The organism is Paeniglutamicibacter terrestris (assembly GCF_012271785.1).
GTDB classification, from domain to species: Bacteria; Actinomycetota; Actinomycetes; order Actinomycetales; family Micrococcaceae; genus Paeniglutamicibacter; species Paeniglutamicibacter terrestris.
The window spans coordinates 113,661-171,331 of sequence record NZ_JAAWVT010000003.1; the positions used below are offsets into that span (position 1 = coordinate 113,661).

The following is a 57,671-nucleotide window of genomic DNA, read 5'->3' on the forward strand; positions in this document are numbered from 1 at the left end:
GCAAGATATAAGTTGATACGGTAAGTACCGTGCAAGAATCTTGCTTCAGCAACGGAACGTGCGTGAAAATCTATGGATGGGTGCCCGCTAATGGACGGAATGGACCGCGCTATGCTGCGTCGACTGCAGGATGACGGCAGAATGACCGCCACTGCCCTGGCCGAAGGCGTGGGGTTAACGCTCGCTCCGTGCCACAGGCGGCTGCGCGAGTTGGAAAACAGCGGTGTCATTCGTGGATATCGGGTGGATGTCGATCCGGCCAAGGTGGGGCTCGGATTCGAGGCGTTGGTGTTTGTGACACTCAAGGACCGTCTGAGCCTGAAGCCCTTTGAAGAAGAAGTCGCTGAAATTGGTCCGATTATTGACGCCCAACGGCTCTTTGGCGACCCTGACTTCCTACTCCGCGTTATGGCCGAAGACCTACCGGCCTACCAACGTTTTTATGACGACGTTCTGGTGGGGTTACCCGGGGTGGAGAAGCTCACCAGCACGATCGTTATGAAGAGCATCAAGTCTGGTGGCCGGCTCCCGATCTAGCTACGCATCGACACAAAAAAGCGGCACCCGCCAGGAAAATCTGGTGTGTGCCGCTTTTTTAGTGCCCCCGACGCGATTCGAACGCGTGACCTAGAGATTAGAAGGCTCTTGCTCTATCCATCTGAGCTACGGGGGCGGCACAAGAATCATAGCCCAAACCGGCCGGTCACTCATATTTCACCCTTGGCGATACTCGGATATGAAGGGTGGCGAAGGGGTGAAAGCAATTACTCACGAAGTATGATGAAAGAATCAACTTTGCGTTTAATCCATCGCAGAATCACCTGCCAGCCCGCCACCAAGAAAACGAGAGGATGCCGTGCCGAACCCATCTCGAGCAATCTCCATCGCTCCACAATCGACGAACCATATGACATGGAGAAACTCGATTTTCGGCATCTTCTTTTTGTGCGGCTTTGTGTTCGCAACTTGGGTGGCACGGCTTCCGGCGGTACGCGAACAGCTTGAGCTCTCCACCTCAGATGTTGGAGTCCTACTCTTTTCGATGGCAGTCGGATCGATCGGCGGTCTGGCCTTCGCTCCGAGCATCTCGGCGAGATTGGGCATCCGGCGCGGCATTAGATTGGGCCTGCTAACTCTGGGCGTAGCTATGTCTCTATTGGGAGTTGCTACGGAGGCACTTGGCAGCACCGTAAGCGCCATGGTCATTCTTGTTGTTTACGGCTTCGTTTTCAGCGCGACCGACGTCATGATGAATGTTGACGGGGCTGCGCTCGAACGCTCTCTGGGTAAGACGATCCTGCCTATGATGCACGCCTTCTTCAGCTTTGGGACCATCATTGGAGCCGTTGCCGGAGCGGGCGCCGCGCGACTAGGCATCGACGTGATGCTGAACTTTGCCGGAGCAGGCGTGCTGACCATGGGGCTCGGCCTGTTCTTTGTTCGCAATGTCTCGGGCAGAGCCGCAAGCGTTGAACCATCGACCGAGAAGCCTGAGGAACACCGCTGTTGGCACCGGCGACTGACCGGACTGATGCGTGAGGGTAACTTGTTGCTCATCGGGCTCATGGTCGCTGGACTTGCATTTGCCGAAGGCACTGCCAACGACTGGCTGACCATCGCCTCGGTGGATGACCATGGATTCAGCGAAGCAACTGGTGCGTTGGTCTTTGGAGCATTCGTGGCAGCGATGACCGTGGGCCGAGTCTTTGGTGGGCCGTTGATCGACCGGATGGGTCACAAACGCGTCCTGGTGTTCATGGGAGTGCTCGGCTTGGCAGGAATTGTCCTGTTTATTGTTGCGCCAGCTCCGTGGGCGGTATTCGCCGGAGCGGTGCTCTGGGGTCTGGGCGGCTCGCTGGGTTTCCCAGTTGGTATGAGCGTCGCCGCGTCGCATCCCACCAATGGGCCGCGGCGCGTGGGGATTGTTGCCGTATTTGGCTATTCATCGATGCTCATCGGGCCGCCGGTCCTCGGCTTTCTCGGTGAACACTTTGGAGTACTGCACGCGTTCATCTTGGTAGCAGGCATCTTGCTACTCACGCTATTGATCACGCCCAAGGCAACTGCAGCGCCGGCTTCGCACCAGGCGCCGCAGCGCGTGAATTAGTGCCCGAAAGTCATCGGATCTGCCGGCTTATCGGCAGTGCCGTTGAGGCTATCGATAGCCAGAATTTCCTCCGCTGAGAGATTAAAAGCAAAGACATCCAAATTCTCCGCCAAGCGACTGGGATCCGATGTCTTGGGGATAGGGACAACTCCGCGCTCGATCTGCCAGCGAAGCACTGCCTGAGCCGGGGTGACATCGTGCGCTCGTGCCGCCGCCAGGACCGGGGCGGCCTGCAGCAGATCATGCTTCCCGCGACCCAATGGTGCCCAGCCCTCGGTGAGGATGCCGTGTTTGGCGTGGAAGGCGAGGCGTTCATCATCCAGCCAAAACGGCGAGTGTTGAATTTGGTTGACGTCAGGGGCCACGCCGGTGGCATCGATCAGTTCCTGCAGCTGCCCGGTGGTGAAATTTGAGGTTCCGATGGCGCGCACGCGTCCGCGTTTGAGCAGCTTCACCAATCCCTCCCATGCAGCCACATATTTCCCTTCCTGCGGGTTGGGCCAGTGGATGAGGAAAAGATCGACGTATTCCACACCTAGCCGCTGGCAGCTGTTCTCCCACGCGTCCTGCACACCCTGCAACGAATGCCACTGCACGTTGAACTTTGAGGTGATAAACAGTTCCTCGCGGGGGATTGAGGTTGATCCGATGCCTTCCCCGATGCCCTTCTCATTGCCGTAGTTCTCGGCGGTGTCGATGAGGCGGTATCCGGCGTCCAGGGCGTGCACGACAGCCGCACCAGCCTGAATGTCATCCAACGGCCACGTACCAAGGCCGATGGAAGGGATAAATGCGCCATTGTTGAGTTCTCGAAGTGGGACCGCTGCATGATTATCTGACATTTGGCCATGCTATGGCACCAACGAGATTCCCGATAGGGGGCCATCGCCCAGCGCTCCGGAGACCGGCGCTTCGCTCAAGATGCGTACGAACGGGCAGCAACGTGAAATCCACGGACAGTTCCCCGCACGGCAACGGCCGAAAAACGCGACTCGTGATGGCAAAAAGGAGTTTTCCACACCCGGTTCACGGAGCGAGGCGCTGCGCGGAAAGAAACTTGCACACTGAGGTGATGTAGCAGGAGGTACCTGCAAACAATCGAACATTGGAGTGCACCATGACGGACCACATTACGTTGCGCGGTGTGGTGGGAACCGAGCCCCGCCAGAACGCGGGTAGCAGCGGTACTCTCATTGCAAAATTTCGGATGGTGAGCAACGAGCGCCGCCAGGATCCCGAAACGGGGCAATGGGCCGACGTGCACAGCAATTGGTACACCGTGTCGTGTTTTCGGTCCATGGCCACCAACCTGCTCGCCAGCATCCACATGGGTGACCATGTGGTGGTCTACGGCAAAATGCAGGTGCGCGAATTTGATCGCCAGGATGGCACTCGCGGATTCAGCGTGGACATTGAGGCCATGGCGTTGGGCCATGATCTGCGGTTCGGAGTCAGCCGATTCGAGCGGGTGCGGCGCGCAGGTAGTGAAGAAGGTGCCGACGGTCGAACTCACCAGGCAACCGCAACGCGAGGTCACAACGAGTCAAATGACGAGCTTGCCGAGACCGGATGGTCGGAAGAAGAATCGGGAAAAGAAGCCGAGGCCGCCTAGCGGGTGTGCGGCATCGAACACTGCGTCAAATACCCCGTCGGCCACGGCGATTGACCGCCGTGGCCGACTCATGTGTGCAGGAACATGTGCCATCAGCCGAAACGAGCGGCGAAAATTGGGAGTAAGTCTCTATCAGGCACTAGCCTTGATGCCATGGCGGAATTCATTTACACGATGACCAAGGCTCGCAAGGCCGTTGGCGACAAAGTCATTCTTGACGATGTCAGCATGTCGTTCTACCCAGGCGCAAAAATTGGCGTGGTTGGACCGAACGGCGCGGGCAAATCAACGATCCTGAAGATCATGGCAGGGCTAGACATACCCTCCAACGGCGAGGCACGCCTCAGCCCGGGATACAGCGTAGGAATCCTCTTGCAGGAACCCCCGCTGAACGAAGAAAAGACGGTCCTGGGCAACGTCCAGGAAGGCGTCGGGGAGATCTACGAAAAGATCACCCGATACAACCAGATCTCCGAGGAGATGGCACAAGATGGTGCCGACTTCGATGCATTGCTCGAGGAAATGGGCCACCTGCAGGAAGCCATCGACACCGCCGATGCTTGGGATATCGATTCCCAGCTCGAGCAGGCCATGGATGCTCTGCAGTGCCCACCGGGAGACTCCGAGGTGACCCACCTTTCCGGTGGTGAGCGCCGTCGTGTCGCCTTGTGCAAGCTCTTGCTGCAGAAGCCGGACCTGCTGCTCCTTGACGAGCCTACTAACCACTTGGACGCCGAGTCGGTGCTGTGGCTCGAGCAGCACCTGTCCGCGTACCACGGTGCAGTTTTGGCCGTCACCCACGATAGGTACTTCCTGGACCACGTGGCCCAGTGGATCTGTGAAGTCGACCGCGGTCGCCTGCACGCCTACGAGGGTAACTACTCGGCCTACCTGGAAAAGAAGCGCGAGCGCCTCGAAGTCCAAGGTAAGAAGGACCAGAAGCTTGCCAAGCGCCTCAGCGAAGAACTCGAATGGGTTCGCTCCAACGCCAAGGGCCGCCAGACCAAGTCGAAGGCCCGTCTGGCCCGGTACGAGGAGATGGCTTCGGAGGCTGAGCGCACCCGCAAGCTGGACTTCGAAGAAATTCAGATTCCGGCCGGACCGCGTCTGGGTTCCGTGGTGATCGAAGCAAAGAACTTGAAGAAGGGCTTCGATGATCGCGTTTTGATCGACAACCTGTCCTTCTCGCTGCCGCGTAACGGCATCGTGGGTGTTATTGGTCCCAACGGCGTCGGCAAGTCAACACTGTTCAAGACCATTGTTGGCATGGAACCGATTGACTCCGGCGATCTGAAGGTCGGCGAGACCGTCAAGATCTCCTACGTTGACCAGAACCGTGGCGGCATCGACCCGGAAAAGTCGCTGTGGGAAGTTGTCTCCGAAGGGAACGACTACATCCAAGTCGGCCAGGTCGAGGTGCCCTCGCGCGCCTACGTCTCGGCTTTCGGCTTCAAGGGACCGGACCAGCAGAAGAAGGCTGGTGTGCTCTCCGGTGGTGAGCGCAACCGCCTGAACCTGGCACTGACCCTCAAGCAGGGCGGCAACTTGCTGCTCCTCGATGAGCCCACTAACGACCTGGACGTGGAAACGCTCGGGTCCTTGGAAAACGCGCTGCTTGAATTCCCCGGCTGCGCCGTGGTCGTCTCGCACGATCGCTGGTTCCTTGACCGAGTTTCCACCCACATCCTGGCCTATGAGGGCACCGATGAGGACCCGGCGAACTGGTACTGGTTCGAGGGCAACTTCGAATCCTACGAGGCCAACAAGATCGAGCGCATGGGCCCGGAAGCTGCGAAGCCGCACCGCGTCACCCACCGTCGCCTGACCCGCGACTAGCATTTACTGCTAGATATGGGTGAGGGGGTTGGTGGTTTGGATGAATTTCATCCAAACCACCAACCCCCTCTTTTGTTGTGGTTCACGGATCGCTGCGGTTACTTTTCGCGCGGAAGGCGAACCATTCCCTCTTGGGCGACGGTGGCCACGAGCTCTCCTGCGCGATTGAAGATTCGACCGGTCGACAGGCCGCGAGCACCCGAAGCACTGGGGGACTCCTGAACGTAGAGCAACCATTCATCAACTCGGCAGGGACGATGCCACCACATGGCATGGTCGAGGCTGGCTACCGACATGCCCGGGGCCATCCAGCTAATTCCGTGTCGGCGCAGGATGGGTTCAAGCAGCGTGTAGTCGCTGGCATAGGCCAGCGCCGCGCGGTGCATGGCGGCATCCTCCGGCATGGGTGCGGTGGTCTTCATCCAGACGGCGTTGATGGCTAGACGCTCCTTGGCGCCCCGCAGAAACAACGGTTGGCTGATGTAGCGAATATCAAAGGGTCGCCCGTACGCAAGTTCCTGAGCCATCGGGTGATCGATGTCCCCGAGGAGATCCGCGGTGGTGGGCAGCGTCTCGGGATCCGGCACGCCCTCGGGCATGGTGTCCTGATGATCCAATCCCTCCGCGTGCGTCTGGAAGGAAGCGATCATCGAGAGGATCGGCACCCCCTCCTGATAGGCATGCACCCGGCGGGCCGAAAAAGATCGTCCATCACGCAGGCGCTGCACACCAAAGGTGATGGGGAGGCTTGCATCTCCGGCACGCAGGAAGTATCCGTGCATGGAGTGGATGGGGCGGTCATCCTCGACCGTTTTGGAGGCGGCGATGATTGACTGACCCAGCACCTGGCCACCGAATACCCGTTCGCGTGCTTGCGGCGGGGTGTGGCCGACGAAGATATCCTCGTCGGTGCGTGCATCGGGATCCCCGCTGAGATTCAGCAGCTGAATCAGCTTCTGAGTTTCCGAAAGGTTGGTGCTCACGGTGGTGCTCCTTGGTACGCGAATATTGATCTGGTAAGACACTATCGCCCCCGCGCCCCGAATGCTGTATCTCGAGTGGTGGGCGCATTGATCCCCAGCGTGCCCGACGTGGAAAGATGGGTGTTATGGCTAGTGAAACCGTTGTATTTGAGGATCAGGAAACCGTTGCGGACCTGAGCACCTTCTTTTCCCGTGCGCGCTCGATCGAGGACGGTGCGGCGATGTTGCAGGCCAGTGGCACCGCGCTGGCAATCTATGTCCCGGTGCTCTATCCGGAGTTCCTGGGCGATGCGGTTCCCACCGTGCTGGGGATGCGCGCGGTACGCCTGAGTCAGGCAGCCGATGCCCAGGGAACCTACGCCATTGGCGCGCTCACCGACCGCTTGGCGCGGATGGATGGTGCCTCGCGCGAATTAGCTGTACCCCCCGCCGAACTCAGCGCCTCGTGGGCAGGGCGTAGTGTGCCGCTCTCCGGCTGGGAGAAGCGTGAAACTATCGCCGATGATGTCCTGCTGGCCGAGGCCTTGCGGGGGATCGGCGTGGTGGCTCAGGCGCTGCCGGAGAACGCCGGCAAGCCGGTATTAAAAACCGTGCGTGCACGCATCTGGTCTTCCCCGCTTAATGGCACCCAAACGCCGATGCCGCTGGGCATGGCCTTCGGTGCCCACGCACTGGGATTCCTGCGCGCGGGCGCGACATCAAGCATTTACGCTTCCGCTGGTTGGCTGCGGCTGAGCAGCACCGGCGGGCACATGCTGGTGCGCCATGGCGGGGTATTGGGCTAGAGATCGGCCCCGGCGCTCCCGGGTGAGCCGTCCCGGAGATTTAGTCCGAGTCGTTCAGTCCGGGGCGTTCATCAGGGAGTGGGCGGCGCGGTCGAAGTAGTCCCACAGCGTCGCTTCTTGCAGGGGCGGCAGCTCCAAGGAATCAACCGCCGTGCGCATGTGGCGCAGCCAGACATCGCGGTTGTGCGAATTGATCGTGTAGGGTGCATGGCGCATGCGCAGGCGCGGGTGGCCGCGGCGCTCGGAATAGGTACTGGGTCCACCCCAGTACTGTTCCAAAAATAGCTGCAGGCGCATCGTGGCAGGGCGCAGATCCGTTTCCGGGTACATGGCCCGGAACTCGGCATCGGCCCCCACCGATTCGTAGAACTTTTCCGCCAACTTGGCGAAGGTCTCACGCCCGCCGACCTGCGCGTAAAAACTGCCCTCATACAATGCGGGATCAGGCTCGTCGCCGGGTGTTAAGCGGCCCTCGGGCAGAGCCGAGCTCAGCGATGCACCGACCTGGCGCACCGGTATAAGCGCCGGTTCGTGGGCGGAAGTAGGCTCCGGGGTTGGCTCGTTCACGTGTGGTGTCCTTTCATTCTCCGGCGGTGCGCCGGAGGGTGGGGCAATAGCGCCCATTATGCCGCGTTTGGTGCGGCCTCTAGGTCGACTTTCGCCCTCGGCGTCAGCCTTGGGAAGGTGGTTGGGGTAGCGGTCCCAGGTGCTTGAGCGCCTCGCGCAGCGCGAGTTGGCTCATCACCGCGTGCTGTTCGGCGATCCACCCGCGGACCCAATCGGGATCTGTCTTGGCATACTGGCGCAACGCCCAGCCCATGGCCTTGCGGATAAAAAACTCGGGATCCTCCAGATTGGCTCGCAAGACCTCGTCAAGTAGCTCGGTGTCCGTTGCCGGGCCCAGATGCAGCTGAGCGATCATGGACATCCGGCGCTTCCACATGAAGGAATCGGTTGACCACTCGCGCAGCAGCGCGGACATGGGCTCGGGATGCGCGCGCAGCAGCAACCCAAAATGTCGTGATAATCCATCAACGATGTCCCACCACGCCCCGGTGATGATCATCCGCTCATACAGCGGCAGGAACTCTAACTTGCCGCGGCACGGTGCGCTCGCGCAGATTTCCTGCACGGCATACCAATGCTCGCGATGGGTGGCACCTTCCCAGATCTCCGTTGCCAATTCCAGCAGGTCCGCCGTGCCGGAGGTGTCCCTGGCCAGCTCACGGGCGATGCGCCGCACCATGGGTACGGGCACACCGATAAACGGTTGCTCGGTCTTCATATATGCGGCCGCCGCTGCGGCCTTGCCCTCGATGGCATGGGGCACTAGCGCAGCATTCAGCCGCTCGATGGCCGGGGAATACTCAAAGGCCGGTGCCATGCTTCAGTGATCGGTGGTGGAAGGAAGCGTGGGTTCATGGTGCACGGGGAAATTCACGCTGCGAGCAATGAAGCAGACCGAGTTGGCTTCCTGGTGCAATGAATCGGCCAGTGCCCGCTGAGACTCATCCTGCAAAACCACACGAGGGGTGAGTCTCACCTCGAGGAATTCGCCACTGCCATCGCGGTTCAGTCGCAGCGTTCCACGTGCTTCATCGTCATAACCGGTGACCACCACGTGGTGCTTCACCGCAATGTGCAGGTAGGAGAGCATGTGGCACTGCGAGAGGGCGGTGAGGAGCAACTGCTCGGGGTTCCAACGATCCTTGTCCCCATGGAACGTCGGGTCAGCGGTACCCGCAAGATCCGGCAACCCAGGGGCACTGATCACATGGTCGCGGCCGTAACCGCGATAGCTGGCGGTGCCCGCTCCGCGGTTTCCTGTCCACGAAAGGGAGATGGAGTAGTTGTGTAGGGCCAGGTTCATGAATCCATTCTCGGTCATGATCCGCGCTGGCGCACAACCGCCCGGCGCTTTAATGGGATAACGCCGAGCCGCGTCGGTAAAACGCGGCCCGGCGTCCGTGGCAAAAACGCCCCGGATACTCCTTAGACGTCGGCCCTTTGTGCTGCCAGAGAGCGCACCACCGAATCGCGAGACTCGGTGACCAATCGGCGCAGTGCGGGGGAGTCGGAACCCAAGGTGTTCAGGAAGGCATCGCTGGCATCCAACGTCGCCTCAGAAACTTGCGCGGCAGGGAAGAGGCCAACGATGATCTGCTGAGCGATCTCGTGGCTCTTGGACTCCCAGATGCCGCGCGCCGCGGCAAAGTAGCTCTCCACATACTCGGAGAGCAGTGCCGCATCGTGCACACGATTAAACCCGGTGATCGCCGCCCGCTGTTCCAGGTTGGACAGTTCCCCACCCAGGATCCCAGCCCAAGCGCTGGCCTTGGCCTCGCTACTGGGGATCGCAGCCTTGGCGGTAAACGCGGCCAGCGAACCGTTCGCGGTGTTATCACGTGCCAATTCCGCGTTGATTTGCTCCTCGGTGGCCCGGGAACCGGCGGCCAGTGAGATCAGCAGCTCCCAGCGCAGATCGGTGTCGATGCTCAGACCCTCCAAGACCAACTCTCCGGCCAGCAGGGACGCCACTGCATCCAGCTGCTCGGTGGAGTTTGCCCGTTGGGCGAAGGCCTTGGTGAACTGCAGCTGGGAGTCCGAACCGGCGGCGGCCCCCTGCGCCAGAGCCCAGAGGCTCTGCGCGGCTCGCGTCGATGTTTGTGCTGCCGCCTCGGGATTAACGTAGTAATCCAGGGCGGTATTCAGCTGGCGCAGCAGCACCATGACCACCGAGGAATCCGATTCATGCGCGATGTTTTTCAGCACCAGCTCGACGTAGGCGCGGGCCGGGGTCTCGGCATCGCGCACCGCATCCCATGCGGCTCCCCAAACCAAGGTGCGCGGCAGGGAATCGGCGAAGTCCTTCAGATGCTCGGTGGCGGTGGCCAGGGAGAGCTCATCAAGGCGGATCTTGGCGTAGGCCAGGTCATCGTCGTTCACCAGCACCAACGCGGGGCGCTGGCGTCCCAGCAAGGTCGGGACCTCGGTGCGCACACCCGCCACGTCGAGTTCTTCGCGGTGTACCCGGACCAGCGATCCGCTCTCATCAAGGTCGTAGAAACCCACGGCCAGGCGATGCGGGCGGATCGTGGGGTAGGCCTCGATGGCGCTCTGGGTGATGGCGAAGGAAGTGATCACTCCGGATTCATCGGTATCGATCACCGCGCGCAGGGTATTTACGCCCGCGGTTTCCAGCCATGCGGCCGACCAGGCCGAGAGATCGCGGCCCGAAGCGGCCTCCAGCTCACGCATCAAATCCGGAAGTTCGGTATTACTCCACGCGTGCTTGGCGAAGTAGCTTCGCACGCCGGCCATGAACTGCTCCTGACCTACCCAGGCGACCAGTTGGCGCAAAACCGAGGCGCCCTTGGCGTAGGTGATGCCGTCGAAGTTCACCTGCACGTCTTCCAGATCGTTGATCTGCGCGACGATCGGGTGAGTGGAGGGCAGCTGGTCCTGACGGTAGGCCCAGTTCTTCTCCATGATGTTAAAGGTGGTCCACGCGGAGGTGAATTCGGTGTTCTGCGCCGCGGCGAGTGTTGACATGAACTCGGCGAAGGACTCGTTCAGCCACAAATCGTTCCACCAGCGCATGGTGACCAGGTCGCCGAACCACATGTGAGCCAGTTCGTGCAGCACCGTGATGGCGCGGCGTTCAACCATGGCGTCGGTGGGTCGCGAGCGGAAGACGTAGGACTCTAGGAAGGTGACGGCACCGGCATTTTCCATCGCCCCGGCGTTAAACTCGGGCACAAAGAGCTGGTCGTACTTCTCAAAGGGGTAGGGCGTGCCGAACTGTTCCTCGAAGAACTCGAAGCCCTGGCGGGTCAGGGTGAAAATGTTCTGAGCGTCCAGGTGCTCCATGAGCGAGGCGCGGGCAAAAACACCCAGCGGGATGACTCGGCCATCGCTGCTGGTCAGCTCGGAACGCACGGCCTTGTACGGGCCGGCGATTAGCGCGGTGATGTAGGAGGAGATGGGCGCGGTGGGGGCAAAGGCCCAGGTCTTGGCGCCGGGGTGCGCGGGCACTGGCGCCGGGGTGGTGGCGTTGGAAATGACGTCCCAGTGTTCCGGCGCGGTAATGGTGAAGGCGAAGGTGGCCTTCAAGTCTGGTTGTTCAAAAACGGCGAACATGCGTCGAGCATCCGGAACCTCAAATTGCGAGTAGAGGTAGACCTCGGAATCAACGGGGTCAACAAAGCGGTGCAGGCCCTCGCCGGTGTTCATGTACAACGCATCGGCGTCGATCACCAGGGTATTTTCCGCCGCCAGATCCGAAAGACTGATGCGTACCCCGTCCGATACCGTGGCCGGATCCAGCTCGGTCCCGTTCAGGTTCACGGAGCGGACGGCGGCCGTCACGGCGTCGATGAAGGTGCTGCTGCCGGCGGTGGCGGAGAAACGTACCGTGGTCCGGGAACCGAAGATGGTGTCGGAAACGGTTAAATCCAGCTCGACATCGTAGGAGTGCACGGTGATCAGTGCGGCCCGGGCGCGGGCCTCTTCGCGAGTGAGGTTCATTCCTGGCATGGTCTGACGTGCCTTTCGATGGTTGCCGGTCTGCAATAACTGTTTTTTGCTGCACGCGCTAGTGGGCGGGCCCCATGGGGATGCACCGGTAGCGGGGAATGTGAAACAAACCTTGAACAGTGTGCCCATTCTCTCACCAACACCCCTCGGTGTCGCAAGTGGCGAAGTGCTGGTTGGATAGATGTCATGGCTATGGGTGTGGTTTTGCTGGGGTATGGCGCGATCGGTCGGGCGGTTCACCGCTCGCTGGCCGAGCATCAGGAGGATGTTGAGGTGCTGCGCATCGTGGACCGCGCGGTTCTGGAGGGCGGGGCACAGAATGCCGCAACGGCCCTTGGCGACGCGATCGCCGGCGCACAGCTGGTGATCGAGTGCGCCTCGCCCGCCGCCGTGCGCAGCTACGGCCCGGGCATCATCGGATCCGGGAGCCATCTCCTGGTGGCCTCCCTCGGGGCGCTGGTTGACCCCCAGCTGGCTCAGTGTTTGTTGCACGATGGGCCCGGGCGTTGTTACCTATCCACCGGAGCCATCGGGGGACTGGACCTGATCCGCGCCACGGCAGCAACGATCGAGCAGATTACCCTGTGTACGCGCAAGGCGCCGCTGGCACTGCTGCACCCCGGCCTTCCCGAGCATCTTCGCTCCCTGCTCGCTGGGCTGCGGCCAGAACATGGCCCAGAGCAGGTCTTGAGCGGCAGCGTTGCCGACGCCATCAAGCTGTTTCCTTCCAACATCAACGTCGCCGCAGCCCTGGGTTTGGCCGCGGGGAATATGGCTCTGGTGCGGGTGCAAATCATCGCCGATCCGACCGCCCGCCGTACCACCCACAGCATTAACGTCCAGACCAGCAGCGGGAAATATAGTTTCGAGATTTCCAACCTTCCCGATCCCGCCAACCCCGCCACCAGCGCCCTGACCGCGCGCTCGATGGTCTCCGGAGTGCTGCGTCTGGCCGGCCGCGGACCGCACTTCATCTAGGGCGAGAGGAATGAAACCCATTCAATGTTCTGGATAGGCTGTGGGTAAATCCAACAATCCACAACAAGCAGGGGGACCCAGCCCACCATGAGTGCACCATCTCATCAACCAGCACCGTCATCCGCCCCACGATCGTGGGCACTGTGCCTAGGTACCATGCTCGTGATGCTGGTGGTGCACCTGGGCAGTACGGCCCTCTGGCACCAGCGGCTGCCCGATCCGCTGGCCACGCACTGGAACGGTGCTCTGGTGGCCGATGGGGCAGGCGGCATCCTCACCCACCTGTTGGCCGGCAGCTTCGTCCTGGTGTTGCTCGGGATCCTCATGCCCTTCAGTGCCCGCTCGGCCGCGGGGTCGCGCACCGGTGCACCACTGCTGGTGGGCCTGGGCAATGCCCTGCTGGTGATCATCGGCGGCATGCTGCTCTCCGGTCTCATCGGGCAACTTGATGCACCCGAGGCGCTGGGCACCAGCATGGATTTCCGCGTGCTGATCGCCGTCCTACTGCTGGGGATCGGCTGGGGTGTGGCCTCCGCCTTCCTGGTTCGCGCGGCACTACCCGCAGAGCCCGCCATGAGCGAACATCTGCTCGGCGAGCCGGCGGCTGCCACCGTGGCGTTTACTCCGGGGACCGTCATCAGCTCCACCGTGCGGATGCCCAAGGTGCTATTGCTGGTACTCGGCGCCCTCATTGCCGCGCTGCTAGTCTTCACATTCACCACCCGCACCGAAGGCGCGTTGGTCAATTGGTCGCTGCTCCCCGCTGCCGTCATCGTGCTGCTGGCTTCAGTGCTCTTCCTGAGCGGACGCGTGGTGGTCGATGAACAAGGCATCCGCGTCTACGGTGGTGGCCTTGTCAAGCTGCTGCACGTGCGCCCCGAGCACCTGGTCAGTGCCGAACACCGGGACATTAGCCCGTCCGAATTCGGTGGCTGGGGTCTGCGCATCAGCGGTGCGGGAGTGGCCTTCATTACCGGGGCCGGTCCCGGAGTCATTGTGCAGCGCAAACGCGGGGCGGCGCGCATCTATTCCGTGGCCACCACCGAAGATGCGCAGAAGATGGCGCTGGTACTGAATTCATTAAGCACCACCAACCCCCTCTAGCTGTCATCGACTTAGTAGCACGGCGTGCCCGGGGCTAGGCTGGTTTCTGCACCACACCCCCTCCATGCCTAAGGACACCACTCATGCGCGTTCACATTGCCACCGATCACGCGGGCCTCGAGCTCAGCGCCCACCTCATCAACCACCTGCGCTCCCAGGGCTTTGACATGGTTGACCACGGGCCGGCGGCTTACGACGCCGAAGATGACTACCCGTCCTTCTGCATCAACGCGGCCCTAGCAGTGGTGGCCGACCAGAACGCTGGTCTGGACTCACTGGGTATCGTGCTGGGCGGATCGGGCAACGGCGAGCAGATCGCTGCCAACAAGGTGGCTGGCATTCGTGCCGCCCTCGCTTGGAATCTGGACACCGCCCGACTGGCCCGCGAACACAACAACGCCAACGTTGTTGCCGTCGGCGGGCGCCAACACTCCCTAGAGGAAGCCACGGCCATCATCGAGGCATTCCTCGCCGAGCCCTTCTCCAACGTTGAACGCCACATTCGCCGCATCTCCAAGATTGCGACCTACGAAACCACCGGCGAGGTTGTGGCCTAAGTCAAGGTCAATCGCCCACCATGCCCGAAGGCCACTCGGTACACCGCCTGTCCCGCCAATTTGACGACGTCTTTGGCGGGCAGGTCCTCACCATCTCCTCCCCGCAGGGCAGATTTGCGCCCGCGGCTGCCCTGATTGATGGGCAACGGTTGATCAGCTCCCGGGCCCACGGAAAGCAGCTGTTTCTCGGGTTCGGAAACGACCTGGTATTGCGGGTGCATCTGGGGCTCTATGGCGCCTGGAGTTTCGGCGGGGACGAGCATTTCTCCGGCGCCTCCTCGATTGGTGCCCCGCGCAAGGTGGGGGAACGGGAACAGGGCCCCGCTGCCGCACCCGGTCCCTACAACGGTCCGCCGGAACCGGTGGGAATGGTGCGCGCCAGATTAGTCTCGGCCCACGGCTGGGCCGACCTTCGTGGCCCCAGCGCCTGTGAGGTCCTGACTGTCGAGCAGGCACTGGCCGTGCGCGCCAAGCTGGGTCCGGATCCGCTGGTGGCAGCGGCCGGGGAATTTGAGTTGAGTAAGGGGCGGGGAAGTGCCCAGGCGCACCAGGCCGATGCCCGAACTGCCCGCAAGGACTTCGTGGCACGCCTGAGTCGCAAGCGCACCCCCATCGGAACCACGCTCATGGATCAGGGAGTGCTGGCTGGCGTGGGAAATATCTACCGTGCCGAGGCCCTGTTCCGGCGGGGAATTGACCCCTTCATGGTGGCCAGCGAGCTGTCGGTGCGCGCGGCAGGGATGCTGTGGGATGACATCGCAGAAATTATGTCCGATGGTGTTCGCGACGGAAAGATCATCACCACTCGCGTGAACGATCGCGGTGCCGGGGACCTCTGGCCGGATAACGCCTACTACACCTACCAGCGTCAGGGCCGAGGGTGCAGGTTATGCTCCGCCACCATCGCACTGGCGGAGGTTGGCGGTCGCAAGCTCTACTGGTGCCCCGGCTGCCAACGGGTCAAGTCGAGCCGTCCCTGACCTCGCACGATCACGTGAATCGGGACGAGAACCGTCGATTTGCGCGGCGCCGAAAGATGGTGCTAAAGTCTAATCCGTTGCCACCGACAAGGTGAGCAAATGCGGGGATGTAGCTTAGTGGTAAAGCCTCAGTTTTCCAAACTGATGATGCGGGTTCGATTCCCGTCATCCCCTCCGGTAAAGAGTGTTTTGGTTTCCATGGAAACCGAAACACTCTTTTTCTTTGCCCCGCTGCTGGCGGTGGATCAGATGCTTTGCGGCCCCGAACTAGGGCCGCAGCGGGAGCTCTTGACCCAAGCGGGAGCCCGAATTTGGTTTTCCGCGAAATGCTTGTATGGTTGTTCCGCGCCGTCGACGAATTCCAAACTTCTGGTCGACGGGCGATTAGTAGAAATATGTTTATTCCGCATAGACTGTTTCTGCACTAATCGGGGTGTAGCTCAGCTTGGCTAGAGCGCGCGCTTTGGGAGCGTGAGGTCGCAGGTTCGAATCCTGTCACCCCGACTCTGTATTCAACCCCGTAACGGAATCCGTTACGGGGTTGAAGTCCAGCTCAGACCAAACAACACACCAGGAGTACACCGCTGTGAAGAGCGCCGTCGAAACCCTCACCCCCACCCGGGTCAAGCTCACTGTTGAAGTTCCTTACGAGGAACTGAAGCCGCGTATCGCTGAGGCCTACAAGACCATCGCCAAGCAGATCCAGGTTCCCGGCTTCCGCGCCGGCAAGGTCCCGTCCCGCATGATTGATCAGCGCGTCGGCCGTGGCTACGTCCTGGAAACTGCCATCAACGAAGGCATGAACACCTACTACCAGCAGGCCGTCACCGAGAACGAAATCGTTCCGCTGTCGCGTCCCGAGGTAGAAATCACCGAGCAGCCCTCCGCTGAGGTTGCCGGCGAAGGCCAGCTGGCCTTCCAGGTCGAAATCGACATTCGCCCGAGCATCGAACTGCCTGACTACAAGGGCCTGGCAGTCACCGTTGAAGCCAGCGAAGCCGGCGACGCCGACATCGAAAAGGCACTGGATGACCTGCGCGGTCGCTTCGGCACGCTCAAGTCCATCGAGCGCCCGGCCGCCAACGATGACTTCATCACCTTGGATTTGACCGCTACGGTCGAGGGCGAAGAGGTCGATTCGGCCACCGGCCTGTCCTACCAGGTTGGCGCAGGCACCATGCTTGAGGGCATGGACGAAGCAGTCACCGGCCTGTCCGCAGGCGAAGACGCTACGTTCGTCACCAAGCTGGCCGGCGGCGAGCACGCAGGTGCCGACGCACAGGTCACCGTCGTGGTTACCGCCGTCAAGGAGCGCGAGCTTCCCGAGGCCAACGACGACTTCGCACAGCTGGCGTCCGAATTCGACACCATGGCCGAACTGCGCGAATCCTTGGCTAAGGATGCAGCGGAGTCCAAGGTTGTTGAGCAGGGCGTTGCGGCTCGCGACTTGGTTCTCGAGCAGCTCTTGGCACTGGTTGAGGTTCCGGTTCCGGAGTCCGTCATCGCCGAGCAGGTTGAGCAGCACTTCGAACAGGGCGCCCACAACGAGGGCGAAGAGCACGACACCGAAGAGCACCGCGCCGAGGTCAGCGAGAACACCGCCAAGGCCTTCAAGAACGAGATCGTTCTCGACGCAGTGGCCGAAGCAGAGAAGATTGGCGTTGCCCAGTCCGAACTGATCGACTACATCGTGCAGACCGCAGGTCAGTACGGCATGGACCCGAACCAGTTCGCGCAGATGCTCGACGGTGCCGGCCAGGTCCCGATGCTGGTTGGCGAAGTTCGCCGCCGCAAGGCACTTGCCAAAGTCCTGGAACTGGCAGTTGTCACCGACAGCAACGGCAACGTTGTGGATCTCTCCGACTTCGTTCGCCCGGGCGACGAAGCAGAGAACGCCTCCTCGGCGTCGTCCGCTTCCTCTGCCTCATCAGCCTCATCGGCTTCGGCAGCATCCGCTAAGTAGTGCGGCGCCGCTGACGCGGCAAGAGTTTCCCAGCGTGGAGTCACCTGTAAAAGGTGGCTCCACGCTTCTTTTATGTGAGCTTTTAAGCCTACGGCGATGGCATCAGCCCCGACCATGCGCCGACAGCGAACAGTTGGACTTAGGCCCCCAAATCCGCTGGCCAAGGCAGTAATGTTCAAGGAAGTAAAGAGCCAGTGACTCGACGGACAGAACATCGGGTCACGGCATCACGGAGAGGTATCAGAACATGTCCAGTGACTCCCGCACTCCCACGATGGCTTCGGTAGATCCGGCCGCACGTGAGGACTACATCTACAATCGTCTCCTCAAGGAGCGCATCATTTGGTTGGGCACCGAGGTGAGCGATGCTAACGCAAACGCCATCTGCTCCCAGCTTTTGCTGCTCTCCGCAGAGGACCCGGACAAGGACATCTGGCTGTACATCAACTCACCGGGTGGTTCCATCACCGCCGGTATGGCGATCTACGACACCATGAACTACATCCCTAACGATGTTGTCACTGTCGCCACCGGCCTGGCCGCCTCGATGGGCCAGTTCCTGCTCTCCTCGGGTACCCCGGGTAAGCGTTACGCCACCCCGAACGCCCGCATCCTGATGCACCAGCCCTCTGGTGGCATCGGCGGTACCGCCTCGGATATTCGTATCCAGGCAGAACTGATCCTGCACATGAAGAAGGTCATGAGCGAGCTGACCGCGGCCCAGACCGGCCAGAGCCTCGAGACCATCCTCAAGGACAACGAGCGCGATAAGTGGTTCACCGCCACCGACGGACTCGCTTACGGCTTCTTTGACCACATCGCCCAGTCCGCCGGCATTGTTTCCGGTGGCGGCGGAGTCTCGAAGTAACGCGACGGCACCCGGCAGACCTAACTGATTTCCCAGGAGTAACGATGAATTTCACCCCGCATGCCACCTCCGGCGAAATGCCGTCGGCGCGCTACATCCTTCCGCAGTTCGAGGAGCGTACCCCCTACGGGTTTAAGCGCCAGGACCCGTACGCGAAGCTTTTCGAAGACCGCATCATTTTCCTGGGCACCCAGGTTGATGACGCTTCGGCCGACGATGTCATGGCTCAGCTGCTGGTCCTCGAATCCATGGACCCCGAGCGCGACATCACCTTGTACATCAACTCACCCGGTGGCTCGTTCACCGCGATGACGGCGATCTACGACACGATGCAGTTTATTCGTCCAGAGATCCAGACCGTCTGCTTGGGTCAGGCCGCCAGCGCAGCAGCGGTATTGCTCGCCGGTGGTACCCCGGGCAAGCGCTTGGCGCTTCCCAACGCCCGTGTGCTGATCCATCAGCCGGCCATGGGTGGCGGCGAACGCGGTACCGCGAGTGACCTGCAGATCCAGGCCGAAGAGGTCATGCGCATGCGCGCTTGGCTGGAAAACACCTTGGCCGGGCACAGCAACAAGACCGCTGAGGAAGTCGGCAACGACATCGAACGCGATCTTTACATGACCGCTGCGGAGGCCAAGACCTACGGCCTGATCGACGAGGTGCTCTCACCTCGTAAGATCAAGCCGCAGAGCACCATTACTCGCTAGAAATAGCGGCACACCGAACGGGCGGCCATCGCTGGAGGCGCGAAATATGCGCACCATGGGCCGCCCGTTCGCCCATTCTGTCCTAGCTCTGTCATAGAGTTAAGGCAGTTCAGCATTTCCGGTTCTTGTGGCCGGTCATACCGGTACCAGGCAAAGGGGACCAATTCGATGGCACGCATGGGTGAAGGATCCGATCTGCTCAAGTGCTCCTTCTGCGGGAAGAGCCAAAAGCAGGTTCGCAAATTGATCGCCGGTCATGGGGTCTACATTTGCACCGAGTGCATCGAACTCTGCAACGAGATCATCGAGGAAGAGCTCGCCGAGGTGGAAGAGGGCGTCGCCTTCGAACTGCCCAAGCCCAAGGAGATCTTCGGTTCGCTGCAGGAATACGTCATCGGGCAAGAGGGCGCCAAGCGTTCCCTGGCCGTGGCCGTGTATAACCACTACAAGCGCATTCAGGGTGGTGCGGCGGCAAAGTCCGTTTCCACGATCACCGAATCGGACAGCTTCGACGATGTTGAGGTAGCCAAGTCCAACATTCTGCTCATCGGTCCCACCGGTTGCGGCAAAACCTACCTGGCGCAGACGCTGGCCAGGCGCCTGAACGTTCCCTTCGCCGTGGCCGACGCTACCTCGCTGACCGAGGCGGGTTATGTGGGCGAGGACGTTGAAAACATTCTGCTGAAGCTTATTCAAGCGGCAGATTACGATGTCAAAAAGGCCGAACAGGGCATCATCTACATCGACGAGATCGACAAGATCTCGCGTAAGTCCGAGAATCCCTCAATCACCCGTGACGTTTCCGGCGAGGGAGTGCAGCAGGCACTGCTCAAAATTCTCGAGGGCACCGTGGCAGCTGTGCCGCCGCAGGGCGGGCGCAAGCACCCGCATCAGGAATTCATCCAGCTAGACACCACCAACGTGCTGTTCATCGTTGCCGGCGCCTTTGCCGGACTGGAGGAGATCATCTCCTCGAGGGCAGGGCGTAAGGGGATCGGCTTCGGTGCTCCGCTTTCGGCGCTGAAATCCGAGGTTGCCTCGTATTCCGATGTTCGCCCGGAGGACCTGCTGAAGTTCGGGCTGATCCCCGAGTTCATCGGTCGGCTTCCGGTGATCACCACCGTGGAAAAGCTTGACCGCGAGGCCTTGATCCGGATCCTGTCCGAGCCCAAGAACGCACTGATTAAGCAGTACCAGAAGATGTTCCGCATGGACGGGGTGGAGCTGACCTTCGAGCAGGGTGCCCTGGAAGCCATCGCCGATAAGGCCTTGGCCCGTGACACCGGTGCCCGCGGTCTACGCGCCATCCTTGAAGAGACGCTCAGCGCCACGATGTTCGAGATGCCGAGCCGCGAGGATGTTGCCGAGGTCGTGATCAGCGCCGAGGTGGTGAACAACGGTGCGGAACCAGCCTTAATCTCCGCACAGGTTGCCGATAAGCGCGGCAAGAAGTCCGCTTAACCCATTTTTCGGCTCAGCAGCATCCGGTGCTGTGCCGGTGACTGCTGAGCCACATCAGCATTCTCACCTCTTAAATAGAAGGAGCAGTACGTTGTCCGAGAAGACTCAAGTAGATTTTTGGTTCGACCCGACCTGCCCATTCGCCTGGGCCACCTCTCGCTGGGTGCTCGAGGTTAAAAAGGTTCGTGACATCGAGGTCGCCTGGCACGTCATGTCGCTTTCGGTGCTCAATGATGGCCGCGCCGATTTGCCCGAGGAATACCGCGCACGTGTGGCCAAGGGCTGGGGACCGGTTCGGGTGCTGATCGCAGCCGCGCAGGCCCACGGGGATCAGGTACTGGGTGATTTGTACACCGCCATGGGTGAATTGCTGCACTACGAAAAGGTCGGCGACTACACCGAGGTCATCACCCGCGCACTGGCCACCGCCGGTCTGGAACCAGAACTGGCTCAGGCAGCAAACGTCACGGATTACGATGACGCGCTGCGCGCCAGCCACGAGACCGGCATCTCGAAGGTGGGCCAAGACGTTGGCACTCCCGTGCTTGCACTGAACGGCACGGCGTTCTTCGGCCCGGTCATCACCCGCGTACCAACCGGTGAAGAAGCCGGAAAGCTCTTTGATGCCGCAGTCACCTTGGCCTCATTCCCGTACTTCTTTGAGATCAAGCGCAGCCGCACCGAAAGCCCGCAGTTTGATGTTGAATCCAGCCAGAGCGCGGTTGCCAGCAAGTAAGCGCAAAAGCGTGTCAATGGCTTAACCCGCCAACAAAGATGGTTTGGGGCCGGTGTGCAGAACAATATTTGCACCGGCCCCTTGCCGTACCCGGGACACGGGGCGTATAAAAGTTGTACGCACCACTACCGGAATGATGCGGAATAAAAACCGAATTCGCGGTGACGAACTACTGGAATCTCTTTTAGTTCGGCTGCAGCAGCGATGCAGCAAGACCCACGCAAAGAGGATTTTGTTCGGTTCTCTAGATCAACGCTGGACGAGAACCACCACCGAGTCGAAGCCCCTCCGACATTCATTTGTCAGCCGAAGGGGCTTCCCCTCTGTCCGGGACACTTTTGGGTTCAGCCCGGGACCGAGCCAGTCAAGAAACGACGAAGGGCGCCGCACCCATCTTCCGCGTGAACAAACACGCAGCAGATCGGTACGGCGCCCTTCATGGTGTCCGCGGGGGACACCGGCACGCCAATAATTAGGCTTGGACGGCGTCTTCTGCCGGAGCCAGCACAACGTCGCTAACGCTCAGATCGCCATCGGCGGCGACCAGAGTCATGTCGCTGGCATTACCGGCGGCCAACAAGTCGCCCAGACCAGCGCGCAATAGCTCCAGCGTCGACTCCGGTGCGGAAATCACCCCGGAGAGAACAGCGGTGCGCTGCTTAACCTTCGCCTCGGACTTGGACTTGCGGATACCGGAGAGTGCCTCGCCGACGACGGGCAACACCGCGGTATTGGCACCCTCGATGGCATCGGCCAGGTGAGCGGAACCGGGCCATTCGGCGCGGTGAACCGAACCCGCACGCCACCAGCCCCAGACCTCTTCGGTGGCGAAGGGCAGGAACGGGGCGAAGAGACGCAGCACCGAATCCAGGGTCGTGGCCAAGGTGGCCAGCACGCTGGCCTGTTCCTGATCACCACGGGCACCGTAGGCACGATCCTTGATCAGTTCCACGTAGTCATCGGTGAACGACCAGAAGAACGACTCGGTGATATCCAGCGCGCGGGCGTAGTCGTAGGCATCAAAGGCGCGGGTAGCGTCATCGATGACCTGCGACAGGCGAGCGAGCAGGGACTTGTCCAGGCCATTGGTGATGATCGAGGCATCCCCGGAAATGACGTTGGCTTCGGTAGCACCGAGGTTCAACACAAACTTCGAAGCGTTGAGGATCTTGATCGCCAGGCGGCGACCGATCTTCATCTGGTTGATCTCGTACGCGGTGTCGGCGCCCAGCTTGGCGCTGGCAGCCCAATAACGCACGGCATCGGAACCATAGTCGTTCAGCACGTCGGTGGGGACCACCACGTTGCCCTTGGACTTGGACATCTTCTTACGATCCGGATCCAGGATCCAACCGGAAATCGCCGCGTGCTTCCACGGGGCCACATCGTGCAGCGCGTCGGCGCGCACGGCCGTCGAGAAGAGCCAGGTGCGGATGATGTCGTGCCCCTGCGGGCGCAGGTCAAACGGGAAGACCTTGGAGAAGAAATCTTCGTCCCGGTTCCAACGACCAACAATCTGCGGGGTCAACGAGCTGGTGGCCCAGGTATCAAGCACATCGGCATCCCCGGCGAAGCCGCCGGCAACATTGCGCTGTGCTTCGCTGAAGCCCGGTGCGGTATCCGCGGCCGGGTCAACCGGCAGCATCTCATCGGTGGGCAGGATCGGGTGCTCGTAGTCGGGCTCACCGGAGGCATCCAGTGGGTACCAGACAGGCACCGGCACGCCGAAGAAGCGCTGGCGGGAAACCAACCAGTCACCGTTGAGGCCGGAGATCCAGTTTTCATAGCGTGAGCGCATGAACGCCGGGTGGAACTCGATCTGTTCGCCACGTTTGATCAAGCGGGCGCGGCGTTCCTCGTCGCGTCCACCATTGCGGATGTACCACTGACGTGAGGAAACAATTTCCAAGGGCTTGTCGCCCTTTTCGAAGAAGTTCACCGGGTGGGAGATCTTCTTCGGCTCGCCATCGAGCAGGTTGGCGGCGATCAGGAGATCAACAACGCCCTCCTTGGCGGAGAACACGGTCTTACCGGCGATGGCTGCGTAGGCTTCGGCGCCGGCTTCGGTGGTGATCCACTCCGGCTTCTCGGCGATCACGCGGCCGTCGCGGCCGATGATGGCGCGGGTCGGCAGCTGCAGTTCACGCCACCAGGTCACGTCGGTCAAATCGCCGAAGGTACACACCATCGCGATGCCCGAGCCCTTGTCGGCCTTGGCCAACGGGTGCGGGTAAACGGTGACGGGTACATCAAAGAGCGGGGAGGTGACGGTCTTGCCGAAGAGCGGCTTGTAACGCTCATCGTCGGGGTTTGCTACCAGAGCTGCGCAGGCGGCCAGCAGTTCGGGACGGGTGGTCTCGATGAAGATTTGCGTGCCATCTTCGGCGGTGAACGGGTAACGGTAGTACGCGCCGGGCATCTCGCGGTCTTCGAGTTCGGCCTGGGCCACGGCGGTGCGGAAGGTGACATCCCACAAGGTGGGCGCCTCGGACATGTAAGCGTCGCCGGCGGCCAGGTTAGCCAGGAAGCCACGCTGCGAAACCGCGCGCGAGACATCGTCGATGGTGCGGTAGGTCAAATCCCAGTCAACGGACAGGCCCAGGGTGGAGAAGAGGTGCTCAAAGACCTTCTCGTCCTCCACTGCCAGCTCTTCACACAGCTCGATGAAGTTCTTGCGGCTCACGACATCCCAGTCGCGCTGGTTCTTCGCCGGGGTGGCCGGCGGGCGGTAACCCTCAACGTAGGAGTAGGTCGGGTCGCAACGCACACCGTAGAAGTTCTGCACGCGACGCTCGGTGGGCAGACCATTGTCGTCCCAGCCCATCGGGTAGAACACGTTCTTACCGTTCATCCGCTGGTAGCGGGCCAGCACATCGGTCTGCGTGTAGGAGAACATGTGTCCCACGTGCAAGGATCCCGACGCCGTCGGTGGGGGAGTATCGATCGAGTAGACCTGCTCGCGCGTGGTCTCGGTGTTGAATTTGTAGGTGCCTTGTTCGCGCCAGCGGGCGCCGAGGCGTTCCTCGAGGCCCTCAAGTACGGGCTTGTCGGGAACGGAAACGATGACGGGCGTGTCTGTGCCCAAGGTGTCTTCTGCCATGTTCCCCATTCTCCCATGAGGGCGGGCATTCCCCCCAGTTGACCCGGGTTGATGCCCGCCACAACGTCGGCGTCGGTTCACAAAGGACTAGGGGGCGATCCAGATCGTTGTTTCCCCCGCAAGCTGCCCCGGGCCCGGTTTAGTGGCACCGCTGCTGACCACGATCTTGCTTTCATCCACGGAAGGGGGCAGATCAACAGGCGCAGCGCCAAAATTGGTGAGCACCGCCCAGCCGTTGGGTCGTTCGTAATGTGCCAGCGTGGCCTCGGGAGCCGAAATCCAAGACAGCTCCTCGTGAGTCTGCAACCGTCGGCGCCAGGTGAGGGCACTGCGGTAAAGCTCCAGCGTGGAGCCGGGCACCGCCTCCTGGGCATCAACCGCATGCTCGGCGAACCATGCTGGCTGCGGCAACCAGGGTGCGGCACCAAAACCAAAGTTCGTTTCCCTTGCCTTCCACGGCAGCGGCACCCGGGTGCCATCACGGCCCTTGACGGTGTTTCCGGTGCGGAACCACGTGGGATCCTGCAGGGCATCTGCCGGCAGATCTGCCACCTCAAAGAGTCCAAGCTCCTCACCCTGGTAGAGGTACGCCGAACCGGGCAGACCCAACATGAATAGCGTTGCTGCCCGTGCCCGGCGCAATCCGCGCACCGGATCGCTGGCCGGTTCACTGCCGCCGGAAAGCAGCCAGGCTTCCAGTGCCGGGGCATCGGTGCCATCGGGAAGTGAATAACGCGAGGCGTGGCGGATGACGTCGTGGTTGGAAAAGACCCAGGTGGAAGACGCCCCGGAAGCCTGAGCTTCGGCCAGACAGCGAGCCACGATGCTGCGGAATTCGGTGGCGGCGAAGGGGGCCTGGAGTAGGTCGAAGTTGAAGGCCTGACCCAGACCGGTGGGCTGGGCGTAACGCAGCCGGCGGTGGGTGAAGGGCACCCAGGCCTCGGCGACGGCAATGCGGGGCGGGTCATATTCGTTGAGCACCGAGCGCCAGCCGGCGTAGATTTCATGCACCTCGTCGCGGTCAAAGAGCACATCGGTGCCGTCATCAACCAGGATCTCCAACGAAGGCTTGGAACGCAGCGGCAGTTTCATGTCCTTCACGAGGGCATGGGCCACATCAACGCGGAATCCATCCACACCACGATCGGCCCAGAAGCGCAGCGTGGTGTGGAAGTCCTCGCGGACCTCTGGGTTCTCCCAGTTCAGATCCGGTTGTTCGGAGGCGAAGAGGTGCAGGTACCACTGCCCCGGCGCCCCGGCATTTTCCCCGGTGGTTTCATTAATGCGGGTCCAAGCCGGTCCGCCAAAGTGTGATGGCCAGTCCGATGGTGGAAGCTCACCGTTTTCGCCCAGCCCGTCGTGGAAGTGATAGCGGGCCCGTTCGGGGGAGCCCGGGGCGGCGGCCCGTGCGGCGGTGAACCAGTCATGACGGTTGGAGGAGTGGTTGGGCACCACATCGGCGATGACCCTGATGTTTGCCGCATGAGCCGCTGCAACCATGGCATCAAAGTCAGCCAGGGTTCCCAGCCGTGGGTCAACGTTGCGGTAGTCATCCACGTCGTAACCGCCATCGGCCAACGCCGAGGGGTAAAACGGGGAGAGCCAGATCGCGTCGATGCCCAGCTCCTGGAGATAACCCATGCGCGATGTCACGCCCGGCAAATCGCCCAGTCCGTCGCCCGTGGCATCGGCAAAGCTGCGTGGGTAGATCTGGTAGACGGCCGCTTGGCGCCACCAATTGGCATCGGGTGCGGCGTTTGAAACGTGCTCATTCATTATGTGACGGATCCTCTCATGACACCGGAAGTAACCCAGCGTTGGGCGAATAGATAGACCAGCAGCGGTGGGGCCATCGCCGTGAGAAAGGAGGCGAAGGCGGTAGGCCGTGACCGGGAAGCCTGATCTCCCCGCGCTGGCGGGAGTCTGCTGCCACCTAGAACGGTCCCGTAGGACGACGCCCAAGCGGGCAGCTTCCTCGGTCCCTCTTAGGACGCGCTACGGACAGTGCGGCACCAGGAGGGGCAGTCAGGGTCATTCATTATTTTTACGTCAAAACTAATCCATGTGTCAAGCGCCACATGGATTGATGAATTGCTGCCATTTTGTCTCCGTTCAGGCGAGGTTATGGCGGCGTGGTTCGATGTTAATGCTCGGTGTGAAATAAACTAACCGCATGTCAACACCATCCATGGCGAGCAGCGACCCGATCACTACCCGCAGCCAGCCCAAGCTCCACGGCCGGGTAGCCGGCGCGGGGCTAGCACTGAGCGAACCGGAACTAGAGGTGGCCCGGGCGATTCTGATCCACGGTCCATGCTCCCGTGGGGCCCTTTCCCAGCGGCTAAAGCTCAGTGCCGCCAGCTTGACCCGGCTGAGTAAGCCGTTGCTGGACGCCGGAATCGTGGGAGAAAGCGACCTGGTCCTCGACGGTAGTGTGGGGCGCCCTGTCCGTTTGCTCGATATCAGCCAAGAGACCAGCTTCTTTGTCGGCATCAAAATCACCGGAACGATGGCGCAAGGGGTACTGACCGACCTGCGCGCTCACACCCTGGCCAGCGCCGAACATGAGCTGGGGACACACGAGGTGGCAGAGGTCATGGATGCGCTGGTACGGCTTATCAACGACCTGCATCAGCAGAGTGGCCGGGAAATAGCCGGGGTAGGCATCTGCATCGGTGGCCAGATCTCCGAGGGAACACTCATCGCCCGCGCTCCGTTCCTGGGCTGGCGCGATGTCCCGTTGGGTGAACTACTTCACCAGCGCACGGGGTTACCGGTGCTGGTCGAAAACGACGTGACAGCACTGGTTGCCGCAGAACAATGGTTTGGTGTGGGACGCGAAGTCGCAGATTTTGCTGTGGTGACCATTGGAGCCGGTGTCGGGTACGGATTGGCCATTCACCGTCAGGTGGTGCGCGGCCGCGACACGGGGCTCGGTCTGGGCGGACATTTCCCCCTTGATCCCAACGGGCCGGTGTGTCGTGAGGGGCATCGCGGATGTTCCACCGCCATGCTCACGATCCCCAGCATCTGTGCGCAGATCTCCACCGCACTGCTGCGTGAGATCGACTATGCCCAGGCCCTCGAGCTGGCCGAGCAGGGCAACAAGGTGGCCAGCTCGGTGCTGCAGGCAGCGGCGGTGGCGCTCGGACGGTTCCTTGCCGCCGCCGCAAATCTGACAATGGTTAATGTGGTGGTCCTGGGTGGGGAAGGCGTCGAACTTTTCACCAGGTTCGAGGCCATGGTGCGCGCGGCACTGGCCGCCGACCGTGATCCCGAGGCCCAAGACGTCCGGATTGCCGTCCTGGGTGTCGAGTTCGATTTATGGGCACGAGGTGCAGCGGCCGTGGCCATTCAAAAGTACGCCTTCATCTAGCACCGCCACCTCGGCCGAGGCAGCGCCCACGATGCTGGATCGGACGTGATGCTGGAACATTGCTCCACCGCGACCTATGGTTCAGCCATGGGTACCTTTCGCTTGCTACGCGCATATGAACCGGCCGATGGGGGTTATCGGATCCTGATTGACCGACTCTGGCCACGGGGACTGAGCAAGGAGCGTGCGGCGCTGGATGATTGGGCCAAGGACGTGGCCCCATCGACCGAGTTGCGTGTGGCCTTCAGCCATCAGACCGAGCACTTTAGCGAGTTCACCGATCACTACCGCCACGAACTCGAACTCGGATCCGCCGCGGCCGGGGCCAGCAGATTGCTGGAAATTGCCGAGCAGCAGCCGGATGTGGTGCTGCTCTACGCGGCCCGCGACATCGTGCACAACCACGGCCTAGTGCTGCTCGACTTCCTTCGTCAGGCCCAAGCGGAGGTGGCTGGCACGATGGGAAACCCCGGTACGGCAGACTAAGGCACAGCGCCACGAATCGACATTGTGCTTGGGCATCAACCATCGGGCTGGATAGTCTTTGTACATGTCAACACAGAACTCAGCCATTCAGCATGCAGCCCTCGTCACCGGAGCCTCCAGCGGCATCGGGGAAGCCACCGTCCGCGCCCTGAGCGCCCGCGGGTGGAAGGTCTTTGCCGTGGCCCGCCGCGCCGAACGACTTGCGGCGCTCGCCGAGGAAACCGGTGCTATATCGGTCCCCGCGGATGTCACCGACGATGACCAGGTGGCCGCGCTACTGGCCACCGTTGAAGCAGCCGGTGGCATCAACACCCTGATCAATATCGCTGGCGGTGCCCGCGGCGCCGACTACCTGGGCGAGGCCAAGAACGAGGACTGGGACTTCATGCTCCAGGCCAACGTCATGGGCACCATGAAGATCACTCGCGCCTTCCTGCCGATGCTCCGAGCACACGGCGAGGGCACGGTACTGAACCTGACCTCAACCGCCGGACTGGTCAGCTACGAGGGCGGGTCGGGCTACAACGCGGCCAAGGCCGCCCAACGAGCACTCACCCAAGCGCTACGCCTGGAAGAAGTTGTTAATAACATCCGGGTCATCGAGGTGCTCCCGGGATTGGTGCAGACCGAGGAATTTGCCCTCCGGCGTCTTGGTGGAGATAGCGAAAAGGCGGCGAAGACCTACGCGGGTGTGGCCAAACCGCTCACCGCCGAGGACATCGCCGACATCGTCTCCTATGCCGTGAACGCTCCGCACCACGTGAACCTCGACGAGATCGTGGTGCGACCGGTGGCGCAGGCCGCGGCTCACAAGCTGATCCGAGACCAGGCATGAGCGAGGCTTTCTCCCCTGGGGACCGCCCCTTGCACGTGGTGGCCTGCGCCCATGGAACGGATAATCCCACCGGCCGGCAGTTGATCAATGCACTGCGGGCGGATCTGGCCACCCAGCTTGCCGCCGAGGGGCTGCACGCGGTGGTGCATGAGGCCTATGTTGATGTGCAGGAGCCCGGACTGGAATCGGTGCTCACCGCACTGCCGGCAGGTGAGCCAAGCATCGTCGCCCCGCTCTTGCTCTCCGAGGGGTTTCATACCTCGGTGGACATCGCGAACGCGGTGGCCACGCGGAGCCACACCAGCTCCAGTGCGCCGCTGGGACCGGACCCACGCCTGGCCACGGTGCTGGCAGCGCGCCTCACCGAGGCCGGATATCAACCCGGGGATGCGGTGGTGCTCGCTGCCGCCGGAACCCGTATCCAGGCCGGGGCCGCGCAGGCGGCAGCAATGGCAGAGCTTCTGGCCACGGAACTAGGACAAGAAGTGAGTATCGCCTATTGCTCGGCTGCCACCCCTGCGGTGCCAGATGCGGTGGCGGCGGCGCGCGCGGCCGGTGCCACACGAGTGGGCATTGCCGCCTTCCTGCTTGCCCCCGGATTCTTCCATGACCGGCTGGCCACCACCGGGGCCGACTATGTCTCGGAAACACTGCTCCCGAGCTTAACAATCGCGAAATGTGTCGCCACAAGACTCGCTGACGCCCGCGAATCGGTCTGTGAAGACGCCGAATAGGACCTCATGTGACCTCATGACGCGTTAGGTCGGGGGCGTTGGCGGGCGACGGCGCCGCGCCCCTAGAGTCGTGGCCATGACACAGGCAACTCACACCCCGGCCAGCACACGGCCCACCCGCCCGGCGGGCAAACCGCACGGACAGTGGAAGATTGATGGCACCGAGCCGCTGAACGCCAACGAGGCGTTTAAGGCCGATGACAACGGGCTGAATGTGCGCGAGCGCATCGAAAACGTCTACGCGCACGGCGGATTCGACTCCATCGAACCCGACGACTTGCACGGCCGCTTCCGCTGGTGGGGTCTTTACACCCAGCGGAAGCCCGGCATCGACGGTGGGCGCACCGCAACACTTGAGCCACACGAACTCGAAGACCGCTACTTCATGCTGCGCGTGCGCATCGATGGCGGAACCCTGAGCACGACGCAGCTGCGCACCATCGGGGAAATTTCCCGCGACTTTGCCCGCGACAGCGCGGATGTGACTGACCGGCAGAACATTCAGCTGCACTGGATCGACGTGGTCGATGTCCCAGAAATCTGGCGCCGACTCGAGGCCGTGGGACTGGACACCACCGAGGCCTGCGGAGACGTACCGCGGGTGATTCTCGGTTCCCCCGTCGCCGGCATCGCGAAGGACGAGCTGCTGGACCCGACCCCGGTCATCGCCGAAATCCGCGAACGCTTCATCGGGGACCCCGAACTGGCGAACCTGCCGCGCAAATTCAAGACCGCCATCTCCGGGCACCCCTCCCAGGATGTGGTGCACGAAATTAACGACATCTCGCTGATCGCCGTGAATCACCCGGAATTCGGTCCCGGTTATGACCTGTGGGTCGGCGGCGGATTATCCACCAGCGCCAGGTTGGCCGAACGCCTCGGTGCGTTTGTGAGCCCGGAGCGCGCCGCGGAGGTGTGGCTGGGCGTCGTCTCGATCTTCCGCGACTACGGCTACCGACGCCTGCGCAACAAGGCGCGGCTGAAGTACCTGATGAATGATTGGGGACCAGTGCGCTTCCGAGAGGTACTGGAAAACGAGTACCTGGGCTATGCGCTGCCCGACGGACCGGTGCCGCCCAAGCCCACCACTCCCGGAGACCACGTGGGCATCCACGAGCAGAAGGATGGGCGCTACTTCATTGGTGCCTCGCCCAATGCTGGTCGGCTCTCCGGCACGCTGCTTCTTCAGCTGGCGGATCTCTTGGAGTCTCACGGCTCCACCCGGCTGCGCACCACCCCGCACCAAAAGCTGCTCGCTCTGGACATCCCGGCCGCATCGGTGAAGGCGGCCGCAGCGGAGTTGGACGCGCTGGGTTTGGCCACGGCGCCCTCGATCTTCCGCCGCTCGGCCATCGCGTGCACCGGCATCGAATACTGCAAGCTGGCGATCGTTGATACCAAGGACACCACCATCGCCGCGGTGGCCGAACTTGAGGAACGCTTCGCCGCCAAAACGGCGGTGCGCTTGCCGGCAGCCCTCTCCCTGCACGTGAACGGTTGCCCCAACTCCTGCGCCCGAATCCAGACCGCCGACATCGGGTTGAAGGGGCAGCTGTTGCCCGATGGCAACGGTGGGATGAGTCCCGGATTCCAGGTTCACCTGGGCGGGGGACTGGCCTCCAGCTCACGTGAGGAGGCCGGCCTGGGCCGCACCGTGCGCGGGCTGAAAGTCACCGCCGATGAGTTGCCGAACTATATCGAGCGCGTACTGGAAAACTACTCGGCGGGGTCCACCGAGGGCGAATCCTTCGCCACCTGGTCCCACCGAGCCGCCGATGAGGAAGTCCTATGAGCACCACCGAGCCAAAGTCCGCCGAGGTTATAGCCGCCGACCGCGCGCTGGCCGAAGCCGGTGCCGCCGAATTGGGCTTTGACGCCTCCGCCACCGAAGTTATCGCCTGGGTGGCGCGAAACTTCACCACGGAGCAGGTGGCAGTCGCCTGCTCGATGGCCGATGCCGTGCTCCCGGCGGTGGTTGCCGAACAGCTCCCCGGGGTCGATGTGCTCTTCCTGGAGACCGGCTATCACTTCCCCGAAACCCACGCGACCCGCAATGAGGTGGCAACCACCTTGGACGTGAGGATCATCGATGTGCTGCCGGTGCGTACCGTCGAGCAGCAGGATGCCGAATTGGGACCCAAACTGCATCAGCGCGATCCCGCCGCCTGCTGCAAGCTACGCAAGATGGAGCCACTGGCCAAGGCGCTTGCCGGTTACCGGCTCTGGTTCACCGGAGTCCGCCGCGAGGAGGCACCGACGCGCACCAACACCCCGCTGATCACCTGGGATCAGGCACACGGGTTGATCAAGGTCAACCCGCTGGCCGCCTGGAACTTCGATGAACTCACCGGCTACGCCGCGGCCAACAGCGTCCCGGTGAACCTGCTGCTGGCTAACGGCTACCCGTCGATCGGCTGTGCCCCGTGCACCGCCCCGGTGGCCGAAGGTGAAGATCCGCGCGCCGGCCGCTGGGCCGGGGTTGCCAAGACCGAATGCGGTATCCACCAATGAGCCTGGCCCGCACCCCCTACCAGTACCCACTTTCGAAGGAGTCCGAGATGAGCAGCACCGCACCGGGGATCACCCCACCGCTCGCTCGCGCGCAGCAAAGCAGCACCCCTGCCACCGACGTGCTCAACGCGTTGGAAGCAGAATCCATCCACATCCTGCGCGAAGTGGTGGCCGAATTTGAACGTCCGGCCATGCTGTTCTCCGGCGGCAAGGATTCGGTGGTGATGTTGCACCTGGCCACCAAGGCTTTCTGGCCCGGAGTTGTTCCCTTCCCGGTGCTGCACGTGGACACCGGGCACAACTTCGATGAGGTCATCGAGTTCCGCGATCGCACGGTCAGCGAGCTGGGGCTGCGCCTGGAGGTGGCGCGCGTGCAGGATTACATCGACGATGGCCGGCTCTCCGAACGTGCCGATGGCACCCGGAACCCGCTGCAAACCACGCCGCTGCTTGACGCCATCGCCGAGCATAAATTTGACGTCCTTTTTGGTGGCGGACGCCGCGACGAGGACAAGGCCCGGGCCAAGGAACGAATCCTCTCGCTGCGCGACGAGTTTGGCCAGTGGGATCCGCGCAACCAGCGCCCCGAACTGTGGAACCTGTACAACGGGCGCCACACCCCGGGACAACACGTGCGCGCCTTCCCCATCAGCAACTGGACCGAGCTGGACATCTGGCGCTACATCGAACGCGAAAACATCGCCCTTCCTTCCCTCTACTACGCCCACGAACGTGAGGTTTTTGAACACGCGGGGATGTGGCGGGCCGTGGGCGAATTCAGCGCCCCTGGACCCGGGGTTGCGACCGAGCTCAAGACGGTGCGCTACCGCACCGTGGGGGACATGTCCTGCACCGGCGCGGTGCTCTCTGAGGCCAACACCGTCGCGGAGGTGATCCGCGAGGTCGCCACCACCACCATCACCGAACGTGGGGCCACCCGGGCGGATGATCGCATCTCCGAGGCCGCCATGGAAGATCGCAAGAAGGATGGGTATTTCTAATGAGCACCACGAATCTGGACAGCCCGGCGGACACTGCATTGGATAGCACCTTGGACATCAACTTAGACACCACCGACACCACCACCGACACCACCACCAACACGGCGCAGCTCGGTCGCCGCGGACTCTTCCGCTTCGCCACCGCCGGCTCGGTGGATGACGGCAAATCAACACTCGTCGGCCGGCTGCTGCACGACGCCAAGGTGGTCCTCGCCGACACCCTGGAAACCCTGGCGCGCACCTCCGCGGCCAACGGTTTCGGCGGCGGGGACGGCACCCTGGATCTGGCGTTGCTCACCGACGGGTTGCGCGCCGAACGCGAACAGGGCATCACCATCGACGTGGCCTACCGCTACTTCTCCACCGGCGAGCGTTCCTTTGTGCTCGCCGACTGCCCGGGACACGTGCAGTACACCCGCAATACCGTCACCGGTGCCTCCACCGCCGACGCCGCCATCGTCCTCATCGACGCCCGCAAGGGCGTGCTGGAGCAGACCCGGCGCCACCTAGGCGTCATTGGCCTGCTGCGGGTACCCAACGTGATCATCGCGGTGAACAAGATTGATCTGATTGATTACGATGCGGACCGCTTCGCGAGCATCGCCGCGGACGTGGCACGGGTTGCCGCGGGGCTGGGCCTGCCGACCCCGCACACGCTGCCGGTCTCCGCGCTGGTGGGCGATAACGTGGTGCAGCGCTCCGCCCATACTCCCTGGTATACCGGTGAGACGTTGCTGGGGCTGCTCGAATCTCTGCCCACCCGCGATGAGCAGGACACCGTGGCCGAGGACTTCCGCTTCCCGGTCCAGCTGGTCGTGCGCCCCCAAGGCGCGCTGGCGCCGGGGTTGGACGCCGGGGACTTCCGCGATTACCGCGCCTATGCCGGATCCATCGCCGCTGGCTCCATCACCGTGGGGGACCCTGTCACCATCGCCACCCCCGGGCAACCACGCCGGGAAACCACCATCGTGGGGATCGACGCCGCGGGGGTGGCACTGAATTCGGCCAGCGCGCCGGCCTCCGTGGCGTTGCGGCTGAAAGACGAGCTGGACATTGCCCGTGGGGATACCATCGCCGCGGCCGGCACCCTGCCCGACTCCTCTGCGGATCTGCATGCGCAGCTGTGCTGGCTGGCACCGGTGCCGCTGCGTCCCGGGGCCACGGTGATGATCAAACACGGCAGTGCCACGGTGCGCGCCAAGCTCACCACGATCCGCGGGAAGTTGGATCTGGAGGACTTCGGGTTGCTACCCGCCGCGACGCTGGAGCTGAACGACATTGGCGCGGTGGTGCTGCGCTTGGCCCGCGAATTACCCACCGAGCCCTATGCCCGCCACCACCGGACCGGAGCGTTTTTGGTGATTGATCCGCAGAGCGGGAACACGCTGGCCGCCGGTCTGGTGGACGAAGCCCCGAAGACTGCGGGCTAAGACACACGCTGATGCGGGCTGTTGGATACACGTTATACATCTCGATGACGAAGGAGAGCTGATCATGGATACCACCAGGTACACCGCCGCGGCGCAGGCCACCGGGCCCGCCCGCCGGGCGCTACTTGCCGGCGGCACCGGGCTGCTGGGCCTGTTGGTCCTCGGAGCCGCTGCCACCACCACCGTGCCGCGGCCAGGATCCACCGCCACGGCTCCCGCCACCGCTGCCACCACGCTGCGGCTGGGCTACTTCGCGAACCTCACCCACGCCCCGGCGCTGGTGGGTCAGAGCAAGGGCCTTTTTGCCGCGGAACTTGCCGGCTCCGGGACCACCGTGGCCACCAGCATCTTCGGTGCGGGTCCGGCCGCCGTGGAGGCGCTGAATGCCGGCGCCATCGACGCCGCCTATCTGGGGCCCAACCCGGCCATCGCCGCCTACGCCTCCAGTGGTGGGCGCGGTTTGCGGGTGCTGGCCGGCGCCGCGGCCGGTGGTGCCCAATTGGTGGTGCGTAAGGAATTGGCCGATGCCGCGCGCAGCGATGTTGGTGTCCTGCGCTCAGCCACACTGGCCACCCCGCAGCTGGGCGGCACCCAAGATGTCGCACTGCGCACCTGGTTGACCGCGCAGGGGCTGAGCACCGATGTACGCGGCGGGGACGTCTCCATCACCCCGACGGCCAACGCCCAGACCCTCGAGCTCTTCCGCTCCGGGGCCATCGACGGGGCCTGGCTGCCCGAACCGTGGGCCTCTCGGCTGGTGCTGGAGGCCGGCGCCGCGGTGTTAGTCGATGAGGCTGAGCTCTGGGACGGGGCAGAAACCGGTGCGCCGGGACTCTTCCCCACCACGGTGCTCGCCGTCTCCCCGAACTTCGCCGCCGCTCACCCGCTAACGGTTGACGCCCTGCTGCGGGGCCACCTTGCCGCCCTGCACTGGCTGAACACCACAGATCGTCGGGAGGTCAGCACGTTGTTGAATGCCGAACTGTCCGCGAGTGCCGGGGCTCCGCTGGCCCCGAAAGTGATCAACCGGGCGCTGAGCTCCCTGAGCTTTACCGCCGACCCGCTGGCCGGGGCCTACCCGCGCCTGCTCCAAAATGCTGTGGATGCGTCCTTGGCCGAATCCGCAAACCTCGATGCTCTGGTGGATGACTCCTTCCTGGCCCGGGCACGCAAAGAGCGAGCGGACGCATGAGCATCCTCATCGAGAAACTTTCCAAGGACTACGGTGGAGCCCCGGTGCTCTCCTCCATCAGCACCAGCATCGCGCAGGGCGAATTTGTGGCGGTGCTGGGCGCATCGGGCTGCGGCAAATCCACCCTGTTGAACATCGTCGCCGGTCTTGAGCCCCCCACCGCCGGAGCCGTGACGGTGCCGGCGGGCGGAGCCGCCTTTATGTTCCAGGATGCGGCACTGCTGCCCTGGCTCACCGCACGGGCCAACATCGAACTCGCCCTTCAACTGCGCGGGGTGCCGCGCGCGCAGCGCAAGGACCAGGCACAGCAACTGCTGGAACTGGTCCACCTGGGCGACGCCGGATCCAAACGCCCCCACGAACTCTCCGGTGGCATGCGCCAGCGCGCCTCCCTGGCCCGCGCACTGGGTCAGGACAAGCCGGTGCTGCTGATGGATGAACCGTTTGCCGCCCTCGATGCAATCACCCGAGATTTGCTGCACGAGGAACTGGAACGGATCTGGCTGGCGCAACGTCGCACCGTGCTCTTTGTGACCCACAATGTGCGTGAGGCTGTACGGCTGGGCCAGCGTGTTCTGCTGCTCTCCTCACGCCCCGGCCGCCTGGCCGCGCAATGGGACATCGACCCCCTGGTCCGCACCGATCCAGCCGCCCAAGCGGCGCTGACCCAGGAGATCACCCAGGCACTACGCGAGGAGATCCGCCATCATGCCCACTAGCCCCACCCTCTCCGGAGCACCGCGTACGCAGAGTCAGGCGCCGGAAACCGATACCCTCAGGGAACTTGAGGCGGGCCTCGACTCGCTCCAGGACGCCCCCGTCGCAACGCGTATTAACGCCGGACGGATTCTTTTGCCCGTGGGCACCGTGCTGGGACTGCTGAGCCTGTGGCAATTGGCCGCCTGGTTCGGTTCCCCACGCGAAGACCTTTTCCCCGGCCCGCTGCAGGTGCTGGGCACCGCCGGCGAATTGGCGGCCGATGGGCGCCTGGGCGAAGCGGTTGGCACCTCGCTCCAGCGCGGGGTGCTCGGTTTCTTGCTGGCCCTGGCCATCGGCACACCGTTGGGGCTGCTGCTCGCCGGGGTCCCGACGCTACGCCGAGGCATCGGCCCGCTGATCTCCGGACTGCAGGTCCTGCCGTCCGTGGCCTGGGTGCCGGCCGCCATCATCTGGTTTGGCCTCACCGACGCCACCGTCTACTTTGTGGTGCTGATGGGCGCCACCCCATCGATTATCAACGGGCTGCTCTCCGGGGTTGATACCGTCCCGCCGCAATACCGGCGCCTGGGCACGGTGCTGGGTGCCAGCCGCCTGCAGGGCCTACTGCGCATCGTTTTGCCCGCGGCACTGCCCGGCTACCTTGCCGGACTCAAACAGGGCTGGGCATTTTCCTGGCGCTCGTTGATGGCCGCGGAGATCATCGCGGTGGGCGGATCGATCGGTTTTGGCCTCGGTTCGCTGCTGCAGCAGGGCCGGGATCTGTCCCAAATGGCCATGGTGGTGTCGGCGATCCTGGCCATCCTCATTGTGGGCATCGCCATCGAACTGCTGGTCTTCTCCCCACTGGAGCGCCGATTGCTGCGCCGCCGCGGACTAGCGGCCGGTGCCTCACGATGAGCCAGCACCACCTCCATGCACATCACGAAGCGAAGGAAGAAGCCATGTCAGCATCGGCGAGCGAGCCCATCCACCCGCTAGCGCTGCGCCTTCGGGGCAAGGCCGTCCTCTGCGTCGGAGCCGGAAAGGTAGCCCACCGTCGGCTGAGTGCCCTGCTTGAGGCCGGCGCACGTATCACCGTCATCGCTCCCGCTGCGGTACCGGAGATCCGTGCCCTGGCCGAGTCCGGAGCACTGACCTGGCGCCAGCGAGGTTATGAGCCCGGGGACCTGGAGGGCATGTGGCTGGCCCACACCGCCACCGGGGACCCAGCGCTGGACGCCCGGGTGAGTCAGGATGCCGAAGAACGCCGGATCTGGTGCATCAACGCCGCCGATGCCCAGGCCTCCAGCGCCTGGACCCCGGCGATTACCCGGACCAGCGAAGGAATCACCATTGCGGTGAGCGCCGGCGGAGACCCGCGCCGCGCCGCCGGACTGCGCAACGCCATTGCCTTGGCCGCTGACACCGGATTACTGCCGCTGCGCCGCCGGCGCACCGGCCCCGGATCGGTGGCCCTGGTCGGTGGCGGCCCGGGAGATCCCGGGCTGATCACCGTCACCGGGCGCCGATTGCTGGCGGCCGCCGATGTGGTGGTCGCCGACCGGCTGGGCCCGCGCGCTCTGCTGCGCGAACTGGACCCTGCGGTGAAAATCATCGAGGTCGGCAAGGCCCCGGGCGACCACCTGGCCACCCAGGATCAGATCAACGAGGTGCTCGTGCGTGAGGCCCGCGCGGGAAACCGCGTCGTGCGGCTCAAGGGCGGGGACCCATTTGTCCTGGGCCGCGGCGGAGAAGAAGCAGACTATTGCCGGGCCCACGGTGTATCGGTGGAGATCATCTCCGGGGTCACCAGCGCCATCTCGGTCCCCGCAGCTGCCGGTATCCCCGTCACGCACCGCGGTGTGGCTACCGGATTCTCGATGGCCACCGGGCACGACGAGCTTTGCGAACTGCCCGCACGGGCCGATCACACGCTGGTTCTGCTGATGGGGGTGGGACGGCTGGAACGCAATACCGCCACCCTGCTGGGCCGTGGCTTGGCTGCCGACACCCCAGTGGCCATCATCGAACGTGGTTACAGCCCCGATCAACGCGTGACCATCGGAGATCTGGGCACCATTGCCGCCACGGCCACCCGCATCGGGGTGGCAAACCCTGCGGTGATCGTGATCGGCGACGTCGTGCGGCTCAGCCCGCATGCCGCCGGAATCCTGGAGCCGAGCCAGCAGCCAGCCGCCGCCGTACCCCACGCCATTGATGCGAGACGGGTGCAGCACCGCGTGCCGCAACCCGTCGGCTGAGCGTTCCCCAACCGGCTCGTTACCACCACTTGGCCGTTGACCGCCGAAAAGTACCACTACCTACCTCGAATCTTTAGCTACCTAGGAGAACACCCGTCATGACGCAGCAGAACGCCACCGATGTGACCCCCGCCGCCTTTACCACCCGCCCGCTGCGTGTCGCCATCATCGGCGCCGGCCCGGCAGGCATCTACGCGGCCGACATCCTCACCAAGGCGGAGCGTGACTTTGAGCTGGCCATCGACATTTTTGATAGGTACCCCGCACCCTATGGACTGATTCGCTACGGTGTGGCCCCTGACCACCCGCGCATCAAGGGCATCGTTAAGGCACTGCATAAGGTTCTTGACCGCGGGGATATCCGCTTCTTTGGCAACGTGAACTACGGCGTCGACCTGACCTTGGCGGAGTTGAACGAGCACTACGACGCAGTCATCTTCGCCACCGGCGCCATCACCGACGCCGACCTGAACATTCCGGGCATCGAACTGGACGGTTCCTATGGTGCCGCTGACTTCGTTTCTTGGTACGACGGCCACCCCGATGTGCCGCGCACCTGGCCGCTTGAAGCCAAAGAAATCGCGGTACTCGGCAACGGAAACGTGGCCCTTGACGTGGCTCGGGTGCTTTCCAAGCACGCCGAAGACCTCTTGGTCACCGAAATTCCGGAAAACGTGTTCGCGGGTCTGAAGGATTCCCCGGTCACCGATGTCCACGTTTTTGGTCGCCGAGGACCGGCCCAGGTGAAGTTCACCCCGTTAGAACTGCGCGAACTCTCGCACAGCCACGACGTGGACATCGTGTTGTACCCGGAAGACTTCGAATTTGATGCCGCCTCCGATGCCGCCATCAAGTCCAACAACCAGATCAAGACGATGGTCGGCACGCTGACCAACTGGCTCATCGAACAGGAAGAACGCGAAGAAAACGCCGACGTCGCACAGCCGTCGGGCGCTGCCGTGGCCGGACGCCAGCGCCGTCGGCTACACCTGCACTTCCTGCAGTCTCCGATCGAGGTCACCGGGGAGAACGGCAAGGTCACGGGGCTGACGTTTGAACGCCAGGAACTTGATGGAACCGGTCAGGCACGCGGGACCGGCGAGCAGGTGCACTACCCGGTGCAGGCGATCTACCGCGCCATCGGCTACTTCGGCTCCGCCTTGCCGGAGATTGAGTACGACGGGCGCACCGGCACCGTACCGAATCACGAGGGCAAGGTGCTTGATCGATCGGGCACCCACGTGCCGGGACTCTATGCCACCGGCTGGATCAAGCGTGGACCGGTGGGCCTGATTGGCCACACCAAGTCGGATGCCGCCGAGACCATCGCCCACCTGATCTCCGATCTTTCGACGCTGCCGCTGGCCAGCAATGCGGCCCCCGATGCGGTGAGCGCACTTCTGGCCGCCAAGTCCGTGGCCTACACCAGCTGGGAAGGTTGGCTGGCACTTGACGCGCATGAGCAAGCCCTTGGCGCCGCCGCGGAGCCTGCCCCCACGAAGGGGGGTCCGGTTACTCGTGAACGCATCAAGGTGGTTGACCGCGCCGAGATGGTCGCAGCGTCCTCTACCGCCCAGGAAGCCTCGGCATCTCTGGCGGGTTAAGTTGAGTGCAGCTCACTGTGCTGGGCAAGAGGTGAAGTGCGGGGTATTTTGCCGATGTTGCGGGCTCATGGAGAATTTTGAGCGCGGTGATCACCACTAGCGGCTGACAACGCCGCTGATGATGTGTCCTATGCTGTGAATACAGCGCATCGTGTGACTTTGGATGGGCTGGTGGAGTGTCAGGCGACGCAGGGTGGCACCCACAAGCTCATCCGCAGAATTCAGGCCACACCTTGCCCCGAGAGGCGCCTCCCACGTGATCAAATCCATCGGCCCCTTCCTCACCAATGTACAGACGCGGCTGCCTCATCTAGCGTGCGGATTGGTGTTGGCATCGCTGGCACTCACGCCGTCGTTGGTTCCTCGCCCCACGCTCTTTCAAGGCTTCTTGGCTGGGCTATGGTTCATGATCGGCTTCGGACTGGGGAATCCAGTGCGGAACTTCGGGCGGTGGCTTCGCATGTTGCTGCCCGGGCGGTTGGCAAACTTTACCCCGTCGTTGCGTAGTGCACGGATCTTGCGCACGGTCGCCCTTTTTCTCCTTTTTGCCTACCTGTTGATCTATGCGAGCATCGTGGTGCACTGGCAGAACGAGGTTCGCGCACTGGTGGAGATGGACCCGGTGGATGGTGCCGCTCACGTGGTATTCGTCCTCGCGGCGCTGGTCACGATGGTACTGTGTTGGGGCATCGCACGGGGCATTTCTTCCATCGCGAGCCTGGCGGCTCGCCGAGTGGCCAAAGCGGGGGGCTCTGTGCGGACAGCTGCCTGGATGTGGTCGCTTACCTCGGTGCTGAGCACAGTGCTCCTGGCGGCGGTGCTAGTAGGGGGTGGATTGGTGACGGTGGGGAAAATTTACGCAGGGCGTGATGCCGGAACTCTCGATGGCAGTGTGCGCCCGATTCTTCCCACCCGATCAGGCTCCGGGGAATCAGCAGCCGCATGGGAAGGGTTGGGCCGCCAAGGCAGGGCCTTTGCTGGGGGCGGCCCAAGTGCCGATGCCATCGCCAAGATCACCGGCACCGCCATTGACCCGGTACGCGTCTATGCCGGGCTTTCTCAGGGCGCGGATATGCTCGAGCGCGCGGCGTTGGTGGTTGATGAGTTGGAGCGTACCGGTGGCTTTGAGCGCGAGGTGCTGCTGGTAGCCACCCCGACCGGCTCCGGTTGGTTGGAGCCCCAAGCCATCGCCGCTTTTGAATACCTCTACGCCGGTGACACGGCGACCGCCTCGATGCAGTATTCCTATCAGCCCAGCTGGGTGTCCTTCCTCTTTGACCCCGAGCTGGCAGCGGCGTCGAGCACTGCCCTTTTTGATGCTGTGTATGAGCGCTGGGAACAGCTTCCGCGGGAGCAGCGGCCCCGGCTTGCCGTCTATGGCCTCAGCCTGGGGGCAGCGGGGATGCAGGGTCATTTCACCGGTCTAGATGAGATGCTTCAGCGCACCGATGCCGCCCTGTTCACTGGCCCTCCGGCAAATTCGGAGCCCTGGCGTACGCTGCAGAATACGCGTGATGACTCCAGCCCCATCTGGCGCCCGATTTACCACCAGGGGAAAAATGTGCGCTGGCAGTCCAAACCAGGCGACTTCTTGGAGCCCGCCGGAACATGGGAACAACCGCGGATCGGCTATCTTCAGCACGCCACCGACCCGATCACCTGGCTTGATCCAGCGGTGATATACCAACGCCCCGAATGGCTCGGCGCTAGTGCAGCGGAAGGCGGCCGCGGAGCGGACGTGAGCGATGCAATGATGTGGATGCCCGGTATCACGTACATGCATCTGGTGACCGACATGTTAGTCAGCGAGGCGGTGCCGCCGAGCCACGGACACAACTTCGGAGATGTGGCCCTTGATGCGTGGGCTCAAGTGCTTCCCGGTCACGGATTGAGTGATCGGCAGCTGGACGCGGTCCAGGAAATCATCGCGGGCATCAACACGCATGACCCGATCTGGGAGTGATGCCTAGGCCGCCCGAAGGGGACTGATGGCGGGGAAGAAGATCCAGTTTCGCCGCAGCAGTTGTTGCGGATCCCGGGACTTGGCCGCAAGCACATGCGGGATCCCGCGGATCATTTCAATCCGGAACTTTCCTGCGTGATAACTCTGGTGGCATGCCGGACAGAGCAGACAGCCTCGTGAGACATTGGTCCGCCCGCCCAGCATCCAGGGATCAAGGTGGTGCGCCTCGCAGCGATTCGCTGACATGGTGCAGCCGGGATTGATACATCCCTTATCTCGCACCGCGATGGCTCGGCGTTGAGCCCGATTGAAGTATCTGCGTGTGCGCCCCAGTTCCAACGGGACGCCCGTGCCGTCCAAAACAATCGGGATGATCCCGGCATTGCAGGCGATGCGTCGGCAGGTTGCTGCGGAAATATCCTCGCCGTGATCGGTGAGACCAGCAGTCTCTAGCTGGCCCATGAACGTTGCCAGATCAACGGTGACATTCATGGTGAAGTTGGGGGCTAGCGGCATTTGATCCTCACCAGCTGATCCGGTGATGGTGCCATCGGTGCTGCCAGCGCCGGGCTCCGGTGGGGCGGTGGCACTACGCAAGGCATCAAGCATAAATTGGTGAAGGCGTTTGGCTCGCTGCCGTGTGAGTGCTTGTTCGATGCTCTCGCCGGGTTGCATATTTATGGTTGGATCCAGTTGGACGGGCACGCCTACGTCGGTGAATTCGGCCGTGGGTCGTTGATCGACCGGAACCTTGGGGTCGATGGCCCATTCGGGGATTGTTGGAGCCTCATCGATGGGGGCCCGGGGCACAGTTCCGGCCTTGGTCCTCGGGCTGTTGAGGATGTCAGCCGCGGTGGCCAGTAATTCGTGGCCCTCCGCGGTGGTGATGACCTTGTATTCGTAGCCCTTGGCTGTATGGCCGAGGTAGTGGGCGCCGATAAAGAGGTCTTCGGTTCCCAATAGCTCCGTGGCAACTCGTCGCTCATCGAGGCGTTTGGCCTGGTCCTTGAGCAGTTTTGCCGTTCCCTGAGCGTTGCGAGTGCGTGCCGCCGCGGCTAGCTCGCCCTCCAACTCGCGGTCAGGTGTGAGGCCGCCTTGCCCATCGGCACGTTGCGGATCCAATGCTTCAAACCTCGTGGCGAGCGTAGCAAGCGCCTTGGGGTCCGCAGCGGCATCGGTAAGTACCTGACCCAAAAGCGGGTACTTGGGTGGAAGTTCGCGGCCGTTAAACCCGGTACGTGGCAACAGGTTCTCCGCGCTGCGTACCCGATGCTTGGCCTGAAAATGGGTGAGGTTGTGTTGTGCACTGAGAAAATCTGTTTCATCCCGGTAGAGCGGTTGGTGTCCCGATGGTGTTGGCACATCGTGGGGGAGTATCCCGGAAGAGGCGAAGTCGCTGGGCGTCGCCAGTGCCTGATTAACGGCGGCCAAGGATTCTTCGGTGATGGTGTGAAGGGCGGCGGAGGTAGCCGATGAGGTGGCCAGCAGCTGACCGTAGCCCGTTTGCCGGTAGAGATCTTCGGTGAGTTTTACGAACGTAGCGGCGCGTACCGGTGAGGAGCGAACCGTGGCTGCCGAGCGGTCAAGTGTGAGACGAACCAGAGGAACCAATAGGCCCAGCACGCGCAAGTCATCCGGTGCGGGATCGGCATCGGACTGACTCTGGATGGCTGGGTCGGAGCCTGCGCGGGGCAACAGTGCGGTGATCGCCTCCAACGCCGCGAGCGTGAGTGGTTCGTGTGTTTCCATGTCCACCAGCATGCGCCGGATATATAGGGCGTGGGGAAAGTGCGTGGGGAATGTGGATAAGTATTCCGCGTGAGATCGCGGCTCTGTCCCGCCTTGCCCGATGGGTTCGGTGCGAACGTTGGGCGGCAATCCCAGGAATGGAGCGAGTCATACAGCCGGGGATCAAACCAGCGGCTTAAACTAGGAGACTAGCCAGCGGACTAAAGCAGGGGATTGAGCATGATGGGGGATCGCGCGCTAGACTGGAGGCATTAGGACATCGACCCGGTTATCGCCGGTGAGTCCTCGGAAGAACAGCCGTTGTCGCCATCGTGCGCGTTGGCCCAGTAGAACCGAGCGGGTAAGCCCGTCACAGCTATTAACGAGCGGCGCGAAACACCTCGAAGCAATTCGGGGCGAATCGGGCAAGCGGGGTGGTACCGCGAGGTGAAGTGACCAATTTACTTCATTCTCGTCCCTGTGTTGGAGAACGCCTAGCGTGTAAAAACGCCTTCGATCCCAGGACTGCCGCAGATGACCAGTTACCCCAAGGCCTCGACCGACCCGCATGGCACCACGCCATCCTCTCCCCGCTTCCCGGAGATTGAGGAACGGGTCCTTTCCTACTGGAAGAACGATGAGACCTTCCAGGCCTCCATCGATAATCGTGATGCCGGAGAAAACGGCGACAACGAGTTTGTCTTCTACGATGGTCCGCCCTTCGCCAACGGCCTGCCGCACTACGGGCACCTGCTCACCGGCTACGTCAAGGACATGGTAGCCCGCTACCAGACCCAGCGTGGATCGCGCGTGGAACGCCGCTTCGGTTGGGACACCCACGGACTGCCGGCCGAACTTGAGGCCATGAAGCAGCTGGGCATGACCGACAAGGTGCAGATCGAGGCCATGGGCATCGATAAGTTTAACGACGCCTGCCGCACCTCGGTGATGAAGTATGCCGGTGAGTGGCAGGAATACGTCACCCGTCAGGCGCGCTGGGTCGACTTTGAGAATGACTACAAGACGCTGAACGTCGAGTACATGGAATCGGTCATCTGGGCGTTTAAGCAGCTGTCCGACAAGGGCCTGACTTACCAGGGCTTCCGCGTGCTGCCGTACTGCTGGAAGGACGAGACCCCGCTGTCCAACCACGAGTTGCGGATGGACGATGATGTTTACAAGGACCGTCAGGACCAGACCGTCACCGTCTCCTTCGAACTGCTTGCCGGAGCATCGGAGATCTCCCAGGAGCTCGCCGGAGTCCAGGCCCTGGCTTGGACCACCACCCCCTGGACGCTGCCAACCAACATGGCCCTGGCCGTGGGTCCGAAGATCTCCTACGTGGTACTGCCCGCCGGCGAAAACGGCGTGAAGGCCTCGGACGCGAGCGGAAACTTCCTGCTCGCCGAGGACCTGGTTGGTGCCTACGCCAAGGACCTGGGTTATGCCGACGCCAAGGCGGCCAGCGCAGCAATCAGCGCCCGCTACACCGGTGAACAGCTCGCCGGTATCACCTACGCACCGCTCTGGGACACCTTCACCGACACCGAGACGTGGAACACCGCCAAGGCCTGGCAGATCCTGGTGGCCGACTACGTCACCACCACCGACGGCACCGGCATCGTCCACCAGGCACCGGCCTATGGTGAAGAGGATCAGAAGATCTGTGAGGCTGCCGGCATCCCGGTGATCCTCTCGATCGATGAAGGTGCAAAGTTCCTGCCGCTCTTTAAGGGTGGAGAACTGGAGCAGATCGTCGGTGTGCAGGTCTTTGACGCGAACAAGTCGATCACCGCGATCCTGAAGGACTCGGCGAAGCTGATCAAGCAGGCTTCCTTCGAGCACTCCTACCCGCATTGCTGGCGCTGCCGCACCCCGCTGATCTACCGCGCGATCTCTTCCTGGTACGTCCAGGTCACCGCGGTCAAGGACCGCATGCTGGAACTGAACCAGGGCATCAACTGGATCCCGGAGAACGTGAAGGAAGGCCAGTTTGGCAAGTGGCTGGCCAACGCCCGCGACTGGTCCATCTCACGCAACCGCTACTGGGGCTCCCCGATCCCGGTGTGGGAATGCGACGGCGAAAACTGCACGCACCGCGAGGTCTACGGTTCGTTGGCCGAGCTGCAGGCCGGCTTCGGCCGACTGCCGCTGAACCTTGAGGGTCAACCGGATCTGCACCGCCCGTTCATCGACGAGCTGAGTAAAAAGCACGATGGCTGCGCCGAAAACGGCACCATGTACCGTGTGGAAGACGTGCTTGATGTCTGGTTTGACTCCGGATCGATGCCCTACGCCCAGGCGCACTACCCGTTTGAGAACAAGGAATGGTTCGACACCCACCACCCGGCGGACTTCATCGTCGAATACATCGGGCAGACCCGCGGCTGGTTCTACACCATGCACGTGCTCTCCACCGCGCTCTTTGACCGCCCGGCCTACAAGAACGTGATCAGTCACGGCATCGTGCTGGGATCCGACGGACAGAAAATGTCTAAGTCGCTGCGCAACTACCCGGATGTTAACGAGGTGCTGGACCGCGACGGCTCCGATGCCATGCGCTGGTTCCTGCTCTCCTCCCCAATCCTGCGTGGTGGCAACCTGGTGGTCACCGAACAGGGCATCCGCGATGGCGTGCGTCAGGTCCTGCTGCCGATGTGGAACGTCTGGCACTTCTTCTGCCTGTACACCAACGCCGCAAATGACGGCGCCGGTTACACCGCGAAGCTCTCCTACTCCTCAAGTGACCCGCTGGATGCCTACATGCTGGCAGCTACCGGTGGATTGGTCCGCGACGTCACGGCCAAGCTGGACGCCTACGACATCTCCGATGCCGCAGAATCCATCCGCCAGTACATGGATACGCTGACCAACTGGTACGTGCGCCGGTCCCGCCAGCGCTTCTTCGACGAAGACACCGCTGCCTTCGACACGCTCTACACCTGCTTAGAAACCCTGACCCGCGTTTCGGCCTCGCTATTGCCGCTGGCGGCCGAGGAAATCTGGCGCGGACTCACCGGGGAACGCTCGGTTCACCTGGCCGATTGGCCCGACGCCGAGCTCTTTGGTGAGCACGCCGAGCTGGTGGCAGCCATGGAGGCCACCCGCCGCATCGCCTCGGTGGGTTCCTCGCTGCGCAAGGCGGCGAACCTGCGCGTGCGTCTGCCGCTGGCCGGCATGACCGTGGCAGCTCCCAACGCCGCGGCGTTGGAGGGCACCTTCGTGAGCATCCTGAAGGACGAGCTGAACCTGCGCAGCATCACGCTGATCGATGCAGCAACCGCCAACGCGGCCGAATACGGCATCAGCCAGCAACTAGTTATCAATGCCCGTGCCGCGGGCCCGCGACTGGGCAAAAATGTCCAGCTCGCCATCAAGGGTGCGAAATCTGGTGACTGGTCCGTGGGTGATGACGGTGTGGTCACCGCCGGTGGACTGGCTCTGCAGGAGCACGAGTACACGCTAGAAACCGTGGTGGCTCCCAGCATTGGTGAGGAATCGATCGCCGCAGCGGTGCTGCCCGGCGGCGGCTTCCTCGTCCTGGATACCGAGGTCACCGACGAGCTGGCGGCCGAGGGCCTGGCCCGCGACATGATCCGCGCCATCCAGTCCGCCCGCAAGGATGCGGACCTGTTGGTCAGCGATCGAATCCGCACACAGATCACCGCCGATGAGGCCACCGTGGCCGCGCTGCATGCCAACGCCGAACTGATCAAGGGTGAAACGCTGAGCCTCGGGCTGGTGCTCATCAGCTCCGCGGACGCAAAAGCCCCCGTCGTTTCGGTGGAAACCGTGGCCAGCGCCGAAGTCGAGAAGGAAATGGGACCCAACGCATGAGCGACACCTTTGACAAGTTCTCCGTAGCCAGCGTGTACGCCGAACTTCTGGCCCGCGCGCCGGAAAACAAGATCGAACCACGCATGGGCCCGATGTTCCGGGCCATGGAGATTCTGGGGGAGCCGAACAAGTCCTTCCCGATCATCCACATCACCGGCACCAACGGCAAGACCTCCACGGCGCGGATGATCGAATCCCTGTTGCGCGCCCACGACCTGCGGACCGGACGGTATTCCTCCCCGCACCTGGTTTCGGTCACCGAACGCATCGCCATCGATGGGGAGCCGGTGGATGATGAGACCTTCGTGCGCATCTGGGACGAGATCCGCCCCTACCTGCAGATCGTTGATGACGAGCTGAGCGCGGCGGGTGAAAATCGGCTGACCTACTTCGAGGCGCTCACGGTGCTGGGTTACGCGATCTTCGCCGACACCCCGGTGGATGTGGCGATCATCGAGGTGGGCCTGGGTGGGATCACCGATGCCACCAACGTGGGTGATGGACAAGTCTCGGTCATCACCCCGATCTCCCTTGACCACGTGGAGCTCCTGGGTGATACCACGGAACTGATCGCCCAAGAAAAGGCTGGCATCATCAAGCCCGGCGGCTTCCTGATCTCCTCCGCACAGCCGGCCGATGCCGCGCAGGTGCTGCTGGAACGTGCCCGCGAACTTGAGGTGCCCTACCGCTTTGAGGGCATTGAATTTGGTGTCTCCTCACGGATTGTGGCCGTTGGCGGCCAACAGCTGGAGATTCAGGGTCTGGCCGGACGCTACACCGATATCCTGTTGCCGCTGCACGGTGAACACCAGGCGCAGAACGCGGCGGTGGCCCTGGCCGCCGTTGAGGCGTTCATCGGCGGCGGAGAACGCGAGCTGAATCAGGATTTGGTACGCACCGGCTTCGGTGCCACCACCAGCCCCGGCCGGCTCGAGGTCATCCGCAAGGCACCGACCGTGCTGTTGGATGCCGGACACAACCCCGATGGCATCCGTGCCTCGGCCGCCGCGGTGAAGGAGTCCTTCGGCTTCTCGAAGTTGGTCTTGGTCATCGGGATTCTGGCCGAGAAGGACGCCGAAGCGATGCTCGTTCAGCTCCGCGAGGCCTACCTGGACCTGGTTGATGACATTGCCATCACCCAATCCAACTCCCCGCGGGCCATCCCGGCCGGGGAACTGGCCACCCTGGCCCTGGAAGCAGGCTTTAACGAAGAAGACCTGTTCATCAGTGAACGCCTCGACGAGGCCCTGGAATGGGCGGTCGGGCGTGCCGAGTCCGGCGAGGACTTTGGCGGCGGCGTGTTGGTCACCGGCTCGATCACGCTGGTCGGCGAGGCCCGCATGTTGCTCGGAGGTGTCTAGCTACCATGGCAAAAATGACCAAGGCGCAACGTGAATGGCGTCCGGGGCAACCCAAGAAGCCGCGTTCCACGCGTGTGATGTTCGCCTCTACGGTGCTGAGTCTTGAGGCCTTTGTTGTGCTCTTCGCGACGCTCGCCATCTACGGGCTGAACCGTGAGACTCTTAATCCGGTGCTGATCATCGGCAGCGGTGTCACGGTGGCCATCATCTGCATTATGACCTGTGCGCTGCTGAAAAAACCGCTGGGCTATGCGATTGGCTGGCTGTTGCAGCTGATGTTGATCTTCTCCGGTTTTTTGCTCACCGAGATGTTTTTCATCGGCGCAGCCTTCGCCGTGACCTGGTGGTACGCGGTGAGTAAGGGCCACGCCATGGATGTGGAGAGCGCCCGCCGTCTCCGCGAACAGGCGGCCTGGGATGCGGCACACCCGGAGCCGGATTCCGGCACCGGTGTAGCTCAACCGTAGAATCAAAGCAGCGAGAACTAACTTTCACCTACAACACTAAGGAGTCGCCCCCGTGGCTATCCAACGCACCCTGATCCTGGTAAAGCCCGATGGCGTTAAGCGTCAGCTCACCGGCGTGATCCTGGCCCGCATCGAAGCCAAGGGCTACACGATCGCGGAATTGAAGCAGGTTTCGGCAACGCCGCAAATGCTGGCCGAGCACTACGCCGAGCACGAGGGCAAGCCGTTCTACCAGCCGCTGGTTGACTTCATGCTCTCCGGCCCGGTCGTCGCGATCATCGCCGAGGGGCAGAACGTCATCACCGGCTTCCGCTCACTGGCCGGCACCACCGACCCGACCACCGCAGCCCCGGGCACCATCCGTGGGGATCTGGGCCGCGACTGGGGTCTGAAGGTTCAGCAGAACCTGGTTCACGGCTCCGACTCCGAAGAGTCGGCAGCCCGCGAAATCGGCATCTGGTTCGCCTAAATCTCTAGCGCCGCACGGGTGCTAAAGAGGGTCCGGCCCGCAGTTCTTTTCCCTTTGACGGGAAGAAGTAACAGCGGCTCGGACCCTCTTGTTTGTGCCATCCAGGACCAGCGGTGCTCAGCTGCGGGCCGACTTAGCTCCGGGAGCTAGAGCGGCGAGAGATAGTCACATCGATGCCCAAAGCCAGGGCCGCACCCATGAAGTAGGCCAGCAAATCACGTGGCGCGAATCCGGTGCCCAGCACCAGCGCGCTGGGGGAGAAAACGCGGGCCAGCTCCGCGGGAATATGGGTGAGCTGCAGCAGTTCAATCAGCACACAGAACACCAGTGCAATGACAGCGTTGGAGAGCTGTGTGGCCCGTGGGCGCAGGACCGTGAGCAGCACATAAATCAGCACCGCGTACAGCAGACCACCGGACACATCGGCCAGTAGTCCCGAACCACCAAAACGCGAGAGCAGCCCGATGCCGATGACCGGGATCACCAGGGCGGCAGCCACCCAACGGCGGGTGCTGGCCTTAGGCGCCAAAGAAGGCACCGGGGAATCGTAGGACGATGGTGGCGGCGGTGATGATCAGCATGACGATGACCATGACCCAAGTCCACTCGGCGGCGAAGCGGCGCAGTGCCGCCGGGGCCGGGATCACCGAGTGGATGATGTTGCGCGCGGTGGTGAAGAGGAACATCGGGATCATCATCGCCCAGACGATCATGCAGTACAGGCACAGGGCGTTGATTTCATACAGGGCCTGGGACCAGAGCCAGATGATGAACACCATGGCCACGGTGATCCCGAGCTGGATGCCGATCCAGAACCAGCGGGCGAAGCGGGCCCCGGCCAGCAGTGCCATGCCGATGGTGATCACCAGACCGAAGCCGACGATGCCCAACAGCGGGTTGGGGAAGCCCAACAGTTCGGCCTGGGCAGACTTCATGACGGTGCCGCAGGAAACCCAGGGGTTAAAGTCGCAACTGGTGATGTAATTGGGGTTCTTGTAGAGGGCCAGGCGCTCGAGCACCAGGATCCCGGCGGCGATCCAGGACACCGCCGCGCTGAGCACCAAAAAAATTCCGAACGGGCGATCCCGCGCCATGGCTGGCAGGCTCGCTTCACGCTCCCGGATCTGTGCTGCGTCGATGTGGCTCATTCGTACTCCCTTGTGGTGCTGTGTATTCCCACGTGTTTGTGGGCATCGTGGTGCCCGAGTTTCACCTCGGGCGAGCGGGAAAATCATGCCCGTGACCCTGTTTGAAGTCTAATGCTCGCATGCTGCCTCGGCGTGCCCCAGCGCGCCGAGGGGTCCCGCGCTGCGGGTGGGGAACCGCCGAGGTTCTCGGCGCGTCGTTTATCGGCGTGTCGATGTGAGACAATAGCTATGGTTGTTCGTGGATCCACAGTCTGCTTTCAACCCAACAACAGGCTTTCAAGCCCCATCGCGATGCATCTGCTGCCAAGAGACCGCCTATACGAAGGTCGAAGCGAATACCGCGATATGGTCGCCGCAACGTAAAGCGGCTTGCTTGGAAAAGCGTTGTTGGTCTTACACGGATGCCGCGCCCCGCAGATGGTTGGCGCACCCGAGTAAGTCAGAAAATGACTTCCGCTGAGACACGTGGCCCATTCGGCCCGGTCCAGCGAACTAACCAGGGAAGACGAGCTATCTGTGGGAGCCATCAACCCGCCGAGGAGCACTCTTTTAACATGGCACTGAATCGCGACGAATCTAAGGCAGCGATGGGCCAGGGGCCAAAGGCCCGGACCCGCACGTCCCGCCCGCGCAAGAACTTTAACGAACAGCCTCCGGCCAGCGTGCCGGTACGCCGGGCCATGACGCTTGCCGACCTCGACAACGCGGCGGCAGCTCCCTCCCGGACTCGCGCCAACGTTGCCCCACGCAACTCCACCGCTCGTCGCGGAGCAGATAACCGTAACGCCCCGGCAAAGCGTGCCCCCGAGGCCACCGTTGAGTCGGTTGCCGCGGCAGCATCGGGCGAAGTCACCAACGCCCCGGCAAGCCGTAGTGCCAAGGCCGCCGTGCAGGCACCGGTTCTCACTGAGACCAAGACCGCAGTGGCTAAGGCACCGGCACGTCGTGGCCCACGCCGCGCCACCTCCGGAGTGACCTCCCCGGGTGCCGCAGCCAGCGAAGCACCGGCGGGCATTGTGGCCCCCGCGGCAACACTTGCGGCCAAGGTTCACTCGACCATCGAGTCGGTTCACGAAGCAGCACCCGAGCAGGAACAAGCCGCGAAGACCGGTGCCCGTCGCCCGGCCCGCGGTCGAAGCCGCAAGGCCTCCGCACCGGCATCCAACGCAGCGCAGACGGCCGAGGCTGAAGCAGTCGCGCCAGTTGCCGCCGCTACCGAGGAAGCAGCCGAGGACACCGTCGCGGAAGCCGCAGAGCCGGCCAAGTCATCACGCCGCCGTCCGGCCCGCAACTCTCGCGGTAACCGCAACGCTGCACCCGCCGACGAGCAGGTCATCGAAGCCCCGGAAGCCCCGGCGGCCGTGGCTCATGAAACCGCCACCGAAGACGTTGTCACGGAGCCCGAATCGGTCACCATCTCCGATCCGTTCGCCATCCCGGAATCGGCCCTCTCGCTGATCTTCCAGGCTCCGAACCTGGCCGCGGCCGTGGAGCTTGAAGCCGATGCCGATGAGGATGCTGCGGCATCTCGCCGCAACCGCAATGCCGCCTCCGAGGAGGAGTCGGGTGATGACTCTGGTGTTGTCTCGCGTCGTCGTCGTCGCCGCCGTCGTGGCGAGGCCGACCTTGAACTCAGTGGTGGAGCCGAAAACGATCCGCCAAACACCATCACCCGGGTCCGTGCCCCGCGCGCCACCTTGGAACCGGTGGTTTCCAACAAGGTCACCGCCGTACGCGGTTCCACCCGCCTCGAGGCCAAGCGTCAGCGCCGCCGCGATTCCCGCGAGTCGGGCCGTCGCCGTCAGGTCATCACCGAGGCCGAGTTCCTGGCTCGCCGCGAATCCGTTGACCGCCAGATGATCGTGCGCCAGCGTGAAGACCGGATCCAGATCGGTGTGCTCGAAGATGGCATCCTGGCCGAGCACTTCGTCTCCAAGACGCAGCAGGATTCGCTGATCGGCAACGTCTATGTCGGTAAGGTACAGAACGTACTGCCGTCCATGGAGGCCGCCTTCGTTGATATCGGACGCGGACGCAACGCCGTGCTCTACGCCGGTGAGGTTAATTGGGACGTGGCGGGCCTTGACGGTCACCCGCGCCGCATTGAGCACGCACTGAAGTCCGGGGACACCGTCTTGGTGCAGGTCACCAAGGATCCGGTCGGCCACAAGGGCGCCCGCCTAACCAGCCAGATCTCCCTGCCGGGCCGCTACCTGGTGTACGTACCGGGTGGCTCAATGACCGGCATCTCACGCAAGCTTCCCGACGTGGAGCGCAACCGCCTGAAGAAGATCCTGAAGGATCACCTGCCGGAAAATGCGGGCGTCATCGTGCGCACCGCCGCCGAGGGTGCTTCCGAAGAAGAGTTGATGAATGACATCAACCGCCTGCGCGCCCAGTGGGAAGGCATCGAGGCCGCCTCGACCTCCACCAAGACGCTGGCTCCGGAACTGCTCTACGGGGAACCGGATCTGACCATCAAGGTTGTCCGCGATGTCTTCAACGAGGACTTCACCAAGCTCATCGTTTCCGGCGACGACGCCTGGGACACCATCGAGGCCTACGTGACCTACGTGGCCCCGGATCTGGTCTCACGACTGGAAAAGTGGGAGTCGGAAGCGGACATCTTCACCGATTTCCGCATCGACGAGCAGATCCACAAGGCACTTGACCGCAAGGTCTTCCTGCCCTCGGGTGGTTCGCTGGTCATTGACCGCACCGAAGCGATGACCGTGGTTGACGTGAACACCGGTAAGTTCACCGGTTCCGGCGGCAACCTCGAGGAAACCGTCACCAAGAACAACCTGGAGGCGGCCGAAGAGGTCGTTCGCCAGCTGCGCCTGCGCGATATCGGTGGCATCATCGTCATCGACTTCATCGACATGGTCCTGGAATCCAACCGCGATCTGGTGCTCCGCCGACTGGTGGAGTGCCTGGGCCGCGACCGGACCAAGCACCAGGTCGCCGAGGTGACATCGCTGGGTCTGATCCAGATGACCCGTAAGCGCATGGGCACCGGTTTGCTTGAAGTCTTCGGCGAAAACTGCGAGGCCTGCAACGGCCGCGGCGTCATCACCCACGACGAGCCGGTGGAACACCACCGCACGTTCAACTCGGCCGGCGAAGCACACGCACCGAGCCAGCGTGCGGCCGAGAAGCCCTCGCGTGCCGAGCGTCGCCGTCGCAACCGTGGCTCCGAGGGAGAATCCGGTAACGATTCAGCTCACGAGGTCAGCGAAGAATCGCCCGCAGCGGTTCCCGCAGCACTTGAGGCAAAGGCCACAGCAACGCGTAATGCCTTCGCGAACATTGCCGCAGCAGCCCTGGCCGCCCACGAGTTGGGACAGGTAGCGCCGGAAGAAGAAGGGGCTACGCTCACCGTTGCGGGGGAGTCCGTGGTGGTTCCCGCCGCACGACGTAACCGTCGTGCCGGATCCGAGACTCCTGCCCCGTCGCTGACCCTGGAGACGCTGGAAGCGGCGCTTCCGGATCATTCCCCCGCGGATCAGGCAGTGGAAGGTGACGAGGGAAGCGAAAGCGGATCCTCACGCCCCGCACGTAGCCGCAGCCGTCGCAAGCCGCGCGCCAAGACTCAGGAGAGCGCTACAGTTGTAGTTCCCTCTCCTGCTCCCGCCGCAGCCCCCGTCATCTCGGGTGTTGCCGGCCAAGCCTCCGACGAGGCGCCCGAACAGGCGTCAAGTCGCACGGCACCTAACAAGACTTCGGTCTCAGAGCCGGTGGCGCGCGTCAAGCGCAGCCGTCGTGCCATGAGCCCGCAAGGCGGTTCCGATTCTGCAGTTTCTGTGGCATCGGACACGCGAGCTACATCGGGCACATCCCATGTGGCTTCACTCGCTGACCAAACGAAGTCCCCACAGCCGCAGAAAGCCGCGAATGCGCCGATCATGCTGGGTGTAGGGATGCCGGTCAACGAGTTGAAAGAGTAGGGATCTTGACGCCCGCGGGGTCAAGTTGTATTTGCCCCCGCAGCGCTTTTTAGCGTAGTCTAGATCCTCGGTGCGAACGCCAGCTATCGGATTCTTCCGCTCGGCGTGCCAGCACAGCGCAATCCTCAGTTTCATTGAGGTAGTGATGCGCAGCAAGACATATTGAACGTCGAGTAGAAGTGAGTACCCACGTGGTGTACGCAATTGTCCGCGCTGGCGGCCGCCAGGAAAAGGTTTCTGTTGGAGACCTCGTAACCCTTGACCGTCTGAAGGCTGCCCCCGGCGCCTCCATCGAACTTCCGGCCCTGTTGCTGGTTGATGGCGAGAAGGTAACTTCTGCAGCCGACGAGCTCGCCAAGGTTACGGTGACCGCTGAGGTCATTGAGAACCTTCGCGGTCAGAAGATTGTCATTCAGAAGTTCAAGAACAAGACCGGTTACAAGAAGCGCCAGGGTTTCCGCGCTTCGTTGACCAAGGTCAAGGTCACCTCGATCGCTTAATTGCGGTTGTATCCAAGAATTCTCATTACCTGAAGGTAGGCACATTCAATGGCACATAAGAAGGGCGCGAGTTCCTCTCGCAACGGTCGTGATTCCAACGCCCAGTACCTGGGCGTAAAGCGTTTCGGTGGTCAGGTTGTTTCGGCAGGCGAGATCATCGTTCGCCAGCGCGGCACCCGCTTCCACCCAGGCGCCGGCGTGGGAATCGGCAAGGACGACACCCTGTTCGCACTCGAAGCTGGAGCTGTCGAATTCGGCACTCGTCGCGGCCGCAAAGTCGTGAACATCGTTACCGCTGGCTAATTAGCGCGTAACCGCATTCATTACACTGGAGAGGGTGGGCCGCACGGCTCACCCTCTTTGTGTTTTTCCAAAACCCCTAGGTGTTTACCCCTTTTTGCCGCCAGTGTGCGGCATCGGAAACACCATCTTTTTTGCTAGGAGCTTTCAACCGTGGCAGCCTTCATCGACCGAGTGGTCCTCCATGTCTCCGGTGGTACCGGTGGGCACGGCTGTGTCTCCATCAAACGAGAAAAATTCAAGCCGCTGGGTGGTCCAGACGGTGGCAGTGGCGGTGACGGTGGCAACGTGGTTTTGCGCGTAGACGCCCAGACCACCACGCTGCTGTCCTACCACCACTCACCGCACCGCCACGCCGGAAACGGCGAAGGCGGCAAGGGCGATCTGCGCCCGGGTAAAAACGGCGAATCGCTGGTCCTGCCGGTGCCCGAGGGCACCGTCGTTAAGACGCGTGACGGGGTCATCCTCGCGGACCTCATCGGCGATGGCACCGAATACGTTGTTGCAGCAGGTGGCCTCGGTGGCCTGGGCAACGCCGGACTTTCCAGCCAACGCCGTAAGGCTCCCGGCTTCGCGCTGTTGGGCACCCCGGGCACCGCCGCCGAGGTCGTCCTTGAACTTAAGTCCGTTGCCGACGTAGCCCTCGTGGGCTACCCATCGGCCGGCAAGTCCTCGCTGATCGCCGCGATCTCCGCAGCGCGTCCGAAGATCGCCGACTACCCGTTCACCACCCTGGTCCCGAACCTCGGTGTGGTTCAGGCCGGCGAGGTGCGTTACACCGTGGCAGATGTTCCGGGTTTGATCCCCGGCGCCTCACAGGGCCGCGGCCTGGGCCTAGAATTCCTGCGCCACGTAGAACGCTGTGCAGCCTTGGTGCACGTGCTTGACTGCGGTGCCCTGGAAACCGATCGAGACCCCGTCTCTGACCTGGAAACCATCCAGGCCGAACTCGACGCCTACGAGGTTGACTCCTCCTTCGCCGGTGCCGATGGACAGATCATCCCATTGAACGAACGCCCGCGTCTGGTGGCCCTGAACAAGGTCGACATGCCAGATGGCCGGGATATGGCCGAATTTGTACGCCCGGAACTGGAGAAGCGTGGCTACCGCGTCTTCGAGGTCTCGGCCATGAGCCGCGAGGGATTGCGTGAGCTCTCCTTCGCAATGTCCGAGCTGGTCACCGAGGCCCGCGCCAAGATCGAGGCAGCTCCGTTGCCCGTTGCCGTGGAGATGCTGCGTCCGCGCGCCACCAAGGCCAGCAGGGCCGGCTTTGTGATCCGCAAGGAAGAGCGTAACCTCGAGCCGCTGTTCCGCGTCATTGGCGAAAAGCCGGAGCGCTGGATCATGCAGACCGACTTCCGCAATGACGAGGCTGTGGGCTACCTGGCCGACCGCCTGGCCAAGCTGGGTGTTGAAAACCAGCTGTACAAGCTGGGCGCACGTCCCGGCGATGCAGTGGTCATCGGTTCCGAGGCTGATGCAGTGGTCTTCGACTGGGAGCCGACGATG

At 62.8% G+C, this 57,671-nt stretch carries 47 protein-coding genes, 3 tRNA genes and 1 pseudogene (1 of these 51 only partly in view); 38 read left to right on the top strand and 13 right to left on the bottom strand.

What is annotated here, in order from left to right; genetic code table 11:
• The first annotated feature begins 90 nt into the window (after nt 1-90).
• Nucleotides 91-537, top strand: a complete 447-nt coding sequence (locus HED64_RS08270) for an Lrp/AsnC family transcriptional regulator (RefSeq protein ID WP_132363431.1) — start codon at nt 91-93, stop codon at nt 535-537.
• Between the two features lie 62 nt (nt 538-599).
• On the opposite strand, the gene HED64_RS08275 is transcribed toward HED64_RS08270, so the two are convergent.
• Nucleotides 600-673, bottom strand: a tRNA-Arg gene (locus HED64_RS08275).
• 135 nt (nt 674-808) lie between these two features.
• Here HED64_RS08275 and HED64_RS20170 point away from each other — a divergent pair.
• Nucleotides 809-2,107 (top strand): MFS transporter, encoded by a 1,299-nt coding sequence (locus tag HED64_RS20170; protein ID WP_342590694.1) that lies wholly within the window; start codon nt 809-811, stop codon nt 2,105-2,107.
• Here HED64_RS20170 and HED64_RS08285 read toward each other — a convergent pair.
• Complete coding sequence (locus HED64_RS08285) at nt 2,104-2,949, bottom strand: aldo/keto reductase (RefSeq protein ID WP_168151576.1); 846 nt, start codon at nt 2,947-2,949, stop codon at nt 2,104-2,106. The genes HED64_RS20170 and HED64_RS08285 overlap by 4 nt on opposite strands.
• A 275-nt stretch (nt 2,950-3,224) precedes the next feature.
• Here HED64_RS08285 and HED64_RS08290 point away from each other — a divergent pair, with 275 nt between their 5' ends.
• Both HED64_RS08290 and ettA read left to right on the top strand, forming a co-directional pair.
• Nucleotides 3,225-3,719 carry a single-stranded DNA-binding protein gene (locus HED64_RS08290; protein WP_168151577.1) on the top strand — a complete coding sequence of 165 codons (495 nt, stop codon included), beginning with the start codon at nt 3,225-3,227 and terminating at the stop codon, nt 3,717-3,719.
• A 153-nt stretch (nt 3,720-3,872) separates the two neighbouring features.
• A complete protein-coding gene (ettA, locus tag HED64_RS08295) occupies nt 3,873-5,555 on the top strand; it encodes an energy-dependent translational throttle protein EttA (RefSeq protein WP_132363439.1) in 1,683 nt (560 codons plus the stop codon).
• A 98-nt stretch (nt 5,556-5,653) separates the two neighbouring features.
• On the opposite strand, the gene HED64_RS08300 is transcribed toward ettA, so the two are convergent.
• Nucleotides 5,654-6,538 carry an acyl-CoA thioesterase gene (locus HED64_RS08300; protein WP_168151578.1) on the bottom strand — a complete coding sequence of 295 codons (885 nt, stop codon included), beginning with the start codon at nt 6,536-6,538 and terminating at the stop codon, nt 5,654-5,656.
• Nucleotides 6,539-6,663: 125 nt separating this feature from the next.
• Between HED64_RS08300 and HED64_RS08305 the strand changes: the two genes are divergently transcribed.
• Nucleotides 6,664-7,323 carry a DUF8185 domain-containing protein gene (locus HED64_RS08305; RefSeq protein ID WP_168151579.1) on the top strand — a complete coding sequence of 220 codons (660 nt, stop codon included), beginning with the start codon at nt 6,664-6,666 and terminating at the stop codon, nt 7,321-7,323.
• A 54-nt stretch (nt 7,324-7,377) separates the two neighbouring features.
• Here the strand turns inward: HED64_RS08305 and HED64_RS08310 are convergent, their stop codons facing one another.
• From HED64_RS08310 to pepN, 4 genes are all read right to left on the bottom strand, one after another.
• Nucleotides 7,378-7,758 carry a globin gene (locus tag HED64_RS08310; protein WP_168151792.1) on the bottom strand — a complete coding sequence of 127 codons (381 nt, stop codon included), beginning with the start codon at nt 7,756-7,758 and terminating at the stop codon, nt 7,378-7,380.
• A gap of 235 nt (nt 7,759-7,993) precedes the next feature.
• On the bottom strand, nt 7,994-8,707 hold the full coding sequence (locus HED64_RS08315) for a DNA alkylation repair protein (RefSeq protein WP_168151580.1): 714 nt from the start codon (nt 8,705-8,707) through the stop codon (nt 7,994-7,996).
• Between the two features lie 3 nt (nt 8,708-8,710).
• The gene (locus HED64_RS08320) at nt 8,711-9,193 is read right to left on the bottom strand and encodes an OsmC family protein (protein ID WP_168151581.1); all 483 of its coding nucleotides are present in this window, start codon (nt 9,191-9,193) and stop codon (nt 8,711-8,713) included.
• A gap of 122 nt (nt 9,194-9,315) precedes the next feature.
• A complete protein-coding gene (pepN, locus tag HED64_RS08325; protein ID WP_168151582.1) occupies nt 9,316-11,859 on the bottom strand; it encodes an aminopeptidase N in 2,544 nt (847 codons plus the stop codon).
• A 186-nt stretch (nt 11,860-12,045) separates the two neighbouring features.
• Between pepN and HED64_RS08330 the strand changes: the two genes are divergently transcribed.
• The 11 genes from HED64_RS08330 to HED64_RS08380 all read left to right on the top strand — a co-directional run bounded on the left by HED64_RS08330 (nt 12,046) and on the right by HED64_RS08380 (nt 21,213).
• Entirely contained in the window at nt 12,046-12,837 is a 792-nt protein-coding gene (locus tag HED64_RS08330; RefSeq protein WP_168151583.1) for an aspartate dehydrogenase domain-containing protein, read from the top strand.
• A gap of 87 nt (nt 12,838-12,924) precedes the next feature.
• Nucleotides 12,925-13,941 (top strand): SdpI family protein, encoded by a 1,017-nt coding sequence (locus HED64_RS08335; RefSeq protein WP_168151584.1) that lies wholly within the window; start codon nt 12,925-12,927, stop codon nt 13,939-13,941.
• Between the two features lie 83 nt (nt 13,942-14,024).
• Nucleotides 14,025-14,498, top strand: a complete 474-nt coding sequence (locus HED64_RS08340) for a ribose-5-phosphate isomerase (protein ID WP_168151585.1) — start codon at nt 14,025-14,027, stop codon at nt 14,496-14,498.
• Nucleotides 14,499-14,518: 20 nt separating this feature from the next.
• The gene (locus HED64_RS08345; protein ID WP_168151586.1) at nt 14,519-15,478 is read left to right on the top strand and encodes an Fpg/Nei family DNA glycosylase; all 960 of its coding nucleotides are present in this window, start codon (nt 14,519-14,521) and stop codon (nt 15,476-15,478) included.
• Between the two features lie 103 nt (nt 15,479-15,581).
• Nucleotides 15,582-15,652, top strand: a tRNA-Gly gene (locus HED64_RS08350).
• A 255-nt stretch (nt 15,653-15,907) separates the two neighbouring features.
• A tRNA-Pro gene (locus HED64_RS08355) sits at nt 15,908-15,982 on the top strand.
• 82 nt (nt 15,983-16,064) lie between these two features.
• Complete coding sequence (gene tig / locus HED64_RS08360; protein WP_132363459.1) at nt 16,065-17,441, top strand: trigger factor; 1,377 nt, start codon at nt 16,065-16,067, stop codon at nt 17,439-17,441.
• 274 nt (nt 17,442-17,715) lie between these two features.
• On the top strand, nt 17,716-18,309 hold the full coding sequence (locus tag HED64_RS08365; RefSeq protein WP_168151793.1) for an ATP-dependent Clp protease proteolytic subunit: 594 nt from the start codon (nt 17,716-17,718) through the stop codon (nt 18,307-18,309).
• A gap of 44 nt (nt 18,310-18,353) precedes the next feature.
• Nucleotides 18,354-19,016, top strand: coding sequence for an ATP-dependent Clp protease proteolytic subunit (locus HED64_RS08370; protein ID WP_168151587.1), 663 nt, complete (start codon nt 18,354-18,356; stop codon nt 19,014-19,016).
• Between the two features lie 168 nt (nt 19,017-19,184).
• A complete protein-coding gene (gene clpX / locus HED64_RS08375; RefSeq protein WP_168151588.1) occupies nt 19,185-20,477 on the top strand; it encodes an ATP-dependent Clp protease ATP-binding subunit ClpX in 1,293 nt (430 codons plus the stop codon).
• Nucleotides 20,478-20,568: 91 nt separating this feature from the next.
• Nucleotides 20,569-21,213, top strand: a complete 645-nt coding sequence (locus HED64_RS08380) for a mycothiol-dependent nitroreductase Rv2466c family protein (RefSeq protein ID WP_168151589.1) — start codon at nt 20,569-20,571, stop codon at nt 21,211-21,213.
• Between the two features lie 472 nt (nt 21,214-21,685).
• Here HED64_RS08380 and valS read toward each other — a convergent pair whose 3' ends face one another.
• From valS to HED64_RS19825, 3 genes and pseudogenes are all read right to left on the bottom strand, one after another.
• Nucleotides 21,686-24,313 carry a valine--tRNA ligase gene (gene valS, locus HED64_RS08385; RefSeq protein WP_168151590.1) on the bottom strand — a complete coding sequence of 876 codons (2,628 nt, stop codon included), beginning with the start codon at nt 24,311-24,313 and terminating at the stop codon, nt 21,686-21,688.
• A gap of 87 nt (nt 24,314-24,400) precedes the next feature.
• Nucleotides 24,401-26,089, bottom strand: a complete 1,689-nt coding sequence (locus HED64_RS08390) for a glycoside hydrolase family 13 protein (protein WP_168151591.1) — start codon at nt 26,087-26,089, stop codon at nt 24,401-24,403.
• Nucleotides 26,089-26,190 (bottom strand): annotated as a pseudogene (locus HED64_RS19825) (carbohydrate ABC transporter permease); the annotation flags it as partial. The pseudogene HED64_RS19825 and the gene HED64_RS08390, both read right to left, overlap by 1 nt.
• 296 nt (nt 26,191-26,486) lie before the next feature.
• Between HED64_RS19825 and HED64_RS08395 the strand changes: the two are divergent.
• From HED64_RS08395 to HED64_RS08460, 14 genes are all read left to right on the top strand, one after another.
• On the top strand, nt 26,487-27,689 hold the full coding sequence (locus tag HED64_RS08395; protein WP_245325827.1) for an ROK family transcriptional regulator: 1,203 nt from the start codon (nt 26,487-26,489) through the stop codon (nt 27,687-27,689).
• Between the two features lie 87 nt (nt 27,690-27,776).
• Nucleotides 27,777-28,175: a DUF488 domain-containing protein gene (locus tag HED64_RS08400; protein ID WP_168151592.1), complete on the top strand. Its 399-nt coding sequence runs from the start codon at nt 27,777-27,779 to the stop codon at nt 28,173-28,175.
• Between the two features lie 64 nt (nt 28,176-28,239).
• Nucleotides 28,240-29,010 carry an SDR family oxidoreductase gene (locus tag HED64_RS08405; protein ID WP_168151593.1) on the top strand — a complete coding sequence of 257 codons (771 nt, stop codon included), beginning with the start codon at nt 28,240-28,242 and terminating at the stop codon, nt 29,008-29,010.
• On the top strand, nt 29,007-29,744 hold the full coding sequence (locus HED64_RS08410) for a sirohydrochlorin chelatase (RefSeq protein ID WP_168151594.1): 738 nt from the start codon (nt 29,007-29,009) through the stop codon (nt 29,742-29,744). The genes HED64_RS08405 and HED64_RS08410 overlap by 4 nt, the downstream gene beginning before the upstream one ends.
• Nucleotides 29,745-29,820: 76 nt before the next feature.
• The gene (locus HED64_RS08415; protein WP_168151595.1) at nt 29,821-31,536 is read left to right on the top strand and encodes a nitrite/sulfite reductase; all 1,716 of its coding nucleotides are present in this window, start codon (nt 29,821-29,823) and stop codon (nt 31,534-31,536) included.
• On the top strand, nt 31,533-32,255 hold the full coding sequence (locus HED64_RS08420; protein WP_168151596.1) for a phosphoadenylyl-sulfate reductase: 723 nt from the start codon (nt 31,533-31,535) through the stop codon (nt 32,253-32,255). The genes HED64_RS08415 and HED64_RS08420 overlap by 4 nt, the downstream gene beginning before the upstream one ends.
• Before the next feature lie 47 nt (nt 32,256-32,302).
• The gene (gene cysD / locus HED64_RS08425) at nt 32,303-33,256 is read left to right on the top strand and encodes a sulfate adenylyltransferase subunit CysD (RefSeq protein WP_168151597.1); all 954 of its coding nucleotides are present in this window, start codon (nt 32,303-32,305) and stop codon (nt 33,254-33,256) included.
• Entirely contained in the window at nt 33,256-34,686 is a 1,431-nt protein-coding gene (locus HED64_RS08430) for a sulfate adenylyltransferase subunit 1 (protein WP_168151598.1), read from the top strand. The genes cysD and HED64_RS08430 overlap by 1 nt, the downstream gene beginning before the upstream one ends.
• Before the next feature lie 64 nt (nt 34,687-34,750).
• The gene (locus HED64_RS08435) at nt 34,751-35,878 is read left to right on the top strand and encodes an ABC transporter substrate-binding protein (RefSeq protein WP_168151599.1); all 1,128 of its coding nucleotides are present in this window, start codon (nt 34,751-34,753) and stop codon (nt 35,876-35,878) included.
• Complete coding sequence (locus tag HED64_RS08440) at nt 35,875-36,597, top strand: ABC transporter ATP-binding protein (RefSeq protein WP_168151600.1); 723 nt, start codon at nt 35,875-35,877, stop codon at nt 36,595-36,597. The genes HED64_RS08435 and HED64_RS08440 overlap by 4 nt, the downstream gene beginning before the upstream one ends.
• Entirely contained in the window at nt 36,587-37,495 is a 909-nt protein-coding gene (locus HED64_RS08445; protein WP_168151601.1) for an ABC transporter permease, read from the top strand. Before HED64_RS08440 ends, HED64_RS08445 begins: the two co-directional genes overlap by 11 nt.
• A gap of 44 nt (nt 37,496-37,539) precedes the next feature.
• Nucleotides 37,540-38,838 carry a uroporphyrinogen-III C-methyltransferase gene (gene cobA, locus HED64_RS08450; RefSeq protein WP_168151602.1) on the top strand — a complete coding sequence of 433 codons (1,299 nt, stop codon included), beginning with the start codon at nt 37,540-37,542 and terminating at the stop codon, nt 38,836-38,838.
• Nucleotides 38,839-38,936: 98 nt separating this feature from the next.
• Nucleotides 38,937-40,442: an FAD-dependent oxidoreductase gene (locus HED64_RS08455; RefSeq protein WP_168151603.1), complete on the top strand. Its 1,506-nt coding sequence runs from the start codon at nt 38,937-38,939 to the stop codon at nt 40,440-40,442.
• A 256-nt stretch (nt 40,443-40,698) separates the two neighbouring features.
• Nucleotides 40,699-42,405: an alpha/beta-hydrolase family protein gene (locus tag HED64_RS08460; protein WP_168151604.1), complete on the top strand. Its 1,707-nt coding sequence runs from the start codon at nt 40,699-40,701 to the stop codon at nt 42,403-42,405.
• Between the two features lie 3 nt (nt 42,406-42,408).
• Here HED64_RS08460 and HED64_RS08465 read toward each other — a convergent pair whose 3' ends face one another.
• Nucleotides 42,409-44,154 carry an HNH endonuclease gene (locus HED64_RS08465; RefSeq protein ID WP_168151605.1) on the bottom strand — a complete coding sequence of 582 codons (1,746 nt, stop codon included), beginning with the start codon at nt 44,152-44,154 and terminating at the stop codon, nt 42,409-42,411.
• Between the two features lie 513 nt (nt 44,155-44,667).
• Between HED64_RS08465 and ileS the strand changes: the two genes are divergently transcribed.
• The 4 genes from ileS to ndk are packed head-to-tail and all read left to right on the top strand — an operon-like array spanning nt 44,668 to nt 50,267.
• Nucleotides 44,668-47,970 (top strand): isoleucine--tRNA ligase, encoded by a 3,303-nt coding sequence (gene ileS, locus HED64_RS08470; protein ID WP_168151606.1) that lies wholly within the window; start codon nt 44,668-44,670, stop codon nt 47,968-47,970.
• Nucleotides 47,967-49,331, top strand: a complete 1,365-nt coding sequence (locus HED64_RS08475) for a bifunctional folylpolyglutamate synthase/dihydrofolate synthase (RefSeq protein WP_168151607.1) — start codon at nt 47,967-47,969, stop codon at nt 49,329-49,331. Before ileS ends, HED64_RS08475 begins: the two co-directional genes overlap by 4 nt.
• A gap of 5 nt (nt 49,332-49,336) precedes the next feature.
• A complete protein-coding gene (locus HED64_RS08480) occupies nt 49,337-49,798 on the top strand; it encodes a DUF4233 domain-containing protein (RefSeq protein WP_168151608.1) in 462 nt (153 codons plus the stop codon).
• 52 nt (nt 49,799-49,850) lie between these two features.
• Entirely contained in the window at nt 49,851-50,267 is a 417-nt protein-coding gene (ndk, locus tag HED64_RS08485; RefSeq protein ID WP_132363505.1) for a nucleoside-diphosphate kinase, read from the top strand.
• A gap of 133 nt (nt 50,268-50,400) precedes the next feature.
• Here the strand turns inward: ndk and HED64_RS08490 are convergent, their stop codons facing one another.
• Both HED64_RS08490 and HED64_RS08495 read right to left on the bottom strand, forming a co-directional pair.
• Nucleotides 50,401-50,805, bottom strand: a complete 405-nt coding sequence (locus HED64_RS08490; protein ID WP_168151609.1) for a DUF2809 domain-containing protein — start codon at nt 50,803-50,805, stop codon at nt 50,401-50,403.
• Nucleotides 50,786-51,415, bottom strand: a complete 630-nt coding sequence (locus tag HED64_RS08495) for a vitamin K epoxide reductase family protein (protein ID WP_168151610.1) — start codon at nt 51,413-51,415, stop codon at nt 50,786-50,788. The genes HED64_RS08490 and HED64_RS08495 overlap by 20 nt, the downstream gene beginning before the upstream one ends.
• Nucleotides 51,416-51,969: 554 nt before the next feature.
• Here HED64_RS08495 and HED64_RS08500 point away from each other — a divergent pair.
• From HED64_RS08500 to obgE, 4 genes are all read left to right on the top strand, one after another.
• A complete protein-coding gene (locus tag HED64_RS08500; protein WP_168151611.1) occupies nt 51,970-55,362 on the top strand; it encodes an Rne/Rng family ribonuclease in 3,393 nt (1,130 codons plus the stop codon).
• A 191-nt stretch (nt 55,363-55,553) separates the two neighbouring features.
• Entirely contained in the window at nt 55,554-55,862 is a 309-nt protein-coding gene (gene rplU / locus HED64_RS08505; RefSeq protein WP_132363513.1) for a 50S ribosomal protein L21, read from the top strand.
• 48 nt (nt 55,863-55,910) lie between these two features.
• Nucleotides 55,911-56,165, top strand: a complete 255-nt coding sequence (gene rpmA, locus HED64_RS08510) for a 50S ribosomal protein L27 (RefSeq protein ID WP_132363514.1) — start codon at nt 55,911-55,913, stop codon at nt 56,163-56,165.
• A 150-nt stretch (nt 56,166-56,315) separates the two neighbouring features.
• Nucleotides 56,316-57,671 carry the 5' portion of a GTPase ObgE gene (gene obgE / locus HED64_RS08515; protein ID WP_168151612.1) on the top strand. It continues 216 nt past the right edge of the window, so the window shows 1,356 of its 1,572 coding nt (coding positions 1-1,356); the start codon lies at nt 56,316-56,318; its stop codon lies off the right edge, out of view.

Bases quoted from the DNA above. Each gene is read 5' to 3' on its own strand.
- HED64_RS08270 (WP_132363431.1), top strand. From the start codon at position 91: ATGGACGGAATGGACCGCGCTATGCTGCGTCGACTGCAGGATGACGGC.
- HED64_RS08285 (WP_168151576.1), bottom strand. From the start codon at position 2,949: ATGTCAGATAATCATGCAGCGGTCCCACTTCGAGAACTCAACAATGGC.
- HED64_RS08290 (WP_168151577.1), top strand. From the start codon at position 3,225: ATGACGGACCACATTACGTTGCGCGGTGTGGTGGGAACCGAGCCCCGC.
- ettA (WP_132363439.1), top strand. From the start codon at position 3,873: ATGGCGGAATTCATTTACACGATGACCAAGGCTCGCAAGGCCGTTGGC.
- HED64_RS08305 (WP_168151579.1), top strand. From the start codon at position 6,664: ATGGCTAGTGAAACCGTTGTATTTGAGGATCAGGAAACCGTTGCGGAC.
- HED64_RS08315 (WP_168151580.1), bottom strand. From the start codon at position 8,707: ATGGCACCGGCCTTTGAGTATTCCCCGGCCATCGAGCGGCTGAATGCT.
- HED64_RS08320 (WP_168151581.1), bottom strand. From the start codon at position 9,193: ATGAACCTGGCCCTACACAACTACTCCATCTCCCTTTCGTGGACAGGA.
- pepN (WP_168151582.1), bottom strand. From the start codon at position 11,859: ATGCCAGGAATGAACCTCACTCGCGAAGAGGCCCGCGCCCGGGCCGCA.
- HED64_RS08330 (WP_168151583.1), top strand. From the start codon at position 12,046: ATGGCTATGGGTGTGGTTTTGCTGGGGTATGGCGCGATCGGTCGGGCG.
- HED64_RS08335 (WP_168151584.1), top strand. From the start codon at position 12,925: ATGAGTGCACCATCTCATCAACCAGCACCGTCATCCGCCCCACGATCG.
- HED64_RS08340 (WP_168151585.1), top strand. From the start codon at position 14,025: ATGCGCGTTCACATTGCCACCGATCACGCGGGCCTCGAGCTCAGCGCC.
- HED64_RS08345 (WP_168151586.1), top strand. From the start codon at position 14,519: ATGCCCGAAGGCCACTCGGTACACCGCCTGTCCCGCCAATTTGACGAC.
- HED64_RS08365 (WP_168151793.1), top strand. From the start codon at position 17,716: ATGGCTTCGGTAGATCCGGCCGCACGTGAGGACTACATCTACAATCGT.
- HED64_RS08370 (WP_168151587.1), top strand. From the start codon at position 18,354: ATGAATTTCACCCCGCATGCCACCTCCGGCGAAATGCCGTCGGCGCGC.
- clpX (WP_168151588.1), top strand. From the start codon at position 19,185: ATGGCACGCATGGGTGAAGGATCCGATCTGCTCAAGTGCTCCTTCTGC.
- valS (WP_168151590.1), bottom strand. From the start codon at position 24,313: ATGGCAGAAGACACCTTGGGCACAGACACGCCCGTCATCGTTTCCGTT.
- HED64_RS08390 (WP_168151591.1), bottom strand. From the start codon at position 26,089: ATGAATGAGCACGTTTCAAACGCCGCACCCGATGCCAATTGGTGGCGC.
- HED64_RS08395 (WP_245325827.1), top strand. From the start codon at position 26,487: ATGTCAACACCATCCATGGCGAGCAGCGACCCGATCACTACCCGCAGC.
- HED64_RS08400 (WP_168151592.1), top strand. From the start codon at position 27,777: ATGGGTACCTTTCGCTTGCTACGCGCATATGAACCGGCCGATGGGGGT.
- HED64_RS08405 (WP_168151593.1), top strand. From the start codon at position 28,240: ATGTCAACACAGAACTCAGCCATTCAGCATGCAGCCCTCGTCACCGGA.
- HED64_RS08410 (WP_168151594.1), top strand. From the start codon at position 29,007: ATGAGCGAGGCTTTCTCCCCTGGGGACCGCCCCTTGCACGTGGTGGCC.
- HED64_RS08415 (WP_168151595.1), top strand. From the start codon at position 29,821: ATGACACAGGCAACTCACACCCCGGCCAGCACACGGCCCACCCGCCCG.
- HED64_RS08420 (WP_168151596.1), top strand. From the start codon at position 31,533: ATGAGCACCACCGAGCCAAAGTCCGCCGAGGTTATAGCCGCCGACCGC.
- cysD (WP_168151597.1), top strand. From the start codon at position 32,303: ATGAGCAGCACCGCACCGGGGATCACCCCACCGCTCGCTCGCGCGCAG.
- HED64_RS08430 (WP_168151598.1), top strand. From the start codon at position 33,256: ATGAGCACCACGAATCTGGACAGCCCGGCGGACACTGCATTGGATAGC.
- HED64_RS08435 (WP_168151599.1), top strand. From the start codon at position 34,751: ATGGATACCACCAGGTACACCGCCGCGGCGCAGGCCACCGGGCCCGCC.
- HED64_RS08440 (WP_168151600.1), top strand. From the start codon at position 35,875: ATGAGCATCCTCATCGAGAAACTTTCCAAGGACTACGGTGGAGCCCCG.
- HED64_RS08445 (WP_168151601.1), top strand. From the start codon at position 36,587: ATGCCCACTAGCCCCACCCTCTCCGGAGCACCGCGTACGCAGAGTCAG.
- cobA (WP_168151602.1), top strand. From the start codon at position 37,540: ATGTCAGCATCGGCGAGCGAGCCCATCCACCCGCTAGCGCTGCGCCTT.
- HED64_RS08455 (WP_168151603.1), top strand. From the start codon at position 38,937: ATGACGCAGCAGAACGCCACCGATGTGACCCCCGCCGCCTTTACCACC.
- HED64_RS08465 (WP_168151605.1), bottom strand. From the start codon at position 44,154: ATGGAAACACACGAACCACTCACGCTCGCGGCGTTGGAGGCGATCACC.
- ileS (WP_168151606.1), top strand. From the start codon at position 44,668: ATGACCAGTTACCCCAAGGCCTCGACCGACCCGCATGGCACCACGCCA.
- HED64_RS08475 (WP_168151607.1), top strand. From the start codon at position 47,967: ATGAGCGACACCTTTGACAAGTTCTCCGTAGCCAGCGTGTACGCCGAA.
- HED64_RS08480 (WP_168151608.1), top strand. From the start codon at position 49,337: ATGGCAAAAATGACCAAGGCGCAACGTGAATGGCGTCCGGGGCAACCC.
- HED64_RS08495 (WP_168151610.1), bottom strand. From the start codon at position 51,415: ATGAGCCACATCGACGCAGCACAGATCCGGGAGCGTGAAGCGAGCCTG.
- HED64_RS08500 (WP_168151611.1), top strand. From the start codon at position 51,970: ATGGCACTGAATCGCGACGAATCTAAGGCAGCGATGGGCCAGGGGCCA.
- rpmA (WP_132363514.1), top strand. From the start codon at position 55,911: ATGGCACATAAGAAGGGCGCGAGTTCCTCTCGCAACGGTCGTGATTCC.